39 protein-coding genes and 1 riboswitch are annotated in these 40,846 nt (G+C 48.3%); of the genes, 30 read left to right on the top strand and 9 right to left on the bottom strand.

The window, feature by feature from the left end:
• Window positions 1-945: elongation factor Tu (tuf, locus tag ACR0QN_RS09775; protein WP_432651027.1), on the top strand; the 945-nt coding region annotated here is incomplete at its 5' end.
• A gap of 140 nt (window positions 946-1,085) precedes the next feature.
• Here tuf and ACR0QN_RS09770 read toward each other — a convergent pair.
• Window positions 1,086-1,256 (bottom strand): DUF362 domain-containing protein, encoded by a 171-nt coding sequence (locus ACR0QN_RS09770; protein ID WP_432651026.1) that lies wholly within the window; start codon window positions 1,254-1,256, stop codon window positions 1,086-1,088.
• A gap of 467 nt (window positions 1,257-1,723) precedes the next feature.
• Between ACR0QN_RS09770 and purE the strand changes: the two genes are divergently transcribed.
• From purE to ACR0QN_RS09695, 15 genes are all read left to right on the top strand, one after another.
• Entirely contained in the window at window positions 1,724-2,218 is a 495-nt protein-coding gene (purE, locus tag ACR0QN_RS09765) for a 5-(carboxyamino)imidazole ribonucleotide mutase (protein WP_432651025.1), read from the top strand.
• Window positions 2,219-2,263: 45 nt separating this feature from the next.
• Window positions 2,264-2,980, top strand: coding sequence for a phosphoribosylaminoimidazolesuccinocarboxamide synthase (purC, locus tag ACR0QN_RS09760; protein WP_432651024.1), 717 nt, complete (start codon window positions 2,264-2,266; stop codon window positions 2,978-2,980).
• Between the two features lie 4 nt (window positions 2,981-2,984).
• Window positions 2,985-4,406: an amidophosphoribosyltransferase gene (locus ACR0QN_RS09755; RefSeq protein ID WP_432651023.1), complete on the top strand. Its 1,422-nt coding sequence runs from the start codon at window positions 2,985-2,987 to the stop codon at window positions 4,404-4,406.
• A 6-nt stretch (window positions 4,407-4,412) separates the two neighbouring features.
• The gene (gene purF, locus ACR0QN_RS09750) at window positions 4,413-5,840 is read left to right on the top strand and encodes an amidophosphoribosyltransferase (protein ID WP_432651022.1); all 1,428 of its coding nucleotides are present in this window, start codon (window positions 4,413-4,415) and stop codon (window positions 5,838-5,840) included.
• Between the two features lie 110 nt (window positions 5,841-5,950).
• Entirely contained in the window at window positions 5,951-6,985 is a 1,035-nt protein-coding gene (gene purM, locus ACR0QN_RS09745; RefSeq protein ID WP_432651021.1) for a phosphoribosylformylglycinamidine cyclo-ligase, read from the top strand.
• Window positions 6,986-7,049: 64 nt separating this feature from the next.
• Window positions 7,050-7,451: a hypothetical protein gene (locus tag ACR0QN_RS09740; RefSeq protein ID WP_432651020.1), complete on the top strand. Its 402-nt coding sequence runs from the start codon at window positions 7,050-7,052 to the stop codon at window positions 7,449-7,451.
• Window positions 7,452-7,470: 19 nt separating this feature from the next.
• Entirely contained in the window at window positions 7,471-8,097 is a 627-nt protein-coding gene (gene purN / locus ACR0QN_RS09735; protein WP_432651019.1) for a phosphoribosylglycinamide formyltransferase, read from the top strand.
• Window positions 8,098-8,120: 23 nt separating this feature from the next.
• Window positions 8,121-8,846 carry an IMP cyclohydrolase gene (locus tag ACR0QN_RS09730; RefSeq protein WP_432651018.1) on the top strand — a complete coding sequence of 242 codons (726 nt, stop codon included), beginning with the start codon at window positions 8,121-8,123 and terminating at the stop codon, window positions 8,844-8,846.
• A gap of 27 nt (window positions 8,847-8,873) precedes the next feature.
• Window positions 8,874-10,052 (top strand): phosphoribosylaminoimidazolecarboxamide formyltransferase, encoded by a 1,179-nt coding sequence (locus ACR0QN_RS09725; RefSeq protein ID WP_432651017.1) that lies wholly within the window; start codon window positions 8,874-8,876, stop codon window positions 10,050-10,052.
• 114 nt (window positions 10,053-10,166) lie between these two features.
• Window positions 10,167-10,685: a hypothetical protein gene (locus tag ACR0QN_RS09720; RefSeq protein WP_432651016.1), complete on the top strand. Its 519-nt coding sequence runs from the start codon at window positions 10,167-10,169 to the stop codon at window positions 10,683-10,685.
• A gap of 4 nt (window positions 10,686-10,689) precedes the next feature.
• Window positions 10,690-11,973, top strand: coding sequence for a phosphoribosylamine--glycine ligase (purD, locus tag ACR0QN_RS09715; protein WP_432651015.1), 1,284 nt, complete (start codon window positions 10,690-10,692; stop codon window positions 11,971-11,973).
• Between the two features lie 378 nt (window positions 11,974-12,351).
• On the top strand, window positions 12,352-12,765 hold the full coding sequence (locus tag ACR0QN_RS09710; RefSeq protein WP_432651014.1) for a PH domain-containing protein: 414 nt from the start codon (window positions 12,352-12,354) through the stop codon (window positions 12,763-12,765).
• A complete protein-coding gene (locus ACR0QN_RS09705) occupies window positions 12,758-13,822 on the top strand; it encodes an FkbM family methyltransferase (RefSeq protein ID WP_432651013.1) in 1,065 nt (354 codons plus the stop codon). The genes ACR0QN_RS09710 and ACR0QN_RS09705 overlap by 8 nt, the downstream gene beginning before the upstream one ends.
• Before the next feature lie 324 nt (window positions 13,823-14,146).
• Complete coding sequence (locus ACR0QN_RS09700) at window positions 14,147-15,430, top strand: aminotransferase (protein ID WP_432651028.1); 1,284 nt, start codon at window positions 14,147-14,149, stop codon at window positions 15,428-15,430.
• A 139-nt stretch (window positions 15,431-15,569) separates the two neighbouring features.
• A riboswitch (NiCo riboswitch) is annotated at window positions 15,570-15,652 on the top strand.
• A 74-nt stretch (window positions 15,653-15,726) separates the two neighbouring features.
• The gene (locus ACR0QN_RS09695) at window positions 15,727-16,641 is read left to right on the top strand and encodes a cation diffusion facilitator family transporter (protein WP_432651012.1); all 915 of its coding nucleotides are present in this window, start codon (window positions 15,727-15,729) and stop codon (window positions 16,639-16,641) included.
• A 1-nt stretch (window position 16,642) separates the two neighbouring features.
• On the opposite strand, the gene ACR0QN_RS09690 is transcribed toward ACR0QN_RS09695, so the two are convergent.
• Window positions 16,643-17,641, bottom strand: coding sequence for a 2-hydroxyacid dehydrogenase (locus tag ACR0QN_RS09690; RefSeq protein WP_432651011.1), 999 nt, complete (start codon window positions 17,639-17,641; stop codon window positions 16,643-16,645).
• Between the two features lie 249 nt (window positions 17,642-17,890).
• On the opposite strand from ACR0QN_RS09690, the gene ACR0QN_RS09685 reads away from it, so the two are divergent.
• The 3 genes from ACR0QN_RS09685 to ACR0QN_RS09675 all read left to right on the top strand — a co-directional run bounded on the left by ACR0QN_RS09685 (window position 17,891) and on the right by ACR0QN_RS09675 (window position 22,678).
• Entirely contained in the window at window positions 17,891-19,507 is a 1,617-nt protein-coding gene (locus ACR0QN_RS09685) for a hypothetical protein (RefSeq protein WP_432651010.1), read from the top strand.
• 120 nt (window positions 19,508-19,627) lie between these two features.
• Entirely contained in the window at window positions 19,628-22,213 is a 2,586-nt protein-coding gene (locus ACR0QN_RS09680) for an NYN domain-containing protein (RefSeq protein WP_432651009.1), read from the top strand.
• Between the two features lie 3 nt (window positions 22,214-22,216).
• The gene (locus ACR0QN_RS09675) at window positions 22,217-22,678 is read left to right on the top strand and encodes a peroxiredoxin (RefSeq protein WP_432651008.1); all 462 of its coding nucleotides are present in this window, start codon (window positions 22,217-22,219) and stop codon (window positions 22,676-22,678) included.
• A gap of 173 nt (window positions 22,679-22,851) precedes the next feature.
• Here ACR0QN_RS09675 and ACR0QN_RS09670 read toward each other — a convergent pair whose 3' ends face one another.
• The 3 genes from ACR0QN_RS09670 to pyrE all read right to left on the bottom strand — a co-directional run bounded on the left by ACR0QN_RS09670 (window position 22,852) and on the right by pyrE (window position 25,917).
• A complete protein-coding gene (locus tag ACR0QN_RS09670; protein WP_432651007.1) occupies window positions 22,852-23,391 on the bottom strand; it encodes a type III toxin-antitoxin system ToxN/AbiQ family toxin in 540 nt (179 codons plus the stop codon).
• 257 nt (window positions 23,392-23,648) lie between these two features.
• Window positions 23,649-25,184 carry a hypothetical protein gene (locus ACR0QN_RS09665; protein ID WP_432651006.1) on the bottom strand — a complete coding sequence of 512 codons (1,536 nt, stop codon included), beginning with the start codon at window positions 25,182-25,184 and terminating at the stop codon, window positions 23,649-23,651.
• Window positions 25,185-25,257: 73 nt separating this feature from the next.
• The gene (pyrE, locus tag ACR0QN_RS09660) at window positions 25,258-25,917 is read right to left on the bottom strand and encodes an orotate phosphoribosyltransferase (RefSeq protein ID WP_432651005.1); all 660 of its coding nucleotides are present in this window, start codon (window positions 25,915-25,917) and stop codon (window positions 25,258-25,260) included.
• A gap of 201 nt (window positions 25,918-26,118) precedes the next feature.
• On the opposite strand from pyrE, the gene ACR0QN_RS09655 reads away from it, so the two are divergent.
• From ACR0QN_RS09655 to ACR0QN_RS09625, 7 genes are all read left to right on the top strand, one after another.
• The gene (locus tag ACR0QN_RS09655; protein ID WP_432651004.1) at window positions 26,119-26,946 is read left to right on the top strand and encodes a TrmH family RNA methyltransferase; all 828 of its coding nucleotides are present in this window, start codon (window positions 26,119-26,121) and stop codon (window positions 26,944-26,946) included.
• Window positions 26,943-27,422, top strand: coding sequence for a pyridoxamine 5'-phosphate oxidase family protein (locus ACR0QN_RS09650; RefSeq protein ID WP_432651003.1), 480 nt, complete (start codon window positions 26,943-26,945; stop codon window positions 27,420-27,422). The genes ACR0QN_RS09655 and ACR0QN_RS09650 overlap by 4 nt, the downstream gene beginning before the upstream one ends.
• Window positions 27,423-27,435: 13 nt before the next feature.
• Complete coding sequence (trmB, locus tag ACR0QN_RS09645) at window positions 27,436-28,101, top strand: tRNA (guanosine(46)-N7)-methyltransferase TrmB (protein ID WP_432651002.1); 666 nt, start codon at window positions 27,436-27,438, stop codon at window positions 28,099-28,101.
• A 27-nt stretch (window positions 28,102-28,128) separates the two neighbouring features.
• Complete coding sequence (locus tag ACR0QN_RS09640; protein ID WP_432651001.1) at window positions 28,129-28,866, top strand: Fic family protein; 738 nt, start codon at window positions 28,129-28,131, stop codon at window positions 28,864-28,866.
• A gap of 188 nt (window positions 28,867-29,054) precedes the next feature.
• Window positions 29,055-29,600 (top strand): bifunctional adenosylcobinamide kinase/adenosylcobinamide-phosphate guanylyltransferase, encoded by a 546-nt coding sequence (locus ACR0QN_RS09635; protein WP_432651000.1) that lies wholly within the window; start codon window positions 29,055-29,057, stop codon window positions 29,598-29,600.
• A gap of 18 nt (window positions 29,601-29,618) precedes the next feature.
• On the top strand, window positions 29,619-30,680 hold the full coding sequence (locus ACR0QN_RS09630; RefSeq protein WP_432650999.1) for a type IV pilus twitching motility protein PilT: 1,062 nt from the start codon (window positions 29,619-29,621) through the stop codon (window positions 30,678-30,680).
• A gap of 270 nt (window positions 30,681-30,950) precedes the next feature.
• Window positions 30,951-31,415 carry a helix-turn-helix domain-containing protein gene (locus ACR0QN_RS09625; protein WP_432650998.1) on the top strand — a complete coding sequence of 155 codons (465 nt, stop codon included), beginning with the start codon at window positions 30,951-30,953 and terminating at the stop codon, window positions 31,413-31,415.
• Window positions 31,416-31,477: 62 nt separating this feature from the next.
• Here the strand turns inward: ACR0QN_RS09625 and ACR0QN_RS09620 are convergent, their stop codons facing one another.
• From ACR0QN_RS09620 to ACR0QN_RS09610, 3 genes are all read right to left on the bottom strand, one after another.
• The gene (locus ACR0QN_RS09620) at window positions 31,478-32,353 is read right to left on the bottom strand and encodes a PP2C family protein-serine/threonine phosphatase (RefSeq protein WP_432650997.1); all 876 of its coding nucleotides are present in this window, start codon (window positions 32,351-32,353) and stop codon (window positions 31,478-31,480) included.
• A 51-nt stretch (window positions 32,354-32,404) separates the two neighbouring features.
• Window positions 32,405-33,193 (bottom strand): PP2C family protein-serine/threonine phosphatase, encoded by a 789-nt coding sequence (locus ACR0QN_RS09615; protein WP_432650996.1) that lies wholly within the window; start codon window positions 33,191-33,193, stop codon window positions 32,405-32,407.
• A 188-nt stretch (window positions 33,194-33,381) separates the two neighbouring features.
• The gene (locus tag ACR0QN_RS09610; protein ID WP_432650995.1) at window positions 33,382-34,053 is read right to left on the bottom strand and encodes a M48 family metallopeptidase; all 672 of its coding nucleotides are present in this window, start codon (window positions 34,051-34,053) and stop codon (window positions 33,382-33,384) included.
• Between the two features lie 599 nt (window positions 34,054-34,652).
• Here ACR0QN_RS09610 and ACR0QN_RS09605 point away from each other — a divergent pair.
• Genes ACR0QN_RS09605 through ACR0QN_RS09590 form a run of 4 tightly spaced genes read left to right on the top strand, consistent with a single transcriptional unit; the run spans window position 34,653 to window position 40,544 of the window.
• Window positions 34,653-36,356, top strand: coding sequence for a hypothetical protein (locus tag ACR0QN_RS09605; protein ID WP_432650994.1), 1,704 nt, complete (start codon window positions 34,653-34,655; stop codon window positions 36,354-36,356).
• 19 nt (window positions 36,357-36,375) lie between these two features.
• Window positions 36,376-37,026 carry a hypothetical protein gene (locus ACR0QN_RS09600; RefSeq protein WP_432650993.1) on the top strand — a complete coding sequence of 217 codons (651 nt, stop codon included), beginning with the start codon at window positions 36,376-36,378 and terminating at the stop codon, window positions 37,024-37,026.
• Between the two features lie 19 nt (window positions 37,027-37,045).
• Complete coding sequence (locus tag ACR0QN_RS09595) at window positions 37,046-37,543, top strand: shikimate kinase (RefSeq protein ID WP_432650992.1); 498 nt, start codon at window positions 37,046-37,048, stop codon at window positions 37,541-37,543.
• Between the two features lie 52 nt (window positions 37,544-37,595).
• Window positions 37,596-40,544, top strand: coding sequence for an acyl-CoA dehydratase activase (locus tag ACR0QN_RS09590; protein WP_432650991.1), 2,949 nt, complete (start codon window positions 37,596-37,598; stop codon window positions 40,542-40,544).
• A gap of 94 nt (window positions 40,545-40,638) precedes the next feature.
• Here the strand turns inward: ACR0QN_RS09590 and ACR0QN_RS09585 are convergent.
• Window positions 40,639-40,846: hypothetical protein (locus ACR0QN_RS09585; RefSeq protein ID WP_432650990.1), on the bottom strand; the 208-nt coding region annotated here is incomplete at its 5' end.

Here is a 40,846-nt window from a genome sequence, read left to right as displayed (position 1 = left end):
GCTGACTATGTTAAGAACATGATCACCGGTGCTGCTCAGATGGACGGCGCTATCCTCGTTGTTGCTTCTACAGATGGTCCTATGGCTCAGACTAAGGAGCACCTTCTTCTCGCTCGTCAGGTTGGCGTTCCCTACATCGTTGTATTTATGAACAAGGCTGACCAGGTTGACGATCCCGAGCTTCTCGAGCTCGTTGAGATGGATATCCGTGAGACACTCGACAAGTACGAGTTCCCCGGCGATGATACTCCTATCATCATTGGTTCTGCTTACCAGGCTCTTAACTCTTCTTCCACAGACCCCAACGCTCCCGAGTATGAGTGCATCAAGAAGCTTATGGACGCTGTTGATACCTACATTCCTACTCCCGACAGAAAGGCTGATCAGCCCTTCCTTATGCCTGTTGAGGACGTATTCACCATCACAGGCCGTGGTACTGTTGCTACAGGTAGAGTTGAAAGAGGTCAGCTCAAGACTAACGATACTGTTGAGATCGTTGGTATCAAGGAAACAAAGAGCACTGTTGTTACCGGTATCGAGATGTTCAGAAAGATCCTCGATTACGCTGAGGCAGGCGACAACATCGGTGCACTTCTCCGTGGTATCCAGAGAACTGAGATCGAAAGAGGTCAGGTTCTTTGTAAGCCCGGTTCCATTCACCCCCACACCAAGTTCAGCGGTCAGGTTTACGTTCTGAAGAAGGAGGAGGGCGGACGTCATACTCCTTTCTTCAACAACTACAGACCTCAGTTCTATTTCAGAACAACTGACGTTACAGGCGTTATCACACTTCCTGCTGACAAGGAAATGTGTATGCCCGGCGATAACGTTGAGATCTCCGTTGAGCTCATCACTCCTATCGCTATTGAGGAAGGTCTCCGTTTCGCTATCCGTGAGGGCGGCCGTACAGTAGGATCAGGCGTTGTTACTAAGGTTAACGAATAATCTTACGATATAACACAAATATTCTAATTTATTAGAATAAATGCCTCTCCCTTCGGGGAGAGGCATTTTTGCGCTTATATACGGCAAAAAACAGAGCCTTCGGATAACCGAAAGCTCTGAAAATTTGCTGTAAGCTTTAATTATTCAGCCTGAGGTGCGCCAACGGGGCATACGCCTTCGCAGGAACCGCAGTCGATGCAGGTATCAGCGTCGATAACGTACTTGCCGTCGCCCTCGGAAATTGCTCCTACAGGACATTCGCCTGCACAAGCGCCGCAGCTGATGCAGTCATCGGAAATTTTGTAAGCCATAGTATGTACCTCCTTAAAATTGTACGGAAAAACTCCGCACTCTATACTTCTATTTTATCATAAAATCAGAAAAAAGCAAGAGGTAATTTATATTTTTTTATTATGCAGCTATTAACAGCGTTTTTCTCATTTTTATATTACATAGATTTTGTAAAATTTTTAAATTCCAAAAATATTTTGTCCTAAAGGCTTGCAATTTACGTTCAAATCAGTTACAATATATATGTATTAGTGTGCCTATGCCATTTGGCTTTCGGCACAAGACTTGTGGAGGAATTTCCGTTATGTTTAGCTTGGTATATCTGACCTGCAAAAAAATGTCAGGGTATATGAGCTGGAGTTCTCAGCCTGTTCTGAGAGCTGCGGGAGTTCTGCACTCTTTTTTAACTGTATAGCTTTACAAACAAAATTAACTGTGGTCAGACTGCCGCAGTTTTATTTGTTTTTGGTTGAAAGGATTGATGTAGTTGAAAAAAGTTGCTGTAATAATGGGTTCTGACAGCGATTTCCCCATTGTAAAGGACTGTATCGCCGAGCTGAAAAAATACGGCGTTCCCGTTGAGGCAAAGGTTATGTCCGCACACCGTACCCCCGAGCTTGCATCCGAGTTCGCTTCAAAGGCAAAGGCTGAAGGCTTCGGCGTTATCATCTGCGCTGCAGGAATGGCGGCTCATCTTGCGGGCGTTATTGCAGGTCACACCACCCTGCCCGTTATCGGTATTCCTATAAAGTCGTCTTTTGACGGACTTGACGCTCTCCTTGCCACCGTTCAGATGCCCTCGGGCATTCCCGTTGCCACCGTTGCGGTAAACGGAGCGAAGAATGCGGCAGTTCTTGCTATCCAGATGCTTGCTCTCTCCGATGAGGCTCTTTCCGAAAAGCTTGAAAAGGCTAAGCAGGATATGATAGACGGCGTTGTGGCAAAGAACGAAAAGCTTCAGAAAATGGTGGACGAGCTGTAAAATTAAAATATATAAAACTTGTAAATATACAGGAGGATAAATACTATGGAAAACATTATCAAAGGCGAGCAGCTTTACGAAGGCAAGGCAAAGAAGGTTTTTGCTACAAATAACCCCGACTATGTTATCGTTGACTACAAGGACGACGCTACCGCATTCAACGGCGAGAAGAAGGGCACTATCAAAGGCAAGGGCGTTATCAACAATAAGATGACAAACTTTATGTTCAAGCTCCTTGAAAAGGAGGGTATCCCCACCCATCTCGTTGAGGAGATCAGCGACAGAGAAACTATTGTTAAAAAGGTTGAGATCGTTCCTCTTGAGGTAATTGTAAGAAACGTTGCCGCAGGCAGCTTCTCCAAGAAGCTGGGCATTGCAGAGGGCACTCCCTTAAAGCAGCCTACACTTGAGTTTTCCTACAAGAATGACGACCTGGGCGACCCCTTCATCAATAGCTACTACGCTCTCGGTCTCGGCCTTGCTACTCAGGAGGAGATCGACACTATTTCCAAGTATGCATTTGCAGTAAACGCATTTATGCTGGGGTTCTTCAAGGAGCACAACATCGACCTTATCGACTTTAAGATCGAGTTCGGAAGATTCCACGGTCAGATACTCCTTGCAGACGAGATCTCTCCCGACACCTGCCGTTTCTGGGACAGCACCACTCACGAGAAGCTTGACAAGGACCGTTTCCGCAGAGATATGGGCGGCGTAGAGGAAGCTTATCAGGAAATGATGAAGCGTATCCTGGGAGAATAAGCTGATGGGCGGCTTTTTCGGAGCAGCATCAAAGAATGACTGCATAAGTGACGTATTTTTCGGCGTTGACTACCACTCTCACCTCGGCACCCGCCGTGGCGGAATGACTGCCTATTCCCCCGAGAGAGGCTTTCAGCGCAGTATCCACAGCATTGAAAATTCTCCATTCAGAACCAAGTTTGAAAATGATATTGCTGCAATGGAGGGCAAGCTTTGTATCGGCTGCATAAGCGATACGGACCCCCAGCCTATCCTGCTGCGCTCAAAAATGGGCTTTTACGCAGTGTGCAATATCGGTATCATAAATAACGCCGAGGAACTGAGAAACGAGATACTGAGCGACTGCTCCGCAAGCCTTGAGGCTATGAGCAGCGGCAAGGTAAATTCCAGCTCCATCATCGGCTCACTTATCGCACAGAAGGACAATTTCCCCGAGGGTATCAGATATATGCAGGAGAAGATCGACGGAACCGTTTCCCTGCTCATTCTCACCGAGGACGGCATTATCGCCGCAAGAGACTCAAAGGGCAGACTGCCTATCATTATCGGCAGACGTGAGGACGGCTACTGCTGCTCCTTCGAGTCCTTTGCCTTCCAGAAGCTGGGTTATGAAACATACCGTGAGCTTCTTCCCGGGGAGATAGTAAAGATCACCGCCGACGGCTGCGAGGTGCTTGCCGAGGGTCACACAGATATGAAGATATGCACCTTCCTGTGGACATATTACGGCTATCCCAACTCCGTTTACGAGGGCGTTACCGTTGAGACAATGCGTACCCGAAACGGCGAGATAATGGCGGAGACCGATATCAAAAACGGCGCACTGCCCGATGTTGACTACGTATGCGGCGTTCCCGACTCGGGAATTCCCCACGCTATCGGCTATTCAAACCGCAGCGGCATACCCTTTGCAAGACCATTTATCAAATACACCCCCACCTGGCCAAGAAGCTTTATGCCACAAAATCAGGCAATACGAAACCAGGTGGCAAAAATGAAGCTTATCCCCGTTCACGAACTGATCGAGGGAAAAAAGCTGCTCTTTGTTGACGACAGTATTGTACGTGGTACACAGATGAGAGAGACCGTTGAGTTCCTTTACGCCAACGGCGCCAAGGAAGTTCATATGAGATCTGCCTGTCCTCCCATTATGTACGGCTGCAAATATCTTAACTTCTCGAGAAGCACATCAGAACTTGACCTCATTGCACGCAAAATAATCGACGAGCTTGAAGGCGTCAGCGGCGTCAAATATATCGAGGAGTACAGCGATAGCTCAACAGAGCGGGGAAAGAAGCTCAGAGACGAGATCTGCCGCAGACTGAAGCTCACATCACTTGAGTTCCAGTCTCTGGAGGGAACCGTCCGTGCAGTAGGGCTGCCTGCCGACAAGCTGTGCAGCTATTGCTGGAACGGAAAGGATTGATAACGATTGTTTAACGGTATCCACGAAGAATGCGGAGTATTCGGCATATACAGCCCCGACGACACAAGCGTTGCTATGCAGACATATATGGGTCTCTACGCTCTCCAGCACAGGGGACAGGAGTCCTGCGGCATAGTAGTTAACGACTCGGGCGTTTTCACATATCGCAAGGACTTAGGACTTGTCCACGAGGTTTTCAATAAGGACAGTCTTGAGGCTCTCGGCGAGGGAAATATCGCCATAGGACACGTGCGCTATTCCACAACGGGCAATTCCAACCGCTCCAATGCCCAGCCCCTTGTAGTACGTCACGTGAAAGGCCCCCTTGCTATTGCTCATAACGGAAATCTTACCAACGCATACGAGCTGAGAACGGAATATGAGCTTAAAGGCGCAATATTTCACAGCACAAACGATACCGAGGTAATTTCCTATGCAATAACCGAGCAGCGCCTTGTCTGCTCCTCAATCGAGGAAGCGGTGGAAAAGGCAATGGAGAAGATAAAGGGAGCATATTCCCTTGTGGTGATGTCCCCTCAGAAGCTCATCGCCGCAAGAGACCCCATAGGCTTCAAGCCCCTCTCCATCGGCAGACTTGGCAGCTCCTATGTGGTTGCATCGGAGACCTGCGCATTTGACAGTATCGGCGCAGAATTTTACAGAGATGTCCGCCCCGGCGAGATAGTTATAATCGACGAGAACGGACTTCGCTCCATTGATACACATATAACCCCCAAGCCTCATATGTGCGTTTTCGAGTACGTGTATTTTGCCCGTCCCGACTCGGTGATAGAGGGCTCCAGCGTTCATATGGCAAGGCTCAAGGCAGGTGAATACCTCTGGAAGGAACACCCTGTTGATGCAGATGTGGTAATAGGCGTTCCCGACAGCGGACTTGACGCAGCTCTTGGCTTCTCCAATGCCTCGGGCATACCCTACGGAGTGGGATTTATCAAAAACCGCTACGTTGGCAGAACGTTTATCCAGCCCAGCCAGACCGAGCGCACCAATTCGGTCAAAATAAAGCTCAATGTGGTCAGGGAGACTGTCAAGGGTAAAAGGGTCGTTCTTATAGATGACAGTATCGTAAGAGGAACCACCTCAAGGCGCATAGTAAACCTTATCCGTGAGGCAGGCGCAAAGGAGATACACGTTAGAATTTCCTGTCCTCCCTTCACAAATCCCTGCTACTTCGGCACGGATATCGACAGCAAGGAGAACCTTATTGCCTGCCGTATGTCCATTCCCGAGATATGCAAGGAAATTGGCGCGGACACACTTGGATATCTCAGCGTTGAAGCCGTAAACAGCCTTACGGGTAATGATAACTGCAAGTTCTGCGACGGCTGCTTTACGGGAAATTATCCTGCTCCCGTTCCCAAGGAGATACCCAAGGATAAGTTTGAATTCAAGATCAAGAAATCAGCAAAATGATATATACTTTCCGCTGCTGCAAACGTAACAAAGCGGAAAGTATAATACCGAGAGGGCTTTCTCTGCCTTCTCAGACAGAGCAAGGCTCTCAAGAAAGGTTGAATTAAGGTATGAAAAGTTTTTCCGAAAGCTACAAGGAAGCAGGCGTTGACGTAACCGCCGGCTACAAGGCAGTAGAGCTTATGAAGGCTCACGTTGCCAGAACGATGACAAAGGGCGTTATGTCGGGAATAGGCGGCTTCGGCGGTCTTTTTGAGCTTGACGTTACAGGCATAAAGAAGCCCGTTCTCGTTTCGGGAACCGACGGCGTAGGCACCAAGATCAAGATAGCATTTCTCCTCGACAAGCACGATACTGTAGGTATCGACTGCGTGGCAATGTGCGTCAACGACGTTATCTGCTGCGGCGCAAAGCCTCAGTTTTTCCTCGATTACATTGCCTGCGGAAAGAATTACCCCGAGAAGATAGCTCAGATAGTTTCGGGCGTAGCCGAGGGCTGCGTTCAGGCTGAGTGTGCACTTATCGGCGGCGAGACTGCAGAGCACCCCGGTCTTATGCCCGAGGACGAGTATGACCTTGCAGGCTTCACCGTAGGCGTGGTTGACAAGGACAAGATCCTCGACCCCACAACTCAGAAGCCGGGCGATGTAATGATCGCCATCAAGTCCAGCGGCGTTCACTCCAACGGATTTTCTCTCGTAAGAAAGGTGTTCTCCGTTACAGAGCAGAACCTTGCAAGACATCAGTCCGACCTGGGAACAACTCTCGGTGACTGTCTCCTTACCCCCACAAAGATCTATGTAAAGGCAGTAATGAGCCTGCTTGACGCTGTTAATGTAAAATCCATCAGCCATATCACAGGCGGCGGTTTCTATGAGAACATTCCCCGTTCTCTCCCCGCAGGTCTCTCCGCAAAGATCGAGAGAAGCGCAGTACAGGTGCTGCCCATTTTCGACCTTATCGCAAAAACGGGCAAAATTCCCGAGAGAGATATGTTCAATACATTTAATATGGGCGTTGGAATGGCAGTTGTGGTCGACAAGAACGACGCTGACAAGGCAATAAGTGCAATCAAGGCAGCAGGCGAGGAAGCCTATGTAATGGGCGAGCTTGTAGAAAGCGACGAGGGCGTTATCATCTGCTGATAAATATGCCGATATGCGGCTGTGGCAATAGCTTACAGCCGCATTTGATTAAGGGGCAGACAATATGAATAATAATCCAAATCTTAAAAAAGCCGTTGCGGCAGGCTCAATCGCCCTTGTGTGGTCAATATGCTCGCTGAACCTCCCGGGCATAATCGGAGCTATAATAAGCTGGATAATATACGGCAAGCCGAAAAAGAACGGCGCAAAAGCCGCAGGAGCGCTGTATGTGGTGTCCTTTATAGGAAGCGTTATATTTGCCCTGCTTCTCCTGCTTGCAGGGGGGATGTTCGGCTTTATCGGCGAGATATTCGGCGCTGCGGAAAACTCTATGAAGGGACTTTTGAACGGTATGGCGGCATTTTCCCTTTTCGGAGACGCACTTTATATAGCTGCGGCGGTGTACAGCTTCAAAGCCTCGGGTGAGATAAATGATGACTCGGGCGAAAATGGATTTTTTGATTAACACGAAAGGCAGTATGCATATGAAAAATATAGTCGTACTTGTATCGGGCGGCGGGACCAATCTCCAGGCGCTTATTGATGCCGAAAAACGTGGAGAGATTAAGGGCGGAAAAATAACCTGCGTCATCTCTTCCAAGGAGGGCGCATACGCACTTGAAAGAGCGGCACAGAACGGTATCAAGGGCATAGTTCTCCCCAGAAAGGACTATTCGGACAGCCACGAATACAGCAAAGCAATGCTCGATACTCTCAAGGCAGAGAATGCGGACATCATAGTCTATGCAGGCTTTATGACCATTCTCGATGAGCAGGTTTGCAAGGCATACCCATATAAAATGGTCAATGTCCACCCCGCACTTATCCCCTCATTCTGCGGAAAGGGCTACTATGGACTTAAAGTCCACGAGGAAGCACTTGCAAGGGGCGTGAAGGTAACGGGAGCCACCGTACATTTTGTTACCGAGGTCTGCGACGGAGGTCCTATAATCCTGCAGAAAGCGGTCGAAGTGCTTGGCGGCGACACCCCCGAAATACTTCAGCGCAGGGTAATGGAGCAGGCAGAGTGGAAGATACTTCCCAAGGCAGTCTCCCTGCTCTGCGAGGATAAGATACGCATAGAAAACGGCGTGGCATACGCTGAAGAATAACAGGCGAAAGGAATGTCATAAAGATGAAAACATTATCTCTTGAAAACGAGCTTAAATCAAACGCATACCCCGGCAGAGGAATTGTTATCGGCAGGTCTGCAGACGGAAAGACCGCAGTAACAGCCTATTTTATAATGGGCAGAAGCGTTAATTCCCGCAATCGTGTATTTACCGAAACAGAGGACGGCATCAAGACCGAAGCTGCAGACCCCTCAAAGCTTTCCGACCCCCATCTTATCATCTACTCTCCCGTAAGAGTGCTTGGCAATAAGACCATCGTAACAAACGGCGACCAGACCGATACTATTTACGAGCTTATGGATAAGCAGCAGACCTTCGAGCAGTCCCTCAGAACACGTGAATACGAGGACGACGCTCCCAACTACACCCCCAGGATCTCCGGCATTATGCACATCGGAAACGGTGAGTACAACTACGCAATGTCCATTCTCAAGTCCGCAGACGGAAATCCCGACTGCCGTGAGAGATTTACATTCAGCTACAGCTCTCCGTTAAACGGCGTGGGACATTTTATCCACACCTATATGGGCGACGGAAACCCTCTCCCCAGCTTTGAGGGCGAGCCTAAAAAAGTGGAGATAGGAAACGACAGCATTGACGCATTTGCAGATAAGCTTTGGAATGCTCTCAATGAGGACAACAAGGTCTCCCTTTTCGTAAGATATATCGACATTGCCACAGGCAAATACGAGTCAAGAATAATCAACAAGTACGCCAAGAGCGAATAAACTTAATAATAATTGGAGGATAAGAATATGTCACAGGAAATGCAGTTAAAATACGGTTGCAACCCCAATCAGAAGCCCTCAAGAATTTTTATCGAAAACGGCGAGCTGCCCATTGAGGTATTAAACGGCAAGCCCGGCTATATAAATCTCCTTGATGCTTTCAACGGCTGGCAGCTGGTACGTGAGCTTAAAAAGGCAACAGGACTTTGCGCCGCAACCTCCTTCAAGCACGTTTCCCCCGCAGGCGCAGCAGTAGGCGAGCCTCTTTCGGACACGCTCAAGAAAATTTACTGGGTAGACGACCTTGGCGAGCTTTCACCCCTTGCCTGCGCATATGCAAGAGCAAGAGGCGCTGACAGAATGTCCTCCTACGGCGACTTTATCGCCCTTTCCGATGTATGCGACGTATGCACCGCAAAGATGATTCAGAGAGAGGTTTCCGACGGCGTTATCGCTCCCGGCTATACCGACGAGGCTCTTGAGATACTCAAGTCCAAGAGAAAGGGAACCTACAACATCATCAAAATCGACGAGAGCTACGTTCCCGAGCCTATCGAGCGCAAGCAGGTGTTCGGCATTACCTTCGAGCAGGGCAGAAACGAGCTTGATATCAACAATGCCCTCCTTGACAATGTCGTTACCGACAACAAGAATATCCCCGAGGATAAGAAGAGAGACCTGCTCATCTCCCTCATTACCCTTAAATACACCCAGTCCAACTCCGTCTGCTACGTAAAGGACGGTCAGGCAATAGGCATCGGCGCAGGACAGCAGTCCCGTATCCACTGCACACGTCTTGCAGGACAGAAGGCTGATAACTGGTGGCTCAGACAGAACCCCAAGGTAATGGCTCTCCCCTTCAAGGACGATGTAAGACGTGCCGACCGTGACAACGCAATTGACGTTTACATCGGCGACGAGTACGAGGACGTGCTGAGAGAGGGCGAGTGGCAGAAGGTGTTCACCGAGAAGCCCGAGGTGCTTACCCGTGAGGAGAAGAAGGAGTGGCTTGCAAAAAACACAGGCGTGGCCCTCGGCTCTGACGCATTCTTCCCCTTCGGCGACAATATCGAAAGAGCGCATAAATCGGGCGTAGAGTACATTGCTCAGCCCGGCGGTTCTATCCGTGACGACAATGTTATCGAGACCTGCAATAAGTACAACATTGCAATGGCATTCACAGGCATAAGACTTTTCCATCATTGATAATTTCGGGAATGAGGATGGGATACCGATAATTTCGGTATCCATCTCGTTCCCGTTTTAAGAAAGATGTACTTAACACTATTGTTCTGAAATAATGCGGAAAGGACTGATACTATGGACAATTTCAAGGCACCGAGATCCGTAAAAACAGCCGCAATGATATCTCAGATAATACTTATCGTCTGGGCGTGGCTGCTCCTGTTTTCAAGCCTGTTCCAGAATAATATCGTTTCAAATATGTCGGACGGACAGCTTGATGTTTCCGGCGAAAAGGTAGTGCTTTATTCGGCAATAATTATGTGCATAGCGAATGTAGCCATAACCGCCGCAAATGCGCTTATCTCCAAGGGCAAGGCCGTGTATATGCCCCTTACTGTATCTGCAGCGGCGACCGCTGTGCTGCCCGGAGCTGTCTACTGCTCCAATGCCATACAGACAATGCAGCTGACCCTGCTGGGAGTGGATAAGGTGGCTCAGATGAGCATATATGCAAGCGTGGTAAATATACTGTCCTGGCCTCTTTACGGAGCGGCGATAATGACCATAGCCGCTTCCGCAGTTTATGCATACGCCAAAAATCACAGCGTACCCGAGAATGAAAAAATATCCGAAACCGAACCCGAAAGGACTTGATAAAATGAAAATATTAGTAGTAGGCGGCGGCGGACGTGAGCACGCTATCATTATGAAGCTTGCCGAGTCTCCCAAGGTAGAAAAGCTGTACTGCACCCCCGGAAACGGCGGCATTTCCCGCTATGCGGAGTGCTTTGACGTAAAGGCAACGGATATCGAGGGCGTTGTTGCACTTGCCAAGAGACTGAAAGTCGATATGGTAGCCGTAGCCCCCGACGACCCCCTTGTAATGGGAATGGTGGACGCACTTAACGCAGAGGGCATAATGACCTTCGGTCCCAATAAAGCAGCCGCAATTATCGAGGGCAGCAAGGTGTTCTCCAAGGAGCTTATGAAGAAATACAATATCCCCACCGCTTTTTACGAGGTGTTCTCCGACAGCGAGGCTGCCATCGCATACCTCAAGAAGCAGAACAGCTATCCCGCTGTTATCAAGGCTGACGGTCTGGCTCTGGGCAAGGGCGTAATAATCGCTCAGAACGAGGAGGAAGCCGTTGAAGCCGTTAAGTCAATGATAGACGGCAGACAGTTCGGCGACAGCAGCGCAACCGTTGTTATCGAGGAATTCCTCACAGGCCCCGAGGTGTCCGTACTCTCATTCACAGACGGCAAGACCATCGTTCCTATGATCTCCTCAATGGACCATAAGCGTGCCTATGATAACGACGAGGGACTTAATACAGGCGGAATGGGCACCGTGGCTCCCAACCCCTACTACACCGAGGAAGTTGCAAAGGAGTGTATGGAGAAAATATTCCTGCCCACAATGAACGCAATGAACGCCGAGGGCAGAACCTTCAAGGGCTGCCTCTACTTCGGACTTATGATAACCCCCAAGGGACCCAAGGTAATTGAGTATAACTGCCGCTTCGGCGACCCCGAAACACAGGTAGTCCTGCCTCTCCTTGACGGCGACCTCTGTGAGATATTCGAAGCTATCTACAACGGCACACTTGCAGACGTGGATATCAAGTGGAAGAAGGAGTATTGTACCTGCGTAGTAATGGCATCGGGAGGATATCCTCAGTCATATCCCAAGGGACTTGAGATGAGCGGAATGGACGATAAGGGACAGGTGGACGGAGCATTTGTCTACCACGCAGGAACAAAGTACGAAAACGGTAAGTTCTATACCAACGGCGGACGTGTTATCGGCGTTACCGCAACGGGCGATACACTTCCCGAAGCATTGGAGAAGTCTTATAAGGCGGTGGAGAAGATATCCTTTGAGAATGCACATTACCGTCACGATATCGGCAAGAGAGCAATGGCGGCTCTCACAAACTAACGGAACCCAAAAGGTAAAAGTTTCGCTCAAGCCTTTTCCAAAGGCTTGCAGGTTTCCAAAGGGAGGCGCCCTTTGGTCGCCCTCCGCAGAGGGCGAAACTCCTTATCCTTGCAAGAGCTCCGCAAAGGGGTGAATTGAAAACAGTCCTGTGGACTGTTTTCAAAAGAGGGGATAGGTCTTGTTCCAAGCCCCGCCCTGCGATAGAGGGCGTTCCCCTTCCTTGGGATTGTTAAGGGTCGCAACCCTTAACACAATGCGCCCGTGGCGCATTGCTATGGGTTCAAGAGCAGTAACAATTCCCATATTGCTTTATGGCACAAACCAGCTAAAAGTCAATACATATCAGACCAAATTTTTCAAAGAAAGGAAAACCCGCCTATGAAAGCCGACTTTGACTATATCTGGACAGACAAGAAGCGGACTATCTTCGGACTGCCCATTTCCTTTACAAGATATTTTCTCACCGAGAAGAAATTCATCACCCGAAAGGGCTTTCTGAGTATCGAGGAGGACGAGTTCGACCTTTACCGTGTAAACGATAAAAAGCTTGTCCTGCCCTTTGGTCAGAGACTTTTCGGCTGCGGTACCGTAATAATAAACGTAAAGGACGTTGACACACCTCAGAAAGAGGTAAAGTCCATAAAAGCACCCAGGAAATTCCTGCAGCTCCTTGACGAGCAGGTGGAAAAACAGCGTGACGCCTACAGTATCAGGGGCAGAGATATGATATCGGGTGGACGTCCTCCCCACGACTGCGATCATTTCCCCGACGGGGACGATAACGATGCTTGATTTTATCACCGAAAAGGAAAATTCCTGGGACTTTCTCAAAAAAACCGATCTGCCCATATTCATTTACGGAATGGGTGACGGTGCGGAGAAAATTCTCAGGGCTTTCGAGCAGTACGGCATTCCCACGGCAGGATTTTTCGCCAGCGACGAGTTCGTCAGAGGGCATTATTTCAAAGGACACCTTGTCCATTCCCTCTCACAGATAGAAAATCTCATTGATGATTTTATAATCGTCCTTGCCTTCGGAGCGGGATACGAAAGCCTTTACCGCCGCATTTCGGAGATCGCAGAGCGGCATACTCTCCTTGCCCCCGACGTTCCCGTTGTGGGCGAGGGGCTTTTTACCTATGAATATTGCATAGAGAACGCCGAAAAAATTCAGAAGGTCTACGATATCCTTGCGGACGATATTTCAAAGCAAACATTTGCGGATATCATCAATTTCCGCATAAGCGGCAAGATAGATTATCTTCACCGCTGTACATCGGAAAAATCGGATATATGGCAGAACATCATACCACTCAGCCATTCCGAGCGTTATATTGATATGGGCGCATACAACGGCGATACTGTCATTGAATTATCCGAGCTTACAAACGGGAAATATGAGCATATCTATGCCGTTGAGCCCGATACACGAAATTTCCGAAAGCTTACGAAAAATACCGAGGGAATGGAAAATATCACCCTCGTAAATGCCGCAGCGTGGAATGAAAACACCGATCTCACCTTTTCCGACCGTTCGGGACGAAATTCCAAGCTCACAGACGGCAGCGGCGTAAAGCTTAAAACCGTCAGGGGAGTAACGGGAGACAGCCTTTGTCATAACGCCACTCTTATAAAAATGGACGTTGAAGGTGCGGAAGCCGAAGCGCTTGAAGGCTGCCAAGGTTCATTGAAATCGGGCAGCAGGCTTATCTGCGCCCTTTATCACCGAAACGGGGATATTTTTGAGCTGCCCCTCAAGGTTCATAAGATAAATCCCGAACTAAAGCTTTATATCAGGCATCTTATGTATATCCCTGCCTGGGAAACAAATCTGTACTGTACGCTGTGATGTATAATACGGGGATTATGATTTGATGTAAACTGTAAATTCTTCGATTACACCCCGATTATTATTGTCCGCCATACAAGGACAATTGTGTATAAAGTGAAAACAATTTGACGGACTTTTTTAAAACGCTTGCAAAAGTCCGCCGAATGATATATTATATAATAAGGGAAAAATGCAGGAGCAACCGAACCTGCAATGAAAGATTTGAAAGATTTGAAAGGGAGAATGTTTGAAAATCAAAGATTTTCAAACCGAGTTTTGTTTTTCGGTCTGCCGACCGAAATTTCCTTACGGAAACCACAAAACTCTCACGAAAGGAGTTTAATTATGTCATTAAAGGATATGAACAAGGCTCAGCTTGAAGCCTTCAGAGACGAGTGCAAAAAGGAATACGAGGCTTTCAAGGCTCAGGGATTAAAGCTTGATATGTCAAGAGGAAAGCCCTGCGCAGAGCAGCTTGAGCTCAGTATGCCTATGCTCGATGTGTTAAACAGCAAGTCAAGCCTTATCGACGCAGACGGCGTTGATGTCCGCAACTACGGCTTCCTTACAGGCATTTCCGAAGCAAAGAAGCTTTTTGCCGACCTTTTGGGCGTAACACCCGCAAACATTATCGTTGGCGGAAACTCAAGCCTTACCCTTATGTACGACTCCGTTGCAAGAGCAATGCAGTTCGGCGTTTACGGCAGCAAGAAGCCTTGGGGCAAGTGCGATAAGGTAAAGTTTTTATGCCCGGTTCCCGGCTATGACCGCCACTTCTCCATTACCGAGACATTCGGCGTTGAGATGATAAACGTTCCTATGACCCCTGCAGGCCCCGATATGGATATGGTGGAGAAGCTTGTGTCCTCAGACCCCGAGATAAAGGGTATCTGGTGCGTTCCTATGTACTCGAATCCCGACGGCTACACCTATTCAGACGAGACAGTAAAGCGCTTTGCCGCATTAAAGCCCGCCGCAGAGGATTTCAGAATTTTCTGGGATAATGCATACTGCATACACCACCTCAATGACGACCACGACAGCATTCTCAACATCTTTGACGAGGCTAAGAAGTGCGGAAACGAGGATATGATATTCGAGTTTGCTTCAACCTCAAAGATAACCTTCCCAGGCGCAGGCGTTGCGGTAATGGCTGCCTCCGAGAACAACATCGCTCAGATAACAAAGCTTCTCGGTATGCAGAACATCAGCTACGACAAGGTAAATCAGCTCCGCCACGTCCGCTATTTCAAGGACGCAGAGGGACTGAAGGCATATATGGAAAAGCACAAGGCTATCCTTGCGCCCAAGTTCGATATGGTAATAAAAATGCTCACCGAGAAGCTTGGTGACCTTGATATCCTTACCTGGAACGTTCCCAAGGGCGGCTACTTCATTTCGGTAAATACAATGAACGGCTGTGCAAAGGAAGTTGCAAGGCTCTGCAAAGAGGGCGGCGTAGTCCTCACAGGCGCAGGCGCTACCTTCCCCTACAAGAAGGACCCCGAGGACAGAAATATCCGTCTCTCGCCTTCCTATCCCCCCGTTGAAGACCTCCGCAAGGCAATGGAGCTTTTCTGCATCTGCGTAAAGCTTGCCTCTGCCGAGAAGCTGCTTGCTGAATGACCGTAAAATTCAAATAATATTCTGCTGCCTCCGATATTTTTCGGTGGCAGCAGATTTTTTTTGAAAAAATACTTGACAAAGGAAAAAATAAATGCTATAATACTTGAAACATAAAACTCTTTGCACTGCATACCAATCTACAGTACAAACTGAACAGACAGGAGCGTTGCTCCCAGTCGGGTCACGATAGTGACAGTGGAAATTCACACCCACGGGACAGTAGTTACAAATTACTGGTTTCGGGGGTGTTTTTGTATACCCCTGAAATGTCGAAAAATTATCAGGAGGTCATAATTATGCAGAAAAAAGTAAAAGAAACTATCAGCCCCGAAATGAACTTTGAGAAAACAGCGGTTAAGGTGTCCGCAGTCAGCATTGTGGGAAATATCCTGCTTTCTGTGTTCAAGCTTCTTGCGGGAATTATCGCACATTCGGGAGCAATGGTCAGCGACGCCGTTCATTCCGCTTCGGACGTATTCAGCAGTATCATAGTAATAATCGGCGTCAAGCTTTCGGCACGTGAATCCGATGACGATCACCCTTACGGTCACGAACGGCTTGAATGCGTGGCGGCGATAGTCCTTGCGGTGGTACTGCTTATCACAGGACTTTTCATCGGCGCAGGAGCGGTGGAAAATATCACCTCGGGCAGCTACAGCGAGCTTGCGGTACCGGGAGTCCTTGCTCTTGCGGCGGCGATCATTTCCATTGTTGTCAAAGAGGCAATGTTCCACTACACGAAATACTACGCCGTAAAGCTGGATTCCGGCGCTGTAATGGCAGACGCCTGGCACCACAGGAGCGATGCATTATCCTCGGTGGGCGCACTTATCGGCATAGCAGGCTCAAGAATGGGAATGCCTGTGCTTGATTCCATAGCGAGCCTTGTTATCTGCCTGTTCATCGTGAAAGCAGCCTATGATATTTTCAAGGACGCTGTTGAGAAAATGGTAGACCATTCCTGCGACAAGGACACCGAACAGGCAATAAAGGAATGTGTCCTGGCGCAGAATGGCGTTATGGGAGTAGATAAGCTTACCACCAGGGTGTTCGGAAACAAGATATATGCGGATATCGAGATAAGCGCAGACGGCAGCAGGACTCTCCGTGAAAGCCACGATGTTGCCGAAGGGGTACACACCGCAATAGAGCAGGAATTTCCCAAGGTAAAGCACATTATGGTACACGTCAATCCTGCGGACGGTACATAATTTACATTCCGTAAACTACCTCGTTTGTAAACTTCTCCGCCCCGGAGAAAAACTCCTCCGCATTGGAAAGGGTCACCTGTGCAATGGCATTCAGAGCTTCTTCGGTGAGGAAAGCCTGATGGGAGGTTATTATCACATTGGGCATTGAGATAAGCAGGGAAAGGGTCTCATCGTCAATGATGTCCCCCGAGCGGTCCTCGTAGAAAACGTCCGTCTCCTCCTCATAAACGTCAAGCCCCGCCGCACCGATACGCTTTTCCCTTAGCGCCCTGAGAAGTGACTCGCTGTCGATAAGCTTGCCTCTTGAGGTGTTCACGATGTAAGCGGTGTGTTTCATTTTCCGCAGGCTGTCCTCGTCAATGATATAACGGGTGTCCTTGGTCAGCGGACAATGGAGTGAGATGATATCGCTTTCGGAAAACAGCCTGTCCTTGTCCGTATACTCAAAACCCTTTTCCAAAGCGGCTTTTTCATTAGGGAACGGGTCATATGCAAGCACCCTCATACCGAAACCCTTGCAGATGTCGATAAAAACCTGACCTATCTTTCCCGTACCGATGACCCCTGCGGTCTTGCCGTGAAGATCAAAGCCCGTAAGGCCGTTTATGCTGAAATTGTAGTCACGTGTCCTGAGATATGACTTGTGTATCTTGCGGTTAAGGAGCAGTATCAGAGCCATTGCGTGCTCCGCCACCGCATAGGGGGAATAGGCGGGTACCCGCAGGATAGTGAGCTTGCCCGAAGCGTATTTCAGGTCGATGTTGTTATAGCCTGCACAGCGCATAAGCAATAGCTTCACGCCCCGTTTCGTCAGCTCCCCGATGACCCTGCTGTCAAGGCAGTCGTTCACAAATGCACAAACTGCCCTGCACCCGTCGGCAAGAGCGGCGGTCTCGGGAGAGAGCTTATCCTCGAAATAGTGAATGTCAAAGCTTTTGTTTATTTTGTCGAAATGCTCCCTGTCGTAGGGCTTGGTATCAAAAAATGCGATCCGTTCCATATAAGCACAGCCTTTCGGAAAATTTTTATATAATATATTTTTGACGTGAAATAACAGGTTATTCACGGGATAAATAACCATAATGACAATAAACTGTAACCAAATTGTAATAAATTTTGTTAAAAAAACTATTGGCAACTGAGGAAATATGTGTTATAATGTATTTGAATTAGAATAAGTACGGTCATACTGTACCTGTTTTATTATGCAAAAAAATATTTTTATAAAAATGCAAAGGAGATTTTAACAATGAGCAAGAAACTGACTAAGTCTATAGCCGCCGCTGCCGCAGCTCTTCTGATGGCAACACAGGCAATGGCATTCAGCGCTTCCGCCGTTCAGAATTATTTTTACTATTACAACGGGATCTATTATTCCAGCCCTGCTGACGCAGCAGCTGCCGCAGGCAACAATCTTGGTGCTTATGAATCCGTTCCCTATTCAATGATCCCTTCCGGCGCAAAGCTTAAATATTACGACCCTGTAGCCAAGAAATATTATGATACCAAGGACGACGCTATAACAGCAGGCGTTAAAAATCCTGTTGAGATCTATGTTGGCAGCTACTACATCAACAACAACTATTATACCAGCGGAACAGGCTACTACTGCTCTCTTAACGGCAAGTACTATACAACTTACTCTGAGGCTCTTACCGCAGCAGGCGGTCAGGCAAAGTATGTAACATACGTAGGCTCTGTAGCAAGAGATAACCTTTACTACAGCTCTTACACAGGTCTTTACTACAGCACATATCAGGCTGCTCTTAATGCTTCCAGAGGCGACTCTTCCAAGGTAAGCTATATGGGCGGCGATTACTGGTATGATTACTATGGATACAGCAATGGCTACGGTTATTTCTACAGCTCCTACACAGGCAAGTACTACAGCACTTATGCAGCTGCTCTGTCAGCTTCAAAGGGCATTTCGTCTTACGTTGTTCCTGTAGGATATCTCTACACCAATTCTTCCACCGCAGCACTCGGCTCTATCTACAAGTACTACTACAACGGAGTTGCTTATCCTTCACTCCAGGCTGCTAAGGACGCAGGCGGTACAGTAGGCGTTGATATCTACTATTCTCCCTACGGCAACACCGAGCGTGTAGGCTACTATTACTACTACAACGGCACATACTACGGCACACTTGAAGCTGCAAAGGCAGCAGGCGGAACCGCTCTCGGAACAGATATCACTTATGTTCCCTATAACTACTACGGCAACGCATACACCAACTACTACGGATATTACGGATATATTGATCCTTACTATGCTCTCCGCAACGATCTTCTGAATACAAATAAGGTAACAACTTCCACCAAGGAAGCTGAGGACGGCGAGCCTTATATCTACGGCAATAAGAAGAAAGCAGGCTGGAGTACTGTTATCAAGTACATCGAAGCTGCTTCCAAGGGTTCAAACATCAAGGTCGATATGAACGGCGCAAGCACTATCTCCAAGGACGTTCTCAAGGCTCTTGACGGCAAGAATGTAAGCGTTACATTCGTTCTTGACAACGGAGTTAAGTGGACTATCAACGGCAAGGATGTTGATACCGCACAGGATATGATCATCTACACCAAGTACAACATTGATTATATCCCCAATACTCTTGTTAAAAAGGCTTCAAAGGACGCTGTTTCCAAGGCTCAGATCGGTATCTCCAACGATTACAGCAGCTTTGGCTCCGAGGCAAGCGTTACAGTAAGATTTTCCGATAAGCGTGCAGGCTGCGTAGCAGTCGTATACCGCTACGATCCCGATTCCAACTCCCTCAAGGGTGTTGACAAGGCAAAGGTACAGTCCGATGGTTCCTGCACATTCTCCGTAACCGCAGGCGGTCCTTACCTCATCGTTCTCAAGTAATTTTCTCTCCATATTTTAAGCAGGCTGCCGCACAAATTTCTGTGCGGCGGCTTTTTTGCTTGACGATTATCTCCCGCCGTGGTATAATAATATTGAAATTTTTTGTTTAGGAATGAAGAAATGAAACGACTTGTGATCGGAATGACCGCCCACGTGGACGCAGGAAAGACCACCCTCTCCGAAGCAATGCTATATATAAGCGGCGAGCTGAGAAAGCTGGGACGTGTAGACAAACGGGACTCCTTTCTGGATACTCACGCCATAGAGCGCAGCCGTGGCATAACCGTCTTTGCAAAGCAGGCGGTAATGCGTATGGGTGACAGCGAATACACTCTCCTTGACACTCCGGGGCATACGGATTTTTCTGCCGAAACTGAAAGAGCATTGTCAGTTCTTGACTGCGCCATACTTGTGATAAGCGGCATTGACGGGGTGCAGAGCCATACCGAGACTATCTGGCGGCTGCTGGCAAGATACAATATACCCGTGTTTATTTTCGTGAACAAAATGGACATTACCGTCCTCGGCAGAGATTATCTGCTGCGGGAGCTTAAAGCAAAGCTTTCGGACAGGATAACCGATTTTACGCCGAGAGAGGACAAGTCAGCATTTTACGAAAGCCTTGCCGACCTTGACGAGGATATGATGAACAGCTTTCTTGAAACGGGAGAGATACCCGATGAAAATATCCAAGAAGCGGTTTCACGAAGGAATGTTTTCCCCTGCTATTTCGGCTCGGCGCTGAAGCTTACGGGGATAAAGGAACTGCTTTCAGGCATATCGGAATACGCCAAAGAGGCCAAGTATGGTGAGGAGTTCGGAGCGAGGGTATATAAGATAACCACCGAAAACAATCTCCGCCTTACCCATATGAAGATAACCGGGGGCAGCCTTAAAGTCCGCTCCGAGATAGACGGTGAAAAGGTCACAGCACTCAGGATATATTCGGGAGCGAAATTCACATCTCCCGATACCGCCTTTGCAGGCTCTCTTGTAGCCGCCGCAGGACTTTCAAAGACCTATGCGGGGCAGGGGATAGGCACAGAAACAGACGGAGTGTCTCCTCTGCTCACACCTGTTTTAAGCTACAGACTGATCTTCCCCGACGGTACTGACGTCCACACGATGTATAAGAATATGCTCCTTCTCGAGGAGGAGGACCCCACCCTCCACGTAAGCTTTGACGGACGTTTGAGTGAGATACACGTGAGCCTTATGGGCAAGATACAGCTGGAGATCCTCACGGCGGTGATAAAAGAGCGTTTCGGTACGGAGGTAAGCTTTGACAGAGGAAGCATTGCCTACAGGGAGACAATTGCCGCTCCCGTGGTGGGGATAGGCCACTATGAGCCGCTGAGACATTATGCGGAGGTCCATCTGCTGATGGAGCCATTGCCTGCGGGCAGCGGACTTGTTATCAGCTCCGAATGCTCCGAGGACGTTCTTGACAGAAACTGGCAAAGGCTCATTCTCTCAAATCTTCACGACAAGACCCACATAGGCGTACTCACAGGCTCGCCCGTGACCGATATGAAGATAACTCTTGTAACGGGAAAGGCACACCTCAAGCATACAGAAGGCGGAGATTTCAGGCAGGCGGCATACAGGGCTGTGCGAATGGGACTGCGTTGTGCCGAAAGTGTGCTTCTTGAGCCGTTTTACAGCTTTACCCTGCGAATACCCCGTGAATGTACGGGCAGGGCGCTAAATGATCTTCAGCAGATGGGAGCAGAGTTTTCATCACCCGAAAATGAGGGCGAAAATACGGTCATTAAGGGAAGTGCACCCGTATCCGAAATGGCGGATTACCACACCGCCGTCTCGGGTTATACCAAGGGCAAGGGGCAGCTGAGCTGCGTATTCAAGGGCTATTACCCCTGCCATAATGCCGAAGAAGTCATTGAAAAGACAGGTTACGACCCCGACAGCGACCTTGAAAACACCGCCGACAGCGTTTTCTGCGCCCACGGAGCAGGCTTCGGGGTGAAGTGGGACGAGGTGAAAAATTACGCTCACCTTGAAAGCGGCATTTCATTTAAAAGCGAGGAGCCGCAGGAAGAAAAAACGGTTTCCCGAACCATATCATCAACGCCTGCGGACGATGATGAACTTATGGCGATATTCGAGCGCACCTACGGAAAAATAGACCGAAATCCAAGAGCTGCTATGAGACGTGAATATGAGCCGCCTGCAAGATCAAAGCCCAAGCCCCTGCCCCAAGGTCCAACCTATCTGCTTGTGGACGGCTACAACATCATTTTCTCCTGGGAGGAGCTTAAAAAATTAGCGGCGGATAACCTCGACCTTGCCCGAAGCAGGCTGATACAGCTCCTCTGCAATTACAGAGGATATAAAAAGTGCGAGGTCATTCTGGTATTTGACGCATACAAGGTCAAGGGCGAGCACCGTGAGGTTGAGCGGACGGGTGGCATATCCATAGTCTACACCAAAGAGGCGGAAACGGCGGATATGTACATCGAAAAGGTGTCCCACGAGCTGGCGAAGGATTTCAGAGTGCGTGTTGCCACCTCGGACGGAGCGGAGCAGGTGATAATTCTCGGAAACGGGGCATACCGTGTATCTGCTGCGGAATTTTACGAGGAAGTTAAGTCGGCAGAGGCAGAAATACAAAAAATTATCGGGGAGAATGCCAACAAAGGCAGGAACACCCGAGGAATAAAGCTTATAGATAAGAAAGGTGATTAAAAAATGCTTACAGAAAATGTAAAAGCTCCCGAATTCAGATTACAGGACAAGGACGGAAAGGAATACACCCTCGAAGATTTCAAGGGAAAGAAGCTTGTGCTGTATTTTTACCCCAAGGACAACACTCCCGGCTGTTCAAGGCAGGCGGCGGCATTCGGCGGGGCTTATGAGGAAATCAAGTCTCTGGGCGCAGAGATGGTGGGCATAAGCAAGGACAGCACAGCCTCCCACGTTAAATTTGCGGAAAAATACTCCCTGCCCTTTATACTTCTCTCCGACCCGGAGCTTGAAGCAATTAAGGCATACGATGTATGGCAGGAAAAGAAAAATTATGGCAAGGTAAGTATGGGCGTTGTCCGCACCTGCTACATCATTGACGAAAAGGGCGTTATCATCAAGGCTATGCCCAAGGTAAAGCCCGATACAAATGCGGCGGAGGTAATAAAGTTTCTTAAAGGGGAATAAAAACGGGGGAGCTTATGAAAAGTAACCTTCGGAAGATGCTGAAATGAATAAGAAAAAATGGGGATAAGCTCGCAGCCTATCCCCATTACTTATTGCTTTTTAGCGCATTTTTGATGAGAGCAGCAAAACGCTCACAAATGTCAAGCAAAATCTCAGCCTGATTTTTGTCTGTATCAGGTTACCTCCGATAAACATTGCTCTGATTTGCTGTGTTCGTTAAGATATTCGCTATACGCTTTTTCAAGAAGCTTGAAATCGCAGGAGTTATGACACAGTGCTTCGCTGACATTTCCAACTATTCTGTCATATGTTCGCTTTGCCTGCCTGAGTATCTTGTTTCTGTTCTTGCGGCAGAACGCCAGCTCTTTTCTGATACGTTCAGCACGAAATTGGTCGTTAAGATCATCTCGTATCAGAAGATGGATACAGTTTTTCGGGATAGGCAGCATATATGCAAATCTAAGAGTTCCATAATTAGGATTTTTCTTGTCTTTTACAACTATAAGAATATCGTCCTGCTTGACTTTTGTGTTGGAAGAAACAGGCACAAAATAATCAATGTCATTTACGGTTAAAACTGCGCCGTAAAAGAATTTATTATTCCCGCTGTGATAATTTACATTTGGTACTCTTGTAAATCCTCGGTATTTTTCTTCGTATTTTTTCAGATAATCTATATAATCCGTATCAACATTATAAAAATTAAGCTCCATTAACTTATCTCCAAGTAAAAAATAAGCGGGGCAGCTGCACAAATACAGCCGTCCCGCTCATAGATTGCTTTTATCTCGCAATTAAACAAGCTGCGAAGCACTTACGATAACAAATCTCGCAATTAAACAAGCTGCGAAGCGCTTACGATAACAAATCTCGCATTTAAAACAAGCTGCGAAGCACTCACGACAGATGAGCAATCAAACATCGTTCACCTATATTATACACCGAACTCTCGCATATGTCAAGCACAATCTCAGCCTATCTTATTGACCTCGTCAAGCAGGACCTTCTTAGCCTCAAGGCTGGTAAGAGCGCTGCCAACGAGAAGGTCCATTCTATAGCGGATATATTCCTCGTAAAGGTCGGTGCCGAAAACATTTTCGGTAATGAGAGCCTTGTACTTAGCCTCGCTGCAGTTTCCGGAAACCAGGCAGAGTGTCTGCTCGAGCATAAGCATTTTTCTGTCTCTCGGAGAGGTGGAGCTGTCGCTGCTGAGGCGTTTAAGCTGCTCGAGAACAGCAAGTCTGTCCTTTCTGACGGAAAGGGAGGTGTCGGAAATGCCTGCGGCGGTGCGTATGGCATTGGTTCTGAAAGCCTCGTCCGCAAAGGGGAAAATGCCGTAGGGTATCTCTCCCTCGGGAACTACGTTATAGATATCCTTGTCAAGCACGGGATAGATAAGCTCCTCGTAAACGGGGGCAAAGAAGTAATCGGAAGCGTCCTTGAAGATGATGGGATATTTCCAACAAAGCTCTGTTCCGCCCAGAGAGGTGTCGTTGCAGGGCGCTTTTTCGGTGGTGTAGAAGCTGTTGTAGTCGGTGTTGCACTTTGCGCTTGTAAGCTCGGTGAGCTTTGCGGCGCTGTAATCGCCCGTATCGTCACGGTCGCAGTCAAGGAATGTTCTCACGCCGCTTGCACACTTGCGGTAAAGTCCCTCACAGAATTCGGGAACGTTTATGTACTTAGCAAAATAATCAGAAGCAAAGGAAGCGGTAACGTCGTCGCTCAGAAGCTCAACATCGTCCTCCTTGTCGGTCCTGTACTTCTTTGTGATGAAGGTAACTATCCTCTCTTTAACAAGAGCAGTTTCCCTTTCGGAAAGGGTGGCAAACTCTATCCTGTCAAAAATGATATCAAGCATAAGGTCCTTGGGAACAAAGCCGTTTAAATATTTGAAGCGGTCATTTGTAAGGAGTATAGCCATTTTGGGCAGGATCTTCTGCTGCTCGGAAACGGTTGTGGGTATCTTGTTGGACATTACACCCAGATATGCCAGCATCTCAGCATATTTCTTCATTATCTTTGCCTCGGAAAGGAAGTTGAAGAAATATCCGTAAACGTATTTCTTAAAGAAATCCTTTACGCTTTCAAAGAGAGCGGGGTCGGCGTTTATCTGAGCCTTGAAGCCCTCTATCACGTTAATAGCATTCTTGGGGGCAACAGTCTCCTCTCCGCCGTTTACAGCCTTTATAGCTTCGGCGTGGGACTTGAAGAAAAGCTTGCCCATTGTATGGCAGCAGCAGTCGGGGTCTGCGCCGTTCTTCTTCTCTTCGCTGTAGGACCAGATAAGATATGCACGGTGCATATTTTTGAGAGTGTCCTCGGATTTTGCGGTAAGCTCCTTTTCGTCCACCTTCCAGCTTGAGGAAAGGTGTCCCGTAGCGTTGAAATCCGCAAGGATAGCCTCTATCTCCTCCTTGAATGCGGCATAGGCAGGGGAGTTATCCATATAGATAACTGCGTCCATAAGTTCGGGTGCGATGGTGGTAAGGTCTAAACGTACGCTCATTGGTAAGACAGTCCTTTCATAATAGATTATGGTAACTTCTTATGTCTCCCCGTTTTCGGCAGGGAGAGAAGCATTATTCGGATACTCCGTAAGTCCTGCGGTATTCCTTCATCTTCTCAAGGTATTCCTTTCCCTCGATAACGCCCTCTTCAATGGCGGAGATGATGTCGCCTATATTAACGATGGAATAAACCTTTATGCCGTAGTCCTTGTATGCCTGCTGTACAGCGGAAAGGTCGGTGTCAAGAGCCTTTTCCATTCTGTCAACGGTAATGACCATAGCGGTGATGTCAACATCTGCGGCGTCCTTGAGCTTGGGATAAACTTCCTTTAAAGCCTTGCCGGAGGTCATAACGTCCTCGATGATAACTACCTTTTCGCCTTTCTTCGGCTGTCTGCCTACGAAAAGACCGCCCTCGCCGTGATCCTTTGCCTCCTTGCGGTCAAAGCAGAAGCCTACGTCCATATTATATTTCTGAGACAGCGCCATAGCCGCACAGGAAGCAAGGGGAATTCCCTTGTATGCGGGACCGAAAAGGCACTCTGCCTCAATGCCGTTTTCCTTTATGCAGTCTGCGTAGAAGCCGCCAAGACGGGCAAGCTGAGCGCCGGTGTTGTAGTTTCCCGTATTGATGAAATAGGGAGCCTTTCTGCCGCTCTTGAGAGTGAAATCACCGAAGGTGAGCACTCCGCAGTCTGCCATAAATTTAATGAATTCGTTTTTATAACTCATACTTTCAAAGATCCTTTCAGACGATGCACAGCCCGAGAAAAGCTATGCAAACATCAATAGTCATATATATGAAATAATTATAACATATTTATTTGTGCATTTCAACAGGTTTTGAAAATATTAGCATAAAATATTTTGCAATTTTATTGTTAATATGGTATAATATCAAGCAGATATACTGTCCGTGAGGAGATTTTTTCAATGCCGAATATCATACACATAACCGACCTGTCCGAGGAGGGAGTAAGCGTTTTCTCAAAGCTCACCGAAGCGCAGCTCAGAAACCGCCTTGAGCCCGAAAAGGGCATTTTCATAGCCGAAAGCCCCAAGGTAATAGACCTTGCCCTGAACGAGGGCTATGAGCCTGTTTCCCTGCTTATGGAGCCCAAGCACATAGAGGGGCAGGGCAGGGAGATAATCGAGCGCTGCGGCGATATCCCCGTATACACCGCCGAAAGAAGCGTTCTGGCGAGTCTTGCAGGCTTTGAGCTTACAAGGGGAGTCCTCTGTGCTATGAAACGACCCGTTCTTCCACAGCCCGAGGAAATATGCAAAAACGCAAGGCGGATCGCCGTGCTTGAAAACATAATGGACTCCACCAATATCGGAGCAATATTCCGTTCGGCGGCGGCGCTTGATATGGACGCTGTTCTTGTGACCCCCTCCTGCTGCGACCCCCTTTGCAGAAGGGCGGTAAGAGTGAGTATGGGAACCATTCTGCAGGTGCCCTGGACGAGGATAGGAAACGTGCCTTCCGACTGGAGTGAGGGCGGAACGGACAGGCTCCGTGCAATGGGATTTAAGACTGCCGCAATGGCTCTTAGCGACAACTCCGTAAGCATTGACGACCCCGTATTAAAATCGGAGGAGCGGCTTGCCATAGTGCTTGGAGCAGAGGGAGACGGGCTTGCAAAGGAAACTATCGCAAGCTGTGATTATACCGTAAAAATACCTATGTCCCACGGCGTTGACTCACTTAATGTTGCCGCTGCGGGGGCAGTTGCTTTCTGGGAGCTGAGGGTAAGATGATGAGAAGAAAAGACCGTGAAATAACAGATATAAATAAAATTATGGAGATACTCGGGGAATGCAAGGTGATGCGGCTCGGAATGTGCCTTGACAATATACCTTATGTGACCCCGCTTAATTTCGGATACGAGCTTACGGAAAGGGGCTTTGTTTTCTATTTCCATTGTGCGCCCGAGGGCAAGCGGCTTGATATCATAGGGCAAAATCCCAATGTGTTTGCGGAAATTGACAACGGTGGGACACTCACCCCTGCCGAAAAAGCCTGCGGCTACAGCTGTGATTACAAAAGCGTTATGGCTTTGGGAACGGCACGTGTGATAACCGATAATTCCGAAAAGAAGCACGCTCTGTCCCTGCTGATGAAGGCTCAGACGGGCAAGGATTTTACCTTTGAGGACAATGACCTTGAGGGTGTCAGCGTCGTCGCCGTTGATGTTTCGGAGATAAGCGCAAAGGCAAGAATATCAAAGAAATGAAAGGAAAAAATAAATGAGAATAAGAAGAAAAAAGTGGGCACGTCCCGAGCTGGAGGCTTGTCCCTATTACATAGACAACGCCGAGGAAATGAAGGGAAAATGGCACGAGGCATTTTCCGATAATTCCCGCCCGCTGTACCTTGAGCTTGGCTGCGGAAAGGGCGTTTTTGCGGCTCAGCACGCTCTCAAGTACCCCGACATAAACATTATTGCCGCCGACATCAAGGCAGATATGCTTGCGGTGGGCAGGAGAACGGTGGAGAATATGTTCGGCGCAGTTGAGCGCACCCACGACAATATAATGCTCCTGAGAATGAACATCGTGAACATCTCGCAGCTCTTTGCGGAAAATGACACCGTTGACCGCATTTACATAAATTTCTGCAACCCCTGGAACAGAGGCAAGCACAACAAGCGCCGCCTTACCCACCCGAGACAGCTTGAGCAGTACAAGAACATCTTAAAGCAGGGCGGCGAGCTTCGCTTCAAGACCGACGATGACGAGCTTTTTGAGGACTCGGTGGAATATTTCAAGGAATGCGGCTGGGAGATAACCTATATCACAAGAGACCTGCACGCCGAAAATCTCCCCGACAATCTTATCACCGAGCACGAGAGAATGTTTGCGAGCGAGGGAAAGAAGATAAAGTTTCTGATAGCATTGCCGCCGCAGCGGTAATGCTCTGCACAGGAAAGGGGAGTGCTTATGGAAGGCTTTGTGAAGCAGCTGAAAAAACAGCTTACAGACGAGTTCCGCAGAGGCGACAGAAAAGGCGTTTATGCTTTCACACAGAAAAGTATGGCGTATAACTCCAACAAAATTGAGGGCAGCACCCTGACAAGCGAGCAGACAGCTTCCCTTTTCGATACGGGAACGATGATTTCCGAGGAGGGTTTTGTTTTCAGAGCAAAGGACGTTGAGGAGATGACTGGGCATTTCAAAATGTTCAACGAAGTCATCAAAAGCCTTGACAAGCCCTTGTCTGTCGAAATGATAAAAACATTTCATTATCAGCTTAAAGCAGGGGTGTTTGAGGATTATGCAAACGGCTATCCTGTGGGCGAATTTAAAAACAGGGCAAATCACGTCTCGGACATTGAAACGGAGCTTCCCGAAAATATTCCCGAAAGAATAAGCGAGCTGATAAAAAAATACAACAGCGGCAGCCGCAGTCTTTCTGATATTGCAGAGTTTCACGCCGAATATGAGCGCATACACCCCTTTCAGGACGGAAACGGCAGAACGGGACGTGCCATAATTTTAAAGCAATGCCTTGACAGCAATATAATTCCCGTTATAATCTCCGATGATGATAAGCTGAGATACTATCACGCCCTGCACAGGGCACAGGTAAGCGGCGATACCGCAAGTCTGCTCCGTTTTTTTGAAGAGGAGCAGAGCAGATATTACGAACAGATAAAACGGTATGTAGTTTTGGAATAAAAATCTCTTGACATCTTTCAAAAATTAAGGTATAATATTTTTAAACAATATTTGCTTTTTCTGTTAAAGAGTAAATATCTTCGTACAGCAGCGCTTCAATGGGGATAGGATAAATTTTCTTATCCCCATTGGTTTTATCAGACTTAAAAAACGATTTCAACAGGGAAAAGGAAAGGAATGATCTGTCAATGTCAAAAACAATTCTCGTAACGGGAGGAGCGGCAAGCGGCAAATCAAGATGGGCCGTGTCTTATCTTGCAGCCTGCGATTACGTGCTCTATCTCTCGGTTGCCGACAAGGTGGATAACGATACTATGGGACGTATCGAATACGGCAACAAGCACAACTTCGTTGAGTGGGACATTAAAACGGGAGCAAAGTCCGCACCTGCCGAGCTTATAACCGACCACAAATTCGTTATCTTCGACAACCTTGCCGCATATGCGTCTCAGGTAATGAAGGATATGTGCTCGGACATAGCCTCTATGGACGAGGAGACCAAGAAGGCTGTGGAGAAAAAGATAATCGCCGATGTTTCGTATATGTACGACAAAATAATGGTCATCGACGGCACTATGATAACCGTTACCCTTGAAACAGGCTTCTCCGTTACCCCCGAAAATAAGGAGCAGGCTGTTTTCAGAGAGATACTCGGAAACGTTAATCAGCGCATCGCAAATATGTCAAACGAGGTCTATCTGTCCGCCAGCGGAATACAGTTTAAGATAAAGTAAGAAAGGAATGATTATAATATGACCTTTGAAGAATTTATTCTGGAAGCCAGAGAAATGGGCGCTTCCGATATCCATCTTACAGTAGGCGCTCCCACCGTTGTCCGCATAAACGGCGAGCTGAGAAAATTCAAGGAGCTTTCCGATGTGGTCGTAAACCGCACCATTCTTTCCATTCTGAACGCCGAGCAGGAGCAGCTTCTCACCCAGGGCAATGACATTGATTTCAGCTTTGAGCTTGAAAACGGCGCAAGACAGAGAGTCAACGTATTCAGACAGAGCGGCAGACTTGCCTGCGCTATAAGACTTTTAAACGATAATATCCCCTCCCTCGAGGAGCTTAAAATGCCCTCCGTTCTCACAGAGCTTGCAGAGAAAAAGCGTGGACTTATCCTTGTTACAGGTCCTACAGGCTCGGGTAAATCCACCACACTTTCCGCAATGGTGGATTACATAAACAAGCACCGTGCCTGCCATATCATAACCATCGAGGACCCTGTGGAGTACAGATATGTTCAGGACAAGGCTACCATTCATCAGCGTGAGATAGGACGTGACGTGGCTTCTTTCAGCGACGCCCTCAGAAGCGCCCTCAGAGAGGATCCCGACGTTATCCTCGTTGGAGAGATGAGAGACTATGAGACCATTTCCCTTGCAATGACCGCTGCAGAAACAGGACATCTTGTCCTTGCCACACTCCACACCTCGGGCGCCGCTCAGACCATTGACCGTATCATTGACGCCTGCCCTCCCCACGCCCACGATCAGGTAAGATCCCAGCTTGCAAATATGTTCCAGGGCGTAGTTTCCCAGACCCTTATCCCCACCGCCGACGGCACAGGACGTGTTGCCGCTCTTGAGATACTTATCGGAACAGACGCAGTAAAGAGCCAGATAAGAGCAAATAAGATACCTCAGATGGAATCTGTTATGCAGGCAGGCGCACGTCAGGGAATGTGCACTTTCCAGGATCATCTTGTAAGACTTTACAAGAGAAATGTTATTTCCTATGAGACTGCTATGGAATATGCTTCGGATAAGGCGGAGATGGAAAAGGCTCTGAATATGACTGCAGGCTTCTGAGCCTAAGCATAAATTGCAGAAAAAGTCTACAGCTGACAGCTGAAATTTTCATTTTCTCTGTTTTGACCAAAGGCAAAATAAGGCAAGGAGCGGCGAATGTGCTGCCCCTTGCCTTTTCGGATATGGTCCGGAAATGATATGCATAAATAACGTCAAAAGTCTACAGCTGACAGCTGAATTTTCCATTTTCTCCGTTTTGCCGAAATATCGGAAAGGCGCTTGAAATCCCGTTTTTTATATGTTATCATACTATAATAAGGAGTGGTGACAATGAAACGGATAAGCATAGACAAGCTGCGTGATGCGTCCGAAAAATGTACCGACCGTCTTGCTAACGAGATAATGCGTACTGAGAATATTGACGATTATCTGGAAAAAAACGGTGAATTTCTGAATGAGGCATCCCTGTCCGCCGAGCTTTGCCGCCTGCTGGAAGAAAAGGGGCTGAAAAAAGCGGACGTTATTGCCGCAAGCGGGATAACGGCTACCTACGCATATGATCTGTTCAGCGGATATAAAAACAAAAGACCTTCCCGAAATATTATCCTTGCACTTTGCTTTGCAATGGGGCTTGACGTGGACGAGACGCAAAGACTTTTAAAGATCTCCGACCACGGAGCGCTTTACCCCCGTGTGCCGAGAGATTCGGTCATAATGTTTGCCATAAAAAGCTCTATGACACGCTGTGAAGCCGACGATCTGCTGGGCGAAAAGGGAATGGAAACATTGATATAATACTAATCTTTAGTATAAGATCAAAAGACCTTCTGTGGAGATTTGCCGCAGAAGGTCTTGTTTTATATATCCGATGTTATGGAGACCGTTTCGCCCGAGGCACCAAGTGTGACCTCAGGTCCATTGCCGTGGGTAAGAAATCTGCCTGCCGCAAAAACCAAAACCGCCGTTATAAGCAGCAATATTATGGGCAGAAGAAAAGATCTCTTCGGAGCAGCGCTGCCTTTATCCTCATCGCTGCCGCTGCGGATAAAGCCGCACACGGCGGAATAATTGTCACCCGAATTTCTGGCTCTTTGAATATGACGCTTGAGCATATATTCAAGCCACTTCTCAGGGCTTGCGGACTTTAGAAGATCCGCTTCCATTTCCCCTTCAAGGACATATTCCCAGAAGCCGTCGGAGCAGATGAGAAATGCGTCGCCGCTCTGCATTTTTATGGGGGCGGCACATTTTGCGCCCAGCTTTTCTCTGCCGCCCAGCACTTTCAGCAGACGGCTTCGGTCATCGTTTCCACGTATGTCCTCAAAGCGTATCATTCCCATATCCACAGAAGCACGGCATACCGAATGATCCTTTGAAATAAAAATTATCCTGCCGTCTCTGAAATAATACACTCTGCTGTCTCCCGCATTTACGGGTATGAATACGTCCTTGTCGGCAAATGCGGCGGCGATAGTGGTTTTGCCTCCTCTGCCGTTTTCCGTTACATACCTGTTAGCTCCCTCAAGAAGCTCCGATATGCTTTTTTCATCGTAAACGCCGCTGAAATTTTCGGTTATATATCGAATTGCGGCGGCGGAGGCAACTTCTCCGCTTGTGTGACCGCCAAGTCCGTCGGCAACGGCATATATCCCCTTGCTGTCAAGGCGAAGAATGCTGTCCTCGTTTACCTCGTGACCTCCCGGAGCGGTGTATTCTGCGGTATCAAAAATCATTACTGCGACCACCCTTGTCTCATAAGCTTTATATTGCCGAAAAATTATGGGTCAGCTGAAGTTCAGTATCAGCGCCGTAAAATTATCCTGATTGGTAAATCCTGCGGCAGTCACCATTTTACCCAGCTTCTCCGCCGTCTCACCCCACCGGTACGACATAGCCTCGCACAGCCTGCACTCGTTCAGAGCGTTGTAAACTCCGTCGCTGCATATGAGCAGCCTGTCGTTTTTCTGCGGTATCAGAGGGCGTATATTGCCGTCGGGAGAAATATTCCCCCTATATCCTATGTACTGCTCCAGAGAGTCCTTTTTCGGGTCTGAAAACGCCTGCTTTACGGTCATATTTCCCTTGATAACACCGCAGAGCAGACTGTTCAGATGGTCCGTATCCTCGCTGAGAGCTGTCAGGATACCGTTTCTGAACAGGTATATACGGCTGTCGCCAAGGCTGCACCAATATATACCCGCTTCAAGGCACAATACCGCCGCAGCAGTAGTGCCGCCCTTTGCTCCCGAAGCGATGAACTGTCTGTTTATGGTCTGAAACGCCTGTTTAAGGAAAATATGGGCAGGGAGCGACCTGTCACGGGAGCGGTGCATTTCCAGCATTGACGAAACGAAGCTGCCGCTTGCAAGAGCACCGTCCGACAAACCGCCCATACCGTCGCCCAGAACTGCCGAAAAGCCGTACTTTTCAACAGCTTTTTTTTCGGCGGAGGAGAAGCCGAAGCTGTCTTCCTGATAGGGTCTTGTTCCCCGGCAGCTTATGCTTTCCGCCGTGATCTTTAGAACGGTGGTATTCTGAATTTTCAGGGGGATAATAAATTCGTTATTCATCATATGTTCTCTATAAACCGACCCTTTCATTGTACGCTTTGGCATTATCATACAAATTCTGCGGCTTGCCTACATAAATTATATCACCTATATATTTAAGGTTGGTATGCAGTTTAGCATTATTTTTAAAGGTGCGGAATGCAGAAAAACAGCATTGCCGTCAGCGCCTGTAAGGGTCGGCAATGCTGTTGTTACTGATCAAGCCCGTATTCCGAAAGCACCTTCTGAACGTCCTTCAACGCCTCACGCCGTTCCCTGAAGTCGGGAATGTATCTCTCCACCAGCTTCCAGAAAGCGGGGGAGTGATCCATATGTACGGTGTGGCAAAGCTCGTGGACGATGACGTAATCTATGAGCTTCGGGTCGGCGGCTATGAGCATTCGGGAAAGGTTTATGGATCTCTGCGCCGAGCAGCTGCCCCAGCGTGTCTTTGCGGAGTTTATCCTGACGGCGGTTATTTCAAAGCCCATACGCTCTGCGGCGGCGTATGTCCGGGGGATAAGAGTCTCCTTTGCAATAGCGGCGTAAAGCTTTCTAAGATATGGGAGCAGGGCTTCAAGGGACATATTTTCGGGGAGATGTACCACGCCGTCAATGTATCCGTAGGGCTTTTTGTGACTTACGGGAGATAGCTTTCCCCAAAGGGGCAGCTCTTTCGGCGGCAGGGAGAGACGTTCATTACGCTGCTCCGAGCGCTTTGAAGCGGCGGCGGAGTGCTTTTCTATCCAGTCAGACTTCTCTTTGATAAACTCCTCTATCCTGCTTTCGGGAAAACGGCAGGGCGCACGGACGATGAGCTTCCCGTCTTTGTCTATAGTCAGGGCAAGTGTTTTTCGGCTGCTGCGTATTATCTCATATTCCAAGCCTGCGAACCTCCTTTTATATGCCTGCACAGAAAAGTTTGTTACTTTTGTATTATACAATTATATCATATTTTGTCGGATTTTCAACTTGCTATATGTAAATTTTGACGAAATGCACTAAAACTTCTCCGCCGCTTGTGCGAATTGGAGAAAATGGGGACAGGCGGCTTATTTACTTGACTTTTACAAGATCCGGGGGTATAATAAAAATATGAATAAGCAGCAAAAATCACGCTTTTAAGGAGGAGTCAGCTATGGGAAAGAATAACGCTTGGAACATTTTTCATTCGGTATTTACGGCAATTGAATTTACGGCGGTCTTTTTAATGGCTGCGGTGATAATTGTCTGCGGAATTATCTGATGAATTTAAAGCACACGAGCCGTTCATTTTGAACGGCTTTTTTTATGCAGCTTTTTACACATTAAAATTTATAGAAAAACGTTGAAATCCGTTATAAAATGTGATATAATAAATTAAAGTATGCGCCTGCGGAGAGCGCAGGCAAAGAGGTGAGAAATTACGGAGACAGCGGTATTTGCCGTTACAGGCAGCAAAAGCTTTCACAAGCTGGAGCTTTCAAAAGCCCTGCTCAGATTTGTGGAGTTCGATTTTACATATTTCTGGGAGCAGTGCATCGAGGCAGGCAGAAACGCAAGAAAAACAGGCAGGATATCACACAATATGGAAAATATGGCGATGAACGCTCTTGTAAAGTGCCACCCCTATGTGGAGGCGTGCGCTTCTACGGAGTTTTCTTCCGTTGTTCTCGACTGCATTATCGCTTACATATGCCACTCGGAGGGAATAGGTCTCGAGGAGCTGTGGGCGAGGTGCATATCTCCCAAGAGCCTGTACGAAAAGGCTATTTTCAACCGTGTCAGCGAATATAAAACGGGCAGAGGAATAAATCAATGGATAAATATCGTCCGTATGCAGGAATACGCCCGTTCAAAGATAAAATTCATCTACGAATGCGACTCAAACGTTATGCTCCGTCCCGAGGATTACCGCACCCGAATGGAATATTTCGACCTTGCTTTCAGCGTTGCGGCAAATGAAACGGGCTGCCCTATGGATAAGCTGCCTTCCGTTAAAATGTACACTCCCTCCTCACTTCCCGACTCGGTGTTTATGATGGGGAGAATGTCCAAAAATATCTTCCGCCGTCTGTCGGACGTTCTCCGTGACGCAGAGATGTGGGAAGAAAAGGCTTTAAATGACCACAACCGTGACCAGACCGCTCTTGACGCTTTCAGCTATGTGAAGGATATGCCCCGACCTGCTGAAAATGATATGCGCTTTGCACTTGAAGCCGTTTCCGAGCTGCCCGATACTGTCTATGTTCCCGACAGCTTCAAGGCGATGATCGATCTGGAATTCAGCCTGATGTCCCAAAAGGGGATATATATGTCCAAATGCCCCCGCTGCGGAAGATTTTTTGTACGTGACCTTGATGAGAAGTCTCCCTACTGCCATAGGGTAAATTCCAGCGGAATGACCTGCACCGAGCAGATAAACGAGGAGCTGGGGATCGCGGCAATGAAGCGGGGAGAAGCGCCTGCGGAGGAGAAACCCGTTGCCGAGGATATTGCTTCGGAAAATGAGACGGAGAAAATTGTTAATGAAGAAGCGGCAGAGCCTGTTTCACAGTCCGAGCCTGCTCCCGAGGCACAGAGTGAGCCTGCAAAGCCTGTTATTTTCGATGAAAAGCCGCCTCAGCCTATCGAGATACCCAAGGAGCTTGAAAAGCGCTGTCAGCGTGTTTACAATATGCTCTACAAGCGGATAGGAACGCTTATGACCGAGAAGGAATTCAGGGAATGGTCGGGTTATCTGTCCGACACGAAGCGTGACCTGCGTGAGGGAAATGCGGAAATATCTCAGATGGAGGAATTTCTCGATTACTGGGAGACTGCGGTGAAAAAGCAGTCAAGAAAGAGCCGAAGGCACAAGGAGGAGGTTTACGACGCTCCTGCCTATCCCGAAAATGTGCCTGTTTCCCACAGCGATAACGAGGGCAATGAGCTTAGCAGTATGTTTGACGAGGCTGTGAAGGCAGCAGAGGAAAAGGAGGACTCGGGCATATCTCCCGCAGGAACGGAAGCTGCTCCCGAGGAACGAAGCTTCAAGCCTTTTAATCCCCCGAAATACAGCACCGTTCTCGAGGCGATGATGGACGGAAAATACAAGTCTGAGGAGCTTCTGAGTGACAGCTCGGGAGACAGCGCCGCAGACGGTGACATTACCGTCAACGGCAAAAAGATCACTCTCCCAAACTGGGAAAGGATAACAAGGGAATGACCTTTTAGGAGATGATGAAGTGGATTTTATCAACGAAGCCGCCGCTGTGAACGGGCTTGCCGATGAGATAGTCAAGGGCGGCGTGTGCCTTTTCAATGCGGTGAAATACATCTACTCCATTGCCGAGGAGAGCTTCTACACCGTAAGCATAAAGGACGCATTCAAGATAGTCTTAAATAACATTACCGACACCGACTCCCTTACCGCTCTGGGACTTCGCATTGACGAGGAAAGCTGCGGCGAGATGCTGGGTGAGGAATATGAAAAGGTGCTGCCCCTTATGGTGTACAGCCTGGCGGTGCGTATCCCTGTGCTTAAAAATCTCAGGGGAGCAAGCGGTCCTATGACCGACGATCAGCTTTACAAGGTCTACAACGCAGTTATGGCAAAGGGTGCGGAAAATTACAAGGACGCCGTTACCGAGAGCTTTATGGAGATAAAGTATCTGGTGCGGAAGGGCAAAAGGCTGCCCCCCTACAACGCCGACTGGTTCAAGACCTACATATACACGAGCGTTCCCGCTCTTTCGGAGATAACCAACAAGAATATGTTCCTCTTAGGCTTTGCGGACGTGCTGTTTGCAATGTTCTACTCCTGCCTTGAGGAAGCGCTTTTTGAGAAGATAAAGGAATATTCCGCCGATGATTTCGGCGAGAGCATTGAGATATGACAAATAAAGGAGAATGGCTATGACGATTTACTTATGCGGATTTATGGGCTGCGGAAAGACTACCGTTGGCAGGGTGCTTGCGGATATGATGAGCCTTGAGTATACGGATATGGACGCATACATAGAGAAAAAGTCGGGTATGAGCATACCGCAGATATTTGCCGAAAAGGGCGAGGACGCTTTCAGGCGAATGGAAACGAAAGCTGTTGCCGAGCTTGGTAAGGCGGGGGGAATTATTGCCTGCGGAGGCGGTGCGATGCTCAAAGAGATAAACGCAGAGACCGCCGCAGAGTACGGAACGGTGGTATACATTGATGTTCCCTATGATATGTGCTACGACCGCATTTCGGGGGACACGAACCGCCCCATTGTTATGGCGAACACAAAGGAGTCTCTTGAGGAGATATATAACGAGAGAGTTCCTCTGTACATTGCCCATTCTCAGGTAAGGGCGGACGGTACGGGTTCTCCCGAGGAGATCGCTGCAGAGATAAAAGCGGCTGTTGAAATGAAATAAACGGACTTCGGATTTTATATAATATTATAGCTTTACAGAAAGGAAAGATCTAATGTCAAAAATATATTCGCTGGGTCTGGACATCGGTTCGACAACAGTAAAAACTGTCATTTTAGAGGACGGAAAGATAATCCACGCAAAATATCAGCGCCACTTCTCAAAGGTTCGTGAAACTGCCGCTGAGCAGGTTGCGGAGATAGGCAGGGAATTTCCCGACGCTGAGTTTCATCTTGCCATAACAGGCTCTGCAGGTCTGGGACTTGCAAACGCTGCCGCTCTCCCCTTCGTTCAGGAGGTACACAGCGCATTTATTTCCGTTAAAAAAGATTACCCCGACGCTGACTGCGTTATCGAGCTGGGCGGCGAGGACGCTAAGATAATCTTCCTCACAGGCGGCACGGAGCAGCGTATGAACGGCTCCTGCGCAGGCGGTACGGGTGCGTTTATCGACCAGATGGCAACGCTTCTGGGCATTACCGTTGACGAGATGGACGAGCTTTCTTCAAAGGCTGAGAAGCTTTATCCCATTGCCTCACGCTGCGGAGTTTTCGCAAAGTCGGACATTCAGCCCCTTTTAAATCAGGGCGCAAGACGTGAGGACATTGCCGCTTCTATTTTCCAGTCGGTAGTTGACCAGACCGTTTCGGGCCTTGCACAGGGCAGAGAGATCAAGGGCAAGGTGCTTTTCCTCGGCGGTCCTCTCACATTCATAAAGGGACTTCGCAAGGCTTTTGTGAACACCCTTGAGCTTTCCCCCGAGAACGCTGTATTCCCCGAGAATGCACAATGCTTTATGGCATACGGAAGCGCACTTTATGCTGCCGAGTCGGAGCCTGAGGTATTCACCGCCGCCGAGATAGTTGAAAAAATGAGAGCCGCAAAGGTGAATGACGACATCATCACAGGCAGGAGGCTTTTTGAAAATCAGGCGCAGTATGACGAATTTGTTGCCCGTCACAGCAGGCACGATCTCCCCACCGAGGACATAAACACCTACGAGGGTGAGGCATATCTGGGCATTGACGCAGGCTCCACCACCACAAAGCTTGTGCTTATCACTCCCGACGGAAAGCTCCTTTATCATCACTATGTTTCAAACAAGGGTCAGCCCCTTAATGTAATAACCGCTCAGCTGAAGGAAATTTACCGCATTATCGGTGACAGGATAGCTATCCGTGCCTCGGCGGTAACGGGCTACGGCGAGGACCTTATCAAGGCAGGCGTGGGCGTTGATTACGGTCTTGTTGAGACTGTTGCTCATTACAAGGCGGCTTCCTATTTCTGTCCCGATGTGGATTTCATCATCGACATCGGCGGTCAGGACATCAAGTGCTTCAAGATAAAAAATCACGCAATCGACAGCATTATGCTGAACGAAGCCTGCTCCTCGGGCTGCGGCTCATTTATCCAGACCTTTGCTCAGGCTATGGGCTATGACATTGCCGAATTTGCAAGGCTGGGACTTTTTGCGGAGCGCCCCGTTGACCTGGGTTCACGCTGCACCGTATTTATGAACAGCTCGGTAAAGCAGGCTCAGAAGGACGGCGCTTCCGTTGAGGATATTTCCGCAGGTCTGTCCTCGTCTATCATCAAGAACGCAATTTACAAGGTTATCCGTGCAAATTCCGCAGATGAGCTTGGAAAGAATATCGTTGTTCAGGGCGGCACATTCCTTAATGACGCCGTTCTCAGAGCCTTTGAGCAGGAAATCGGCAGAGATGTGGTAAGACCTGCAATTGCGGGACTTATGGGCGCATTCGGTGCGGCTCTTTACGCAAAGGAGACTGCCGCTGCCGAAAACAAGCTTGGCTCCGACCTTATCTCTCCCGAAAAGCTTGCTGAGTTCTCCTTCAAGTCACGTCAGATGAACTGCGGCGGCTGCACGGCAAAATGCTCTCTCACGATGATAACCTTCTCCGACGGTCACAAGTTCATCAGCGGAAACCGCTGTGAAAAGGGTGCGGGAATTACCAGAAAGGAAGAGGCTCCCTGCCTTTACGAGTACAAATATCAGCTTATCCGAAGCCTTGCAGACAAGGGCGCTCCCGAAAAGCCTATTGCGACCATAGGAATACCTCTCGTTCTCGGCTATTACGATCAGCTTGCTTTCTGGACTGCATTTTTCCACAGGCTGGGCTTTAAGACACAGCTTTCCGCAGAGAGTACCAGAGACCTTTATTTCAAGGGTCAGCACACCATTCCCTCGGACACCGTATGCTATCCCGCAAAGCTTGCTCACGGTCATATCGTTGACCTGCTTGAGAAAAAGGTTGACGTTATCTTCTATCCCTGCGAGACATACAATATTGACGAGGGACATTCGGACAACAACTACAACTGCCCTGTTGTGGCATATTATCCCGAGCTTTTAAAGGCAAATATCCCCGAGCTTAACGAGGACAATTTCCTTTACCCCTATATGGACGTTAACCTTGAGAAGCACATCGTTCAGACGGTATGCAAGGTGTTCGGAAAGTATAACCTTAACAAGAAGGACGTTAAGGAAGCCTGGAAGATAGGTATGGAGTCGCTCAAGGAATACCACGAGGCTGTTATTGCAAAGGGCGCTGAGATAATCGCAGAGGCGAGAAAGAAGAATATGCCCATAATCGTTCTCAGCGGCAGACCCTACCACGTTGACCCCGAGATAAATCACGGCATACATAAGCTTATCACTTCTCTCGGAATGGCTGTTGTCACCGAGGACTCTGTATGCCACCTGGCGGAGACTCCTGTGCTTCACGTTCTCAATCAATGGACTTATCACTCGAGGCTTTATCGTGCGGCGGAATATGTTACCACTCAGCCCGATATGCAGCTTGTACAGCTTGTGTCCTTCGGCTGCGGCATTGACGCTGTTACCACCGACGAGGTTCGCTCCATTCTCGAGCCAAAGGGCAAGTTCTACACTCAGCTCAAAATTGACGAGATAAGCAATCTTGGCGCTGTGAAAATTCGTCTCAGAAGCCTTGAAGCGGCTATAAAAGCTTCAAAGAATTAAGAAAATATTGAATAAGAGCCGCTCCCGATGCTGATGTATCGGGAGCGGCTTTGTTATTTTGGGTGGGTGCAGGCTGAGCCTGCAGCCGCTCGTTCTATAATTTTTTTGGGCGGCAGACAGGCGGCTCGGTAACGGCAGAAACGATCTGCCCCATAAATCGAAATATATCGGTCTGTTTTTTTGGCTTATATATAATTTTAATTTTGCTTAAATATGTTAGCGAGTAAGCAAAGGGACAACCTAAGGGGAGGGGGGAAGAAATAAACCCAACAAAAATGCGGACTTCCCCCTCCCCTACGGTT

The organism is Huintestinicola sp. (genome assembly GCF_050874005.1).
GTDB lineage: Bacteria > Bacillota > Clostridia > Oscillospirales > Ruminococcaceae > Huintestinicola.
This window is presented reverse-complemented; position numbering and strand designations above follow the sequence as displayed.

What these genes read in the sequence shown, in the direction of transcription:
- ACR0QN_RS09770 (WP_432651026.1), bottom strand. Translation starts at nt 1,256, where the DNA reads ATGGCTTACAAAATTTCCGATGACTGCATCAGCTGCGGCGCTTGTGCA.
- purM (WP_432651021.1), top strand. Translation starts at nt 5,951, where the DNA reads ATGAAAAGTTTTTCCGAAAGCTACAAGGAAGCAGGCGTTGACGTAACC.
- ACR0QN_RS09690 (WP_432651011.1), bottom strand. Translation starts at nt 17,641, where the DNA reads ATGGAACGGATCGCATTTTTTGATACCAAGCCCTACGACAGGGAGCAT.
- ACR0QN_RS09755 (WP_432651023.1), top strand. Translation starts at nt 2,985, where the DNA reads ATGGGCGGCTTTTTCGGAGCAGCATCAAAGAATGACTGCATAAGTGAC.
- ACR0QN_RS09675 (WP_432651008.1), top strand. Translation starts at nt 22,217, where the DNA reads ATGCTTACAGAAAATGTAAAAGCTCCCGAATTCAGATTACAGGACAAG.
- ACR0QN_RS09595 (WP_432650992.1), top strand. Translation starts at nt 37,046, where the DNA reads ATGACGATTTACTTATGCGGATTTATGGGCTGCGGAAAGACTACCGTT.
- ACR0QN_RS09705 (WP_432651013.1), top strand. Translation starts at nt 12,758, where the DNA reads ATGCTTGATTTTATCACCGAAAAGGAAAATTCCTGGGACTTTCTCAAA.
- ACR0QN_RS09725 (WP_432651017.1), top strand. Translation starts at nt 8,874, where the DNA reads ATGTCACAGGAAATGCAGTTAAAATACGGTTGCAACCCCAATCAGAAG.
- purC (WP_432651024.1), top strand. Translation starts at nt 2,264, where the DNA reads ATGGAAAACATTATCAAAGGCGAGCAGCTTTACGAAGGCAAGGCAAAG.
- ACR0QN_RS09630 (WP_432650999.1), top strand. Translation starts at nt 29,619, where the DNA reads ATGACCTTTGAAGAATTTATTCTGGAAGCCAGAGAAATGGGCGCTTCC.
- ACR0QN_RS09710 (WP_432651014.1), top strand. Translation starts at nt 12,352, where the DNA reads ATGAAAGCCGACTTTGACTATATCTGGACAGACAAGAAGCGGACTATC.
- ACR0QN_RS09685 (WP_432651010.1), top strand. Translation starts at nt 17,891, where the DNA reads ATGAGCAAGAAACTGACTAAGTCTATAGCCGCCGCTGCCGCAGCTCTT.
- ACR0QN_RS09695 (WP_432651012.1), top strand. Translation starts at nt 15,727, where the DNA reads ATGCAGAAAAAAGTAAAAGAAACTATCAGCCCCGAAATGAACTTTGAG.
- ACR0QN_RS09730 (WP_432651018.1), top strand. Translation starts at nt 8,121, where the DNA reads ATGAAAACATTATCTCTTGAAAACGAGCTTAAATCAAACGCATACCCC.
- trmB (WP_432651002.1), top strand. Translation starts at nt 27,436, where the DNA reads ATGAGAATAAGAAGAAAAAAGTGGGCACGTCCCGAGCTGGAGGCTTGT.
- ACR0QN_RS09670 (WP_432651007.1), bottom strand. Translation starts at nt 23,391, where the DNA reads ATGGAGCTTAATTTTTATAATGTTGATACGGATTATATAGATTATCTG.
- ACR0QN_RS09635 (WP_432651000.1), top strand. Translation starts at nt 29,055, where the DNA reads ATGTCAAAAACAATTCTCGTAACGGGAGGAGCGGCAAGCGGCAAATCA.
- ACR0QN_RS09655 (WP_432651004.1), top strand. Translation starts at nt 26,119, where the DNA reads ATGCCGAATATCATACACATAACCGACCTGTCCGAGGAGGGAGTAAGC.
- ACR0QN_RS09625 (WP_432650998.1), top strand. Translation starts at nt 30,951, where the DNA reads ATGAAACGGATAAGCATAGACAAGCTGCGTGATGCGTCCGAAAAATGT.
- ACR0QN_RS09665 (WP_432651006.1), bottom strand. Translation starts at nt 25,184, where the DNA reads ATGAGCGTACGTTTAGACCTTACCACCATCGCACCCGAACTTATGGAC.
- ACR0QN_RS09620 (WP_432650997.1), bottom strand. Translation starts at nt 32,353, where the DNA reads ATGATTTTTGATACCGCAGAATACACCGCTCCGGGAGGTCACGAGGTA.
- ACR0QN_RS09720 (WP_432651016.1), top strand. Translation starts at nt 10,167, where the DNA reads ATGGACAATTTCAAGGCACCGAGATCCGTAAAAACAGCCGCAATGATA.
- ACR0QN_RS09650 (WP_432651003.1), top strand. Translation starts at nt 26,943, where the DNA reads ATGATGAGAAGAAAAGACCGTGAAATAACAGATATAAATAAAATTATG.
- ACR0QN_RS09590 (WP_432650991.1), top strand. Translation starts at nt 37,596, where the DNA reads ATGTCAAAAATATATTCGCTGGGTCTGGACATCGGTTCGACAACAGTA.
- purD (WP_432651015.1), top strand. Translation starts at nt 10,690, where the DNA reads ATGAAAATATTAGTAGTAGGCGGCGGCGGACGTGAGCACGCTATCATT.
- ACR0QN_RS09615 (WP_432650996.1), bottom strand. Translation starts at nt 33,193, where the DNA reads ATGATGAATAACGAATTTATTATCCCCCTGAAAATTCAGAATACCACC.
- ACR0QN_RS09740 (WP_432651020.1), top strand. Translation starts at nt 7,050, where the DNA reads ATGAATAATAATCCAAATCTTAAAAAAGCCGTTGCGGCAGGCTCAATC.
- purN (WP_432651019.1), top strand. Translation starts at nt 7,471, where the DNA reads ATGAAAAATATAGTCGTACTTGTATCGGGCGGCGGGACCAATCTCCAG.
- pyrE (WP_432651005.1), bottom strand. Translation starts at nt 25,917, where the DNA reads ATGAGTTATAAAAACGAATTCATTAAATTTATGGCAGACTGCGGAGTG.
- ACR0QN_RS09680 (WP_432651009.1), top strand. Translation starts at nt 19,628, where the DNA reads ATGAAACGACTTGTGATCGGAATGACCGCCCACGTGGACGCAGGAAAG.
- ACR0QN_RS09640 (WP_432651001.1), top strand. Translation starts at nt 28,129, where the DNA reads ATGGAAGGCTTTGTGAAGCAGCTGAAAAAACAGCTTACAGACGAGTTC.